This is a genomic window from Dactylosporangium sp. NPDC051087, assembly GCF_055586325.1.
The window spans coordinates 9,505-65,880 of the sequence record NZ_JBVJIJ010000018.1; the positions used below are offsets into that span (position 1 = coordinate 9,505).

A 56,376-nucleotide genomic window follows, 5' to 3' on the forward strand; every position below is an offset into this window, starting at 1 on the left:
ATCGCGCACGCGGAGGAGCTGCTGTCGGTCGCCGACCGGGAGAAGACCAACCACTGACCCGCCATCACTGACCACCGCGCCCGACGCCCCGGCGGCGCCGTCACCACCAGCGGCGTCCGGGTCGTCGAGCACACCGACAGGGCGCGGGAGCTGGCCCGGATGCTGGCCGGCCTGCCCGACTCGGACCTGGGCATCGCGCACGCGGAGGAGCTGCTGTCGGTCGCCGACCGGGAGAAGACCAACCACTGACCCGCCATCACTGACCACCGCGCCCGACGCCCCGGCGGCCCTCGAATCGGCTTCCGGGGCACGGCCGGCCGCCGCGGGCTGCCCGGGCGTGCCCGGCCCGGCTCGGTGCGGCCGGTCGAGGCTCGCCCGCTCAGACGGCCGCCGGGGATTCACCGCCGGTCGGATCGCCACTCGGTCGGACCTAGGCGTCGCGCACGCTGCCGGTCGACGGCCGGGAGCAGTCCCACCGTCGACCCGCCTGACCCGCCGCGTCGACCCCCGCCGGTCCTCGGATCGCCCCGGGCACGGCTGGCCGCCGCAGGGTTGCCTGGGCATGTCCGGCTCGGTGCGGCCGGTCGAGGCTCGCCCGCCCTGACGACTGCCGAAGACTCGCGGGCGGCCGGATCGCCACTGGATCTGAGCGTCGCGTACGTGGCCGGTCGCCGGTCGGGGTCTCGCGGGCGGCGGCGCCACTTGGGACCTGGGCGTCGCGCCCGCGGCCGGGAGCAGTCCAACCGTTGACCCGCCGCGCCGGCGCCCCGCCGGTCCTCGGATCGCCCCGGAGGCGTGGCCGGTCGGCTGCCACGGCCCGCCAGGCCGCTCGACCCGGCCGGGCGCGTCCGACCTGTTCAGCCCAGACGGTCGAGGCCCACCCGCACAGACGGCCGCCGCCGGAGCCTCCCGGGCGGCGGGATCACCGCGCCACCGGGAACCCCGAACGGCGGGATCGCCGCGCCGCTGGACGGGCCGCAGCCGGAGACGACCGGACGGCCGGATCGCCGCGCCACCGGGCGGCCCGCTGACCGGGCGGCGGGCTACCGTGGCCACGCGACGACGGGGAGGCAGTGTGCGGGTGGTGGAGGTGTGGCGGTACGCGCTGAAGTCCGCCGCGGGGGAGCGGCTCGACGCCGCTGAGGTCACCGCCGACGGACTGGCCGGTGACCGGCGGTGGGCGTGCGTGGACGGTGACGGGGTCGTCGTCAGCGCGAAGCAGCCCAGGCTCTGGGGCAGGCTGCTGCGGGTCCGGGCGGGCGGCGGCCGCGTGCACCTGCCGGACGGGAGGACCGCGGTCCTCGACGGTGGCGGGGAGGCCGCCGAGGTGCTGTCGTCGTGGCTGGGGCGGGCGGTGACCGTGACCGATGTGGTGCCGGAAGGGGCGGTGCTGCACCGGTTCTGGCCCCGGGAGGCCGGCATGATCCCATCCTGGGCGGCGGGCGCCGAGGCCGGCAGTGACGTGCTCAGCGTGATCGGCAGCGGGCGGTTCCACGACTTCGGGGCGGTGCACGTCGTCACCACCGGCGCGCTGCGGCAGCTCGCCGCGGTGCACGGGACGGCGGTCGACCACCGGCGGTTCCGGCCGAACCTCCTGCTCGACCTGCCGCGGGACCCCGCACCCGGTGAGGAGGTCACGGTCGGGGGCGTGCGGCTGCGGGTACAGGTGCCGACGCCGCGGTGTGTGGTGCCGTCGCTGGAGCCCGGCAACGGTGAGGTGATGGACGGCGGGCTGCTGCGGACCCTCGCCCGGCACTACCGGATGCCGGTGGGGCAGTTCGGGACGGCGGCGTGCTTCGGCTGGTACGCCACGGTGACGCAGACGGGACGTATCGAAACCGACGGGTGATGGTCGTTCCCGCGACGGTCGCAGTTCGGCGCGCCGGGGGACAGTCGGTCGATGCGGGACCTCGTTGAGTCGTTCGCGGCGACGCCGTGGGTGGTGCTGGTCGTGTTCGTCGTGGCGGCGCTGGACGCGGTCGTGCCGTTGTCGCCGAGCGAGTCGACGCTGATCGCGGTCTCGGTGGTGTCGGCGCAGACGGGACGGCCCGCGATCTGGCTGGTCGTCGCCGCCGCGGCGGCGGGAGCGTTCGCGGGTGACGTGGTGTCGTTCCGGATCGGGGTCAGGGCCGGGGCGGGCGTGCTGCGGCGGCTGCGGACGAGGCGGCGCGGGCTGCGGGTGTACGGCTGGGCGCAGCGCACCCTGAACAGCCGCGGCGGTCAGGTGCTCGTGTTCGCCCGGTACCTGCCGGGCGGCCGGTCGGCGTCCGCGCTGGCCGCCGGGGTGGTCGGCTACCCGGCGGCGCGCTTCCAGGCGTGGACCGCGCTCGGCGTCAGCGTCTGGGCGGCGATGGCCGGTGGCATCGGCTACGCGTGCGGGCGGTTCCTGGACGGGCGGCCCTGGCAGGCGTTGCTGCTCGCCTACGCGGGTGCGGCCGGCCTGCTCGTGGTCGCCGAGGTCCTGCGGCGGGTCACCGCGCCGGAGGCCGGCGGGCGGGTCCCGTCACGGGACGCCGACCAGCAGGTTGACCCTGGTGCCGCGCGGGGCGACGGTGAGGGGGAGGGTCGACTGCTCCAGCACGATCATGGTGCCGCCCGGGCCGACCTCGCGGATCACCCCGAGCTCGAGCCCGGCGGCCCGCAGCTCGGTGGCGGCCTCGGTGGGTGACTTCCCGGTGAGATTCGGCACCAGGGTCAGGCTGATCGACGAGAGGGTCACGGCGGCTCCTTTCCGATGCTTCCAGGGACTAGAGCAGCGCGGTGCCGTCGTGAATACGCCGAAAATGTGTCGCCTGGCTGACAGTCGTGGAGGGTGACGGGCGTCACCCCGTGCACGAAAAGCCCCCTTCCACCTGGTAGTGGACATGTCGCGCGCGGCTTTTGTCAGAGGTCCATGCCAGGATGGTTGAGATGCGACTTCCAACCTTGCGCCGCACCCGGCCCGCCGAGCCGGGTGTCATCGGTGGCGTCGTGCGGCTGGATCGGCGGACCAAACGTCTGGTGGGACGGCTGCGCCCCGGTGAGATCGCGGTCATCGACCACGTCGACCTCGACCGCGTCGCCGCCGACTCGCTCGTCGCGGCCGGCGTCGCCGCGGTGCTCAACGCGAAGCCGTCCGTGTCGGGCCGCTATCCCAACCTGGGGCCCGAGGGTCTGATCAAGGCCGGGATCCCGCTGGTGGACGACCTGGGCGAGGAGCTGTTCGAGCGGCTCCGCGAGGGTGAGCCGGTCCGGATCGACGGCGACACCGTCTATGTCGGTGACGACGCGGTCGCCAAGGGGCAGCGGCAGGACGCCGAGACGGTCGCGCTGTCCATGGCCGACGCTCGTGAGGGCCTGTCGGTGCAGCTGGAGGCGTTCGCCGCCAACACGATGGAGTATCTGAAGCAGGAGCGCGCGCTGCTGCTCGACGGCGTCGGCGTGCCAGAGGTGCAGACCGAGATCGCCGGGCGGCACTGCCTGATCGTGGTCCGCGGGTATGACTACAAGGCCGACATCGACGTCCTGCGGCCGTACATCCGGGAATACAAGCCGGTGCTCATCGGCGTCGACGGTGGCGCTGACGCGCTCGTCGAGGCCGGCTACACGCCCGACATGATCATCGGTGACATGGACTCGGTCTCCGACGACGTGCTGCGCTGCGGCGCCGAGGTCGTCGTGCACGCCTATCCCGACGGTCGGGCGCCCGGGCTGGCCCGCGTGCAGCGGCTCGGCGTCGAGGCGATCACGTTCCCGGCGGCGGCGACGAGCGAGGACATCGCGATGCTGCTCGCCGACGAGAAGGGCGCGTCGCTGCTCGTGGCGGTCGGCACCCACAACACCCTCATCGAGTTCCTCGACAAGGGTCGCGGCGGCATGGCCTCCACCTTCCTCACCCGGCTCAAGCTCGGTGGCAAGCTGGTCGACGCCAAGGGCGTCAGCCGGCTCTATCGGCAGAGCCTGTCGGGCTCGTCGCTGATCCTGCTGCTGGCCTCGGCGATCGCCGCGATGGCGGCGGCCCTGGCGGTGACGACGATCGGCCGGGCCTATCTGAGCGTCATCGCCGAGTGGTGGGACAACCTGATCTTCACGCTGTTCTCCTAGCTCCGCTGTTGCCTTCTGGACGGGACCGACCTTGATCAACTTCCGGTACCACGTGGTGTCGCTGGCCGCCGTTTTCCTGGCGCTCGCCATCGGCCTCGTCGTCGGGACCGCGGCGGCGAACGGGCCGCTCGCCGAGAACCTCAACGACCAGGTCAACAAGATCACCGACGAGAAGGAACAGTTGCGTGACGACCTGGACCAGTCGCGGTCGGAGCTGAAGAAGAACTCGGACTTCGCGACCGAGGTCGCCCCGATGCTGCTCAGCGGCAAGCTCGCCGGCCACAGCGTCCTCCTCGTCAAGTTCGAGGGCAGCGACAAGGACGTCGACACCGCCACCACGGGCATCGCCACGACGCTGCAGACCGCCGGCGCCAAGGTCACCGGCACCGTCACGATCAAGGAGCGGTTCACCGCCGCGGCCAGCGACGACACCCTGCTCGACCTCGCCGAGTCCTTCGCCCCGCCGGCGGTCAGCGGCGCCCTGCCCGCCAACGGCAAGGGCCAGGAGACCTCGGCCGCGCTGCTCGCCGCGGTCCTCGTCGCCGACAAGCCCGGCGCGCCGCCGGTCGACGGCATGCGGGCCGTCCTGTCGGCGTACGAGTCGGGCGGCTACATCGACCTCGACGGCGACCTGAAGACCCGCGCGGACGCGGTCATCGTCATCGCCGGCGCGCCCGCCAGCGGCAAGGACGCGAAGGAGCGCAACGCGGTCGCCCTGACCACCGTGTCCCGCTTCGCCCTCGCCCTGTCCGACGACATGGTGGTCGCCGGCCTGTCCGCCAACGGCCTGGTCTCCTCGGTCCGCGCCGACGCCTCCATCGCCAAGAGCGTCTCGACCGTCGACAACGCCGTCACCGCCAACGGCCAGGTCGCCGCGGTCCTCGCCCTCGTCGAGCGCATCGGCGGCAAGACCGGCCACTACGGCATCGGCAGCGGCGCCACCAGCCTCCTGCCCAAGACGGCGAGCGCGGCCAGTGGTTCGTAAGCTGCTCGCGGCCGCCGCCGGTGCCGCCGCCGCCCGGGCCGCCCTGCGCGAGCTGCGCGGCCGCCCGGCCCTCGACCGCACCAACTTCCGCGGCCGCACCGTCTCCCTCGCCGGCGGCCCCGCCCTCGCCGTCGGCGCCGCCGCCGGCGCGGTCCTGGGCGCCGCCGGCCGCTCCGGCACCCGCCCCGGCCGTGCCGAGAAGAAGCCCGCACGGGTCACGTCCCACGGGTTCACGCGGGCCGACGAGCAACACGCTTCCGGACCGGACCACGGACACGACACGTCCGACCGTGGCTCGAGCCGGGCAGGGCATGCCGCAACCGGTCGAGACGCGCCTGAGCGCGGCGGCCTCGGCTCGCGCAGGTCCCGGGGTGACGCGGGCGGCCACGACGGTCCCGCATCGGACCGGGCGGGGCGGGACGCGGCTGAGCGCGGCGGGTTCGCGTCGGGCCGGGCAGGGCGGGACACGGCCGGGCGGGACGCGGCAGAGCGCGGCGAGCCGGGTCGGGGACGACGCGGCGGGGCCGCGCGGCGGGACGGGCGCCGGAAGGACCGGTTGGACCGCAGTGGCCGCGGGCCTGCCGTCATGGGCGCGGCGGCGGTCGCCGGGCTCGGGGCCGGGGCGGTCGGGTTCTACGACGACCTGGTCGGCGGGCGGCCCGAGCATTCGGCGAAAGGGTTCCGGGGGCATCTCGGCGCGCTGCGGGAAGGCCGGGTGACCAGTGGCCTCGTGAAGATCGCCGGGGTCGGCGCCGCGGGCCTCGTGGCGGCGGCGTTGCTGCCGCGGCGGCGGGCCGTCGACGTGCTGCTCGGCGCCGGGGTCATCGCGGGGACGGCGAACCTGTTCAACCTGCTCGACCTGCGTCCGGGGCGGGCGATCAAGGCGGGGATCCTGGTCGGCGCGCCGCTCGCGGCGGGGAAGGGCGGCGGGGTCGCGGCCGGGGCGCTCGGGGCGGCCGGGGCGCTGCTCGCCGACGACCTGGGCGAGGAGATCATGCTCGGCGACGCGGGGGCGAACGCGCTCGGTGCGGTGCTCGGCACGGCGTATGTGGCACGCACCGGCACCTTCGGACGGCTCGCCGCGCTCGCGGGGCTGGTCGCGCTGACGGCGGCGAGCGAGAAGGTCAGCTTCACGGGGGTCATCGAGCGGACGCCCGCGCTGCGGGCGATCGACCACTTCGGCCGCCTGAAGCCCACGTCACCCGCCGCGATGGCCACGCCACCCGCGGTGAGCCCCGACGACATCGCCGCGGCGGCCGGAAACAGCACGCCCGAAGAGGCCCGGGAGACGCCCGGCGGCGACGCGGGTGACGGTCCGGCCGCGGTCAGGATGGCGGCGCAGGCCGAGGCCGACGCGGACGGCGCCGGCCGGGGGAAGCCGAGGCCGTCGCCGAGACCACGACGCGACGGGTGACCGGTAAGCGGCTGATCGGGGCCGCGGCGTTGGTCGCGGCGCTCACCATGCTGAGCCGGATTGCCGGATTTGCACGCATTCTGGTGTTCAACTGGTCCGTCGGGCCGACGTTCCTCGGCAACGCGTACACCGCGGCCAACACCATCCCGAACATCATCTTCGAGCTCGTCGCCGGCGGTGCCCTCGCGAGTCTCGTGGTGCCGATGCTCGCCGGGGCGGTCGCCCGGCAGGACCGGCAGGCCGTCGCGCGGACGGTGTCGGCGCTGCTCGGCTGGGTCGTCGTCCTGCTCGTCCCCGCCGCGGTCCTCGTCGCGCTGCTCGCCCGGCCGCTGGTGACGCTGCTGATGCCGGGCCAGCCGGCGGGTGCCGTCGACGCGGGCGCCGACATGCTGCGCGTGTTCGCCCCGCAGCTGCCCCTGTACGGCATCGGCATCGTGCTCACCGGGACGCTGCAGACGTACCGGCGGTTCGCCTGGCCGGTGATCGCCCCGCTGCTGTCGAGCGTGACGGTGATGACGGTGTACGTGACGTTCGGCGTGCTCGCCGGGCGCGGCGCGGACCTCGGCCAGGTCAGCACCGCCGACCTGTGGCTGCTGTCCGGCGGCACGACCCTCGCCGTCGCGGTGCTGACGCTGAGCCTGCTCGTCCCGCTGCGCCGGCTGCGGCTCACGATCCGGCCGACGCTGCGCTTCGACGTCGCCGGGATCAGCACGCTCAAGCCGCTCGTCGTCGCCGGGATCGTCACCGTCGGCAGCCAGCAGCTGGTCCTCGGGCTGGCGATCGCGTTGAGCGGCTACGCCGGTGAGGGCGCCGTCGTCGTCTACAGCCTCGCCCAGACGATCTTCCTGCTGCCGTGGGCGGTCCTCGCGGTGCCGGTGGCGACGACCGCGTACCCGGGCCTGGCGGAGGCGGGCGAGGCGAAGGACGGGCAGCGGTTCGCCGAGGTGCTCGCGCCGGCACTGCGCACGGTGCTCGTCGTGACGTGCCTCGGCGCGGCGGCGCTGGTCGTGCTCGCCGAGCCGGTCGCGGTCGTCCTCGCCGAGCTGTCGTCGAGACCGCCGGACATCGGGCAGCTCGCCGGCGGCATCACCTGGTTCGCGCCGGGACTGGTCGGCTACGGCGTGTTCGCGCTGCTGTCCCGGGCCCTGTACGCGGGCGGGAACGCCTACGCCGCCGCGTGGGCGACCGGGCTCGGCTGGGCCGTCGTCGCGGCCGCCGCCGTGCCGCTGTCCGTCGCGCTGCCGCTCGACCGGCGGGTCGCCGCGCTGGCCGCCGCCAACTCGATCGGCATGCTCGTGCTCGCCGCCGCTCTGGCGCTCACCGTCCGGGCCAGGGCCGGCGCGCCGGCCGTCGGTGGCGCAGGTCGTACCGCCGCCGCCGCCGTGACATCGGCAGCCGTCGCCGCGACCGTGGCATTGACGCTCAAAGATGTCGTCTGGGGCGGCGACACCCCAGGTGTGCCCGACGCGATCGCACAGGGCATGCTGTGCGGAGTCGCGGTGGCGGTGGTGTTCCTCGCCGGGGTGGCGGTCATGGATCGGCGGACCCTGCAGCGACTCGGACACAGGAGGAGCTGAGGGTGGGAGCCGCCCGCATCGCGTTGGTCCTGGCGTCGAGCACCGGCGGCGTCGGCCGGCACGTCGGCATGCTGGTCGACGGCCTCGTCGCGGGTGGCCACGACGTCAGCGTGCACGGGCCCGCCGCGACCGGCGAGCAGTTCGGGTTCGCCCGGCGGGGCGCCACGTTCGTCCCCGTCGAGATCCCCGCGAGTCCTCAACCGGGTGACGTCCTCGCCGTCCGGGCGTTGCGGCGTTCACTCAAAGGTGTCGACGTCATCCACGCGCACGGGTTGCGGGCCGGGTTCGTCGCCGCGCTCGCCCGGCCGGCCGGCACCCCGCTCGTCGTCACCTGGCACAACCTCGTCCTGGCGCAGGGCCTGCGCGCCAAGCTCTACCACCCCCTGGAGCGGCGGGTCGCCCGCACCGCCGACGTGACCCTCGGCGTCTCCACCGACCTCGTCGAGCGGGTCCGCGAGCTCGGCGGCCGGGACGTGCGCCTGGCGCTCGTGCCTGCCCCCGTGCTGCCGCCGCCGGCGCGCACCCGCGACGAGGTCCGCGAGGAGCTCGGCGTCGAGGAGGGCCGGCCGCTGCTGCTCGCCGTCGGCCGCCTGCACCCGCAGAAGGGGTTCGAGTCGCTCGTCGCGGCGCGCTGGTCGGCGGACGGTGACCGGCCGCAGCCGTTCGTGGCGATCGCGGGCAGCGGACCGTCCTACATGTCCCTCGCCCAGCGGATCTCCGCCGAGCACGCGCCGGTGCACCTGCTCGGCTACCGCGACGACATCCCCGACCTGCTCGCCGCCGCCGACCTGGTCGTGGTGACCAGCGTGTGGGAGGGGCAGCCGCTGTTCGTCCAGGAGACCCTGGCCGCCGGTGTACCGCTCGTCGCGACCGCCGTCGGCGGCATCCCCGAGGTGGTCGGCGACGGCGCCCGGCTGGTCGAGCCGCACGACGTGGAGGCGTTCACCGCCACCGTCGAGGAGCTCCTCGCCGACCCGGCCGCGCTGCAGGAGCTCGGCAAGCGCGGCCTGGCGAGGGCGGCGACCTGGCCGACCGAACGCGACACCCTGGAGCAGGTCGAGGCGGTGTACGCGCAGCTGCCGGGAGCTGCCGGATCGGCGTGACCCGCCGCACCCGCGGGGAGCGGTGATGCGGCAGCGGCTGCACCGTTTCACGCCGGCGCTGCTGTCCCTGTTCGTCGGGGTCCTGGCGCTGCTCGCGCTGATCCCGCGGCCCGCCGCGGAGGCCGTCCCGCCGTCCGCCGACTACGTGATCGTCGTCGGGGTCGCCGGGCTGCGCTGGGACGACGTCAACCCCACCGACACGCCGACGATGTGGCAGCTGGCCGAGCACGGCGCGATCGGGGCCCTGTCGGTGCGGTCCGCGCGGCGGGTCACCTGCGCCGGCGACGGCTGGCTCACGCTCGGCGCCGGCAACTACGCGACGTTCACGACCGGCCCGATCACCTCGACCTGCCCGCCGCTCGCCGTGACGATCTCCCCGGACGGGACCAAGACCGGCGCGTCGCTGCCCGCGCACGGCAGCGTCGTGGCGAAGAACCGGGCCCTGCACTGGGGTGCCCAGCCGGGCGCGCTCGCCGAGGGCGTGCGGTGCACCACCGCCGTCGGGCCGGGCGCCGCGATCGCCGCCGCCAGGCCGTACGGGCGGGTCGACCGGTACGCCGACACCGTCGATGAGAACCTGCTGTCCGCGTGCGCGCTGACCCTCGTCGACGCCGGCCAGATCGGCGGGGCCGACGCCGCGTCCCGCGCCATGGACGCCCGCCGCGCCGACGCCGCCCTGGCCCGGGTCATCGAGGCCCGTCCCGAACGCGCCGTCGTCGTCCTCGCCGGCCTGTCCGACCTGGACGCCAGCAGCCGCCTGCACGTCGCGATCGCGCAGGGCCCCGGCTACACCGGCGGCTGGCTCACCTCGCCGTCGACGTCGCGCCCCGGCTACGTGCAGGTCGTCGACCTCGCCCCGACCGCGCTGTCCGCCCTGGACCGGCCGATCCCCGGCAAGCTCTTCGCCGGCGGCGCCGCCACCATGGACGACGGCAGGCCGGCATCCGTCGACCAGGCCGTCGAGCGGCTCGCCGACGCCGACCGCGAGGCCAGCGTCCAGCAGCGGGTCGGGTCCACGTTCTTCACCCTGCTCGTCGTCGCCGAACTGGCGCTGTTCGTGCTGGTCGTGCCGCTGCTGCGGTGGGCCCGCCGGCCGGCGGGCCCGGTCGCGCACCCGCCCGCGCCGCGGCTCGTCGTGCGCGCCGCCGAGGTCCTGCTCATCGCCGCGTCCCTCGCCGTGCCGGCCGCGCTGGTCGCGGACCTGCTGCCGTGGTGGCGGTGGTCGTCGCCGGGGCTCGGGTTCGGCGGGGTGACCCTCGCCGCGCTCGCCGTCGCCACCGCCGTCATCGCCCTCACGTCCTCGCGCAGCCGCGCCAACGCGCCGCTCGGCGGGGTCGCCGCCGTCGCCGCGCTCGCCGTCGCCCTGGACGTGCTCACCGGCGCGCGCCTGCAGCTCAACGGCGTCGCCGGCTACTCCGCGGCCGCCGGTGGGCGGTACGCGGGTGTCGGCGTCATCGGCCTGGGCATCCTCGTCACCGGGGTCCTCCTGGGCGGTGCCAGCCTCGCGCAACGCTTCGAGCGGCGGTGGCGGCCGTTCGTCATGGCCGTCGTCGGCGCCGCCGGGCTCGTCGTCATCGGCAGCCCGTACCTCGGTGCCGACGCCTCCGGGGCGGTCGCCCTCACCGCCGGGGTCTGCGCCGCCGCCGCGATGGCCGTCGGCGGCTGGCTGACGTTCACCAGGCTCAGCTGGGCGGTCGTCGCCGCGCTGACCGTCACCGCCGGGATCGGCGTGCTCGACCTGTTCCGCCCCGACGACCAGCGCAGCAGCGTCGGCCGGCTCCTCATGCGGACCCAGGACGGCACCGCCGGCTACATCGCCCGGCGGATCGGCGAGGCGAACGTGGTGACGACCGTCACCAGCCCGCTGACGATCCTGGTCGTCGGCACGGTCCTCTACGCGACGTTCGTGCTGCTGCGCGACTGGGGCGGCTTCCGCCGGCTGCTCGGCGTCTTCCCGCCGGTCCGCGGCGCGCTCGCCGGGTTGGTGCTGGCCAGCCTGCTCGCCGGGGTCGTGGAGGGCGTGTCGCTCAACGTCCTCGGCGCCGCGCTCGCGACCGCCGCGCCATTGACCGTCCTCGCGTGTCTGCGCGTGCTCGACCACGCCGACGACCGCACCCGCTAGGTGCCCGCCGGGCGTCTGCCGGATGTCCGCGGGGCGGCTTTCGCGCGTCTGCCGGGCGTCCCACCGCTTGAGCGGCGCGGAGTGTCTGAGGCGGGGCCGTTCACCTGCTGTTAGGCTGAACTCCCGTGGATCGCTCTTCGACACGGACCGGTGCGAGCCGGCAGGCTAAGCACATCTTCGTCACCGGGGGCGTCGCCTCCTCACTCGGCAAGGGTCTGACCGGCTCCAGCCTCGGCAGTCTCCTCAGCGCCCGCGGACTGCGGGTCGTCATGCAGAAGCTGGACCCGTATCTCAACGTCGACCCCGGGACCATGAACCCGTTCCAGCACGGCGAGGTGTTCGTCACCGAGGACGGCGCCGAGACCGACCTCGACATCGGTCACTACGAGCGGTTCCTCGACCAGGACCTGTCCCGCAACGCCAACGTCACCACCGGCCAGATCTACTCCGCCGTCATCGCCAAGGAGCGGCGCGGCGAGTATCTCGGCGACACCGTCCAGGTCATCCCGCACGTCACCAACGAGATCAAGGCCCGCATCCGGGCGATGTCCGCGCCCGACGCGGACGGCGTCGCACCGGACGTCATCATCACCGAGGTCGGCGGGACCGTCGGCGACATCGAGTCGCTGCCGTTCCTCGAGGCGATCCGCCAGGTCCGCCACGACATCGGCCGCGACAACTGCTTCTTCCTGCACGTCTCCCTGGTGCCGTACCTCGCGCCCAGCGGCGAGCTGAAGACCAAACCGACCCAGCACTCCGTCGCCGCCCTGCGCAGCATCGGCATCCAGCCCGACGCGCTCGTCTGCCGCTCCGACCGGCAGATCCCGGAGAAGACCAAGAACAAGCTGGCGCTGTACTGCGACGTCGACGCCGAAGCGGTCGTGTCCGCGCCCGACGCGCCCAGCATCTACGACATCCCGCGGGTCCTGCACGAGGAGGGCCTCGACGCGTACGTCGTGCGCCGCCTCGGCCTGTCCTTCCGCGACGTGGCGTGGAAGAAGTGGGACGACCTCCTCGAGCGGGTCCACCACCCCCGCCAGACGGTCACCGTCGCGATCGTCGGCAAGTACGTCGACCTGCCCGACGCGTACCTGTCGGTCACCGAGGCCGTCCGCGCCGCCGGCTTCGCGCACCGCGCCCGCGTCGAGATCCGCTGGGTGCCCAGCGACGCCTGCACCACCCCGGCGAGCGCCGCCCAGGCCCTCGCCGGCGTCGACGGTGTCGTCATCCCCGGCGGCTTCGGCGTCCGCGGCATCGAAGGCAAGATCGGCGCCGCGCAGTACACCCGCGAGCGCGGCATCCCGACCCTCGGCCTGTGCCTCGGCCTGCAGTGCATGACGATCGAGGTGCTGCGCAACGTCGCCGGCCTCGAGGGCGCCAACTCCCTGGAGTTCGACGGCGACGCCACCGACCCGGTCATCTCCACCATGGCCGACCAGGAGGACATCGTCGCCGGCAAGGGCGACCTCGGCGGCACGATGCGCCTCGGCGCCTACCCGGCGGTCCTCGCCCCCGGCACGCTCACCGCCGAGGCGTACGGCGCGCCGGAGGTGTCGGAGCGGCACCGCCACCGGTACGAGGTGAACAACGCCTACCGCGAGGCCATGACCTCCGCCGGCCTGCTCATCTCCGGCACGTCCCCCGACGGCCGGCTCGTCGAGTTCGTCGAACTGGACCGGGAGCGGCACCCGTTCTTCGTCGCCACCCAGGCCCACCCCGAGCTCAAGAGCCGCCCGACGCGCGCGCACCCGCTGTTCGCCGCGTTCGTGGGCGCGGCGGTCGCCTACAACGCCGCCGACCGCCTCCCCGTCGAGCTGGAAACCGTCGACGCGTGAGCGGTCCGGAGCGCAGCGTAGAGACTGCTCACCATGGGCTCAGCTTGAGCCGTCGCCGGAGCGAAGCGGAGGGGACGGCATGACCTACGAGGTCCTTTCGCACACCGAACGGCTGCGTAACAAGGTCTTCGCCATCTTCACCGACGACGTCGTCATGCCCGGCGGCGGGACCGCGCTGCGGGACTACATGGTGCACGTGGGTGCGGTCGGGGTGGTCGCGGTCGACACCGACGGCCGGGTCGCGCTGGTCCGCCAGTACCGGCCCGCCGTGCGGCAGGTCCTGTGGGAGCTTCCCGCAGGCCTCGTCGACGTGGAAGGCGAGCCGCTCGTCGACGCGGCCGCGCGGGAGCTCGCCGAGGAGGTCGACCTCGCCGCCGCGACCTGGGACCTTCTCGCCGAGGTGCATCCGTCGCCGGGGTGCTCCAACGAGAAGATCCGGCTCTTCCTCGCCCGGGACATCACGCCGGTACCGGAGGGGGACCGCCACGCTCGTACCCACGAGGAGGCGGAGATGGAGCTGCACTGGATCGACCTCGATGTGGCTGTGGGTATGGCCTTGAGCGGTGAGGTCACCAACGCGGCGTGCATGGTTGGCATCCTGGGCGCTGCCCATGCCCGCGCTCGTGACTGGTCGACGCTCCGCCCGGCGGCCTCCGCGACCTGACGGGTAACGGGCCTGGTCGCGCTTACCTTTTCGCGACCGGGCCCGTGTCGCGGGGGGCGCTTTCTGTCGTCCTGCCCGTGTGTGGGCGGCGATTCGCTGGGCCGATGGTTCCGCGCAGCCTTCGGCCACGCGTATGGGGTGGCGTGGTCACCCTGAGTGCCGTGCCTGAGGTGACCTCCGCACCTCCGCGCCCACCCTGCCACCGCCGTCGAGGTACCTATGTCGTGGCGCACCACCGCCCGTGGTGCAAAGCGAAGACCAATCCAAGGTTTTCGTACCGAAAACCCACGACGGCGGCGCGCGGACATGGACCGTTCAGCCCACCATGTGTTTTGAGGCCGGCGACGGCGGCGCGCCACAACATAGGTACCTCGACGGCGGGAACCATGTGTGGACGGCGGCGCGGAGGTCACCTCAGGCACGGCAGCCACCGCAACCACGCCACCCGTACGCGTGGCCGGAGGCTGCGCGGAACCATCGGCCCAGCGATCGGCCGCCCCCACACGGGCTGGGGAACAGTAAGCGTCCCTGCGACAAGCCCCGCGGATCCGGAAACCGAAGCCCCGGACCATCAGTGCCGCAGCAGCGCGACCGCCAGGCAGAGCAGGGCACCGGCCGAGGACACCGTCCGGACCGTGTTCCAGCGGTTCCAGGTGTCCTCGAAGACCGCGCGCACCGAGGCCAGGTCAGGGATCGAGGCGACCGGACCCGCCGCGTCGAGCTGGTTGTTCAGCGGGACGTTCACCGCTGCCGTGGCGGCGAACACGATGGCGTACAGCACCGTCGCCGCGATGAGCCACGGCAGCATCGGCCGGTGGGCGCCGCCGAGGTGGAGCAGGACCGCGGCGACGGCGGCGAGGAGAGCGCCGACGTACGCGGTGAGGAACCAGCCGTTGAGGATGGCGGTGTTGATCTTCTGCATGACGTCGACGAAGGTGCGGTCGTCGACGCGGCGCAGGGCGAGCATGACCGAGGTGGAGTAGGCGAAGAAGACGCCCGCGGACAGGCCGACGAAGAGGGTCGCCGTGGCGAGGACGGCGCTGCGCAACTGTTCCATGCGGATGAGTCAATCGCGGGCGGCGCAGACGCGCCATGGTCGAGCATCGCCGATGCATGTGTCATCGTCTACGGCGTGGATGCGTTGACGGCGTTGCTCGACGGGCCGCGGGCGAGGGGCGCGTTTCTGCTGCGGTCGGTGATGAGGCCGCCGTGGTCGCTGCGGATCCGGGACGAGGCCGCGCTGGCGCTGGTGGCGATGGTCCGGGGCGAAGCCACGTACATCCCCGACGACGGGGACGTCCGCAGCATCGGTCCCGGGGACGTGATGGTCATCCGCGGGCCGGGGCATTACACGGTCGCCGACCCGCCGGGCACCGCGCCGCAGATCGTCATCCATCCCGGGCAGCGGTGCACGACCCCCGACGGCCGGGATCTCGCCGAGGTGATGCATCTGGGGGTGCGCACGTGGGGCACCGACGCCGACGGCCCGACGCTCGTCATCACCGGGGCATACGAGCTGGCCGGCGAGGTCGGCCGGCGGCTGCTCGGCGCGTTGCCGGACGCGATCGTGGTGCGGGAGGAGGGGCCGCTCGTCGCGCTGCTCGCCGCCGAGATCGCCAAGGACCGGCCGGGGCAGGAGGCGGTCCTGGACCGGCTGCTCGACCTGATGCTCATCTCCGCGATCAGGGCCTGGCTGGACGGGGCCGGGGACGGGGCGCCGGGCTGGTACCGGGCCCAGGCCGACCCGGTCGTCGGGCCCGCGTTGCAGCTGCTGCACCACAACCCGGCGCACCCGTGGACGGTCGCCGCGCTCGCCGAGAAGGTGGGCGTGTCCCGGGCGTTGCTGGCGCGGCGGTTCGCCGACGTCGTGGGGGAGCCGCCGATGGCGTATCTGGCGGGGTGGCGCCTGGCGCTCGCCGCCGACCTGCTGCTTGAGCCCGGTGCGACCCTCGGCGCGGTCGCGCGGCGGGTGGGTTACGGGGGTGCTTTCGCGTTGAGCGCCGCGTTCAAGCGTGTCCGCGGTGTGAGCCCGCAGCAGCATCGTGGACAATCCTGACATGTCACTCTGCCCGTGCGGGCTCGGCGAGCCCTATGACGACTGCTGCGGACGCTTCCACCGGGGCACCGAGGCGCCGCCGAGCGCCGAGCTGCTCATGCGGGCCCGGTACAGCGCCTATGTGGTCGGCGACCGCGACTTCCTGCTGCGCACCTGGCACGAGAAGACCCGGCCGCGGATGCTGACGGTCGAGGACGGGCAGCACTGGAAGGGCCTGTACATCCTGGCGCGCACCGGCGGCGGGCTGTTCGACAGCGAGGGCACGGTCGAGTTCAGGGCGCGCTACGAGGCGGACGGCAAGCCGGGCGTGATGCACGACACGAGCAGGTTCGTGAAGGAGGACGGGGTCTGGCTCTATTTGGACGAGACGGTCGACGAGGTCTGACGGGCCCGCCACTCACGGTCGAGCATCGCGTAGACGTACTGGTCGCCGAACTCGCCCTTGAACAGCTCGTCCTCGACGAAGTGCGCCTCGCGGCGCATCCCGAGCCGGGACAGCAGCTGCCACGAGGGCACGTTGCGGGTGTCGCACTTGCCGCAGATGCGGTGCAGGCCGAGGTCCTCGAAGCCGAGCCGCAGCATCGCCTCCGACGCCTCGCGGGCGTAGCCGCGGCCCTGGAAGTCGGGGTGCAGGACGAACCCGAGCTCGCCCTGGCGGCTCAGGGCGCTGTCCCACTTCAGCACGACCTGGCCGATGACCCGGCCGTCGAGGTCCATGGCGAGGACCAGCCACTGGCCCTCCTCGGTGAGCGCGTCCTGGGCGATCCGGTTCTTCAGCGACGCCCGGGTCATCTCCTCGTCGTGGACGTCCCAGTAGAGATACCGCACGACGTCGGGATCGCCGGTGAGGGCGTGCAGGTCGGCGAAGTCGCCCTCGGTGAACGGGCGCAGGATCAGCCGGCCGGTCCGGATGGGGTAGGAGGGGCGCAGCACGTTCAGGATGCTAACCCGCCAAAGCGCTCCGGAGCGTGACAATTGTGCCGGCCGCCGTCGACTGCACCGTGACCTCGTCGACGAGGTGCCTGGCCAGCCAGAGGCCGCGGCCGCTGACCGCGTTGCTCGGCGGGAGCGCCCGGCCGTCGAGCCGCTCGGCGGGGATGCCGGAGCCCTTGTCGGTGACCTCGCACAGCAGGGTGCCGTCGAGGGTCCACAGCCGCACCGCACCGCGCCCGCCGGCGTGGCGGACCGCGTTGGTGACGATCTCGTTGACCGCCAGGACGAAGTCCTCGAGCCGTTGCCCGAGCAGGCCGACGGCGGCGGCCGCCCGGCTCACGGCGTGCCGCACCGGGGTGATCTGATCAGCGTCGAACTCCTCGACCAGCAGCGCCGTCTCGACGGCCTCAGCCACGGTGTCACCTTTCCGCTGCGTTTCCGCTGCGACCAAGCCGAGAGTACCCCGCGCCGATCCGAAACAACCGGGGAAGTCACCCTGGAGTGCAAGATGCAGACCGTCACCCGCATCCTTGACGACGTGGACGACGACTTGCGGATCACCGACGACATTGCACTGCCGCGGGCTGAGCTGGGCTGGAGGTTCAGCCGGTCCGGCGGGCCCGGCGGGCAGTCGGTGAACACCACCGACTCCCGGGTCGAGCTGCGGTTCGACCTGGCCGCCACGCAGGCGCTGCCGGAGCCGCTGAAGGAGCGCGCCCTGGCGCGGCTCGGCAACCGGCTCGTCGACGGTGTCCTGTCGATCGTCGCGTCCGAGCACCGCTCGCAGCTGCAGAACCGGCGGGCCGCGGAGGAGCGCCTGGTGGCGGTCATCACGCAGGCGATCGCGCCGCCGCCGCGGCCACGCAAACGGACAAAGCCGTCGAAGGGTGCGATCGAGCGGCGGCTGACGGACAAGCGCCGCACCGCGCTGCGGAAACAGGAGCGGCGGCGCCCCCAGGATTAGAAGATCATGGTGTGGTACGAGCACTGTTCCTGGTCGTGACGCTGCTGGCGGCGTGCTCGTCCGGCCCGGCACCGTCGCAGCCGGCGGCGGAGGAGACGCCGGGACACCCACCGCAGACCGGCGCCCTGCCCGGAATCTCCGAGATGTCGGAGCTGCCGGAGCTGCCGGCGCTGCCGGCGACCCCGGTGACGTCGACGGGGTGGGAGGTCACCGTCTACTACACGGCGGTCGAGAACCTGCACCAGGGCGGGACGCAGCAGGTCACCGGGTGCCCGAGCATCGACTGCCAGAAGAACCGCAACCAGCGCGACCTCGGCACGTTCAAGTCGTCGTTCGTGAAGGCCGTCAAGGACGAGGGCACCGGGAAGACCACCGACGGGCGGTACCTCAACTGGTCCTACGACACCGGGTACTGGATGGACACCGCCCCCCGCGACACCGCCGGCCGCCCGCTCGTCCCGTGGGTGTCCGCCGCCGCCGACGGTGACGTGCTGCGCGCCGGTGCCCGCTTCAGCGTCCAGCGGTGCGGCACCGCCGAGGTCACCGCCGCCGTCTGCGCCCGGCTCAAGACGCCGACGTGGACGATCGTCGACGAGTTCACGCCCGGCATGGGCGGCTCGAAACACGTCGACGTCTACGTCGGCGAGGAGACCGGCGCCGACTTCACCGGCTCCGACCTGTACACCACCCTCGAAGGCGCCACCCTGTCCGTACTGCGGCCGTGAAGGGCATGATGTCGGGCATGAAGGTCATCGTCTTCGGGGCCACCGGCATGGTCGGCAAGGGCGTGCTGCGCGAGTGCCTCCTGGCGCAGGACGTCACCGAGGTCCTCGTCGTGGGCCGCAGCGCCACCGGCCAGCAGCACCCGAAGCTGCGCGAGGTCACCCACACCGACTTCACGGACTTCACCGGCGTCGACCTCACCGGCTACGACGCCTGCTTCTTCTGCCTCGGCGTCTCCTCCGTCGGCATGTCCGAGGAGGTGTACCGGCGGATCACCGTCGACTACACCCTCGCCGCCGCGCGCGCCGTGTCACCCGGCTCGGTCTTCGTCTACGTGTCCGGCGCCGGCACCGGCAGCGGCCGCAAGGCCAAGTGGGCCCAGGTGAAGGGCGCCGTCGAGGACAGCCTGCTCGCCATGGACCTGCGCGCCTACATGTTCCGGCCCGGCTTCATCCAGCCGATACACGGCGCCGTGTCGAAGGTCCGCCTGTTCCGGGTGATGTACACGGTCCTGCGCCCGGTGACCGCCGGTCTCGTCCGCTTCGCCCCCGGCATCGCCACGACCACCCAGCAGATCGGCCTGGCCATGCTGCGCGTCGCCCGCGAGGGCGGCACCAAGCACGTCCTGGAGTCCCGCGACATCGCCGCCATGTAGGACGGTCAGGTCGGCAGCTGCCAGCGCTGGTTGGGGGAGCCGTCGCAGTCCCACTGGCGGGCGGCGGCACCCGGAGCCGGGCTGCCGGAGTCGACACCGATGCAGCGGCCGCTGTTGATGCTGACGAAGCGGAAGCCGTCGCCGTCGCGCTGCAGCTTCCACTGCTGGTTGGGGCCGCCGTGGCAGTCCCACTGCAGGACCTGGGCGCCGTTGTCCTTCGAGCCGCCGTTGACGTCGAGACAACGGTTGTCCTTGGTGTTGACGAACGCGAACACGTCCTGCGTGCCGGCCACCGACTGCGGCATCCACACCTGCGTGGGGTTGTTGTCGCACGGCATCTGGGTGGCGATGCCGCCGTTGCCCTCCTGCGCCTGCATGCACAGGCCGGAGTGCGACGCGCGCAGCAGCGTCGGCTTCGCCGGGATCAGCGCCGCCGGCGGGGTCGGCGACGGGGGCGCGCTCGACGGCGGCGGCGGGGGAGCGGCGCTCGACGCGGCCTGCGACGACGGCTGCTCCGCGGGAGCCGCGCTCAGCCGCTCGGCGGCGCTCGGCGTGCCGTCACCGTCACCGCCGCCCTGGAACGCGAAGACCAGCCCGAGGACCAGCGCCACGACGAGGAACCCGGCCGCGCCGAAGAGCAGCGGGTCAGGCTTGATGCGCGGCGGCGGCGCGGCGGGCCCACCGGGCGCCCCGGGCGAGGTCGGGCGGGGTCCGCCGTAGACGGTCATGGCCGCACAGCATAGATCAACCACCCGGCCGTGTTCGCTCGGCTTCCGGATGGGTTTCACCGGCGGCCGTACCGGAGAAAGCAACACTGTGTCAATCCGGCTGCGGAGGAGTTCACAGTGTGCTGGCTTCGCCGGCCTCCCGGGCGCCATAGACTGCCGCTGGTACACGCAGCGTCACCGTCGTCGCTGGTGGAGAGGGGTCACGGAACGTGAAGGTCGCAGTCCCACGCGAGGTCAAGAACCACGAGTACCGGGTGGCGATCACCCCGGCGGGAGTCCACGAGCTCGCCGCGAACGGGCACGAGGTCCTCATCGAGGCCGGCGCCGGTGACGGATCGTCGATCACCGACCAGGAGTTCCGTGAGGCCGGCGCGCAGATCCTGCCGACCGCCGACGACACCTGGGCCGCCGGCGACCTGGTCCTCAAGGTCAAGGAGCCGATCGCCGAGGAGTACCACCGCATGCGTGAGGGGCAGGTCCTCTTCACGTACCTGCACCTGGCCGCCTCCAAGCCGTGCACCGACGCGCTCGTCGACCGCAAGGTCACCGGCATCGCCTACGAGACCGTCGAGCTCGCCGACCGGTCGCTGCCGCTGCTGGCCCCCATGTCGGAGGTCGCCGGGCGGCTCGCCCCGCAGGTCGGCGCATACCACCTGATGCGCGCCGGTGGCGGCCGCGGGGTCCTGCTCGGCGGGGTCTCCGGCGTGTACGCGGCGAAGGTCGTCGTCATCGGCGCCGGCGTCTCCGGGCTCAACGCCGCCGCGATCGCCCTCGGCATGCAGGCCGAGGTCCTGCTGCTGGACAAGAACATCTCCCGGCTGCGCGGCGCCGACGCCATCTACCAGGGGCACCTGCAGACGGTCGCGTCCAACAGCTACGAGATCGAACGCGCCGTCCTCGACGCCGACCTGGTCATCGGCGCGGTGCTGGTACCCGGCGCGAAGGCCCCGAAGCTCATCACCAACGACCTGGTGAAGCGGATGAAGCCCGGCAGCGTCCTCGTCGACATCTCGATCGACCAGGGCGGCTGCTTCGAGGACTCCCGCCCCACCACGCACGCCGACCCGACCTACCGGGTCCACGACTCGATCTTCTACTGCGTCGCGAACATGCCCGGCGCGGTCCCGCACACCAGCACGTACGCGCTGACCAACGTCACCCTGCCGTACGTGGTGGAGCTGGCGAACCGGGGCTGGCGGGACGCGCTGCGCCGGGACCCGGCCCTCGCGCTCGGGCTCAACACCCACGCCGGGCACGTGACCTACGGGCCGGTCGCCGAGGCGCACGGGATGGCCCACCTCGCGCTGGCGGACGTGCTGGCCTAGCGGTGACCTCACAGCCGGCGGACACCGCCGCGGCCCACTTCCAGGCCGCGGCGGCCGCCGGGCTGCGCAAGTCCGTCGAGGTGTACCTGGACCACCTGACCGTCGAGCGGGCACTGGCGGAGAACACGCTCGCGTCGTACCGGCGCGACCTCGACCGCTACGTCGAATGGCTCGCCGCCGGCGGCATCGGCGACCTCGCCGACGTCCGGGCGCGGGACATCGCCGGTCACGTGGCCGCGCTGCGGGCCGGCGACGAGGACCACCCGCCGCTGTCGGCGTCGTCGGCGGCCCGGGCCGCGAGCGCCGTGCGCGGGCTGCACCGCTTCCAGCTCCTCGAGGGGCTCGCGCCGACCGACCCGTCACGCGACGTGAAACCACCGTCGCTGCCGAAGCGGCTGCCGAAGGCCCTCGACGTCGACCAGGTGTCCCGGCTGCTCGCCACCGCCGCCGACGCCGGCCCCCTCGGGCTGCGCGACCAGGCGCTGCTGGAGTTCCTGTACGGCACCGGCGCCCGCATCTCCGAGGCCGTCGGCATCGCCGTGGACGACCTCGACCTCACCGGCTCGCACGGCATGGTCCTGCTGCGCGGCAAGGGCGGCAAGACCCGGCTCGTGCCGATGGGCAGCTACGCCCGCACCGCCATGGACGTGTACCTCGTCCGGGCCCGGCCCACGCTGGTGACGAGAGGGACCGGCGTGCCTACCGTGTTCCTCAACGCCCGCGGCGGCGCGCTGTCGCGGCAGAGCGCGTGGACGATCCTGCGCAAGGCCGCCGTCCGCGCCGGGCTGCCCGTCGACGGCCCGCACGGCGTGTCACCGCACACGCTGCGGCACTCGTTCGCCACGCACCTGCTCGACGGCGGCGCCGACATCAGGGTCGTGCAGGAGCTGCTCGGGCACGCGTCGGTGACCACGACGCAGGTCTACACCCTCGTCACCGTCGACAAGCTCCGCGAGGTCTACGCGACCGCTCACCCGCGGGCCCGCTGAGCGAGGATCCGCAGGACGTTGCCGGGGCTGCGGAACGTCCTCACCGGCACGGTGCCGGCGAACACGCCGAGGAACTGCGCCGTGCTCTCCTCCCGGCGGGCGACGGCCCTGAGCAGCGCGGCGGTGATCCCCGTCGCCGGTCGCAGCCGGGCCAGCCCCGTGGTCACGCCGAAGATCTCCCGGCGGGCCTCGTCCCTGCGGCGCTGGTAGTCGCCCCTGCCCTGGACGATCGCGTCGGCGAGCAGCTCGGCGTCGGCCAGGGCGTTGCCGATGCCCTGGGCGGTCACCGGATCCATGACCAGCCCCGCGTCGCCGGCCAGGAACCAGCCCGGGCCCTGCGCCCGGCGGACGACGTTGGGCAGGTCGACGGTGGTGCGCAGGCGCTCGACCCGCCGGCCGGCCCTGACCCGCTCGCCGAGGTCGCCGCAGCCGTCGACGGTGCGCAGCAGGTTCCCCTCGATGTCCGCGCGCCAGGCGTCGAACTGCGCTCTGGGCGCCGCCGCGTACACCATCGTGAGGCCGTCGTTGGTGGGGAACGCGGCGACGGCCCGGCCGGGGCGGTGGTAGAGCTCGCCGACGGGCATGTCGACGCCCTCCCAGTAGGAGTAGCTGGCGACGGTGCTCGGGGCGGCCTCCCGCAGGACCGTGGCGCCGACCTCCTTCGCGACCAGCGAGTGCTTCCCGTCGGCGCCGACGACGACCGGCGCGCGGAGCGTCTCGCCGGCGCGCCCGCGGATGCCCGCCACGCGGCCCCCGTCGTCGATCACGCCCGCGACGTGGAAGCCCTCCCGCACCTCGGCGCCGGCGTCGCGGGCGGCGTCGACCAGGATCTTGTCCAGGACGGTCCGCCGGGGGCTGCACAGGAAACCGTCCGGGTAGCGGCCTTTGATGACGGTCCCGGAGATGTCGAACCTGACGCTTCCGGTCACCGGTGTACCGGCGGCGAGCAGCGCGTCGAGCAGCCCCCAGCGCTGCAGGCGCCGCACGCCGGCCGGCTGGATCTGGTGCGTGGACAGGGTGTCGCTCGGGAACCGGGCCCGGTCGACCACCAGGACCTTCACGCCGCGCCGGGCCAGGAGCAGGCCGGTCGCGGCACCCGCCGGCCGCGCGCCGACCACGATGACGTCGTACACCCATCTATGCCAACACGTGTTGACTAGAATGTCAACGCTTGTTGGCCTACAGTTGTGGGCATGCGTTTTGGCCTACGGTTGCGGGCATGACCTCGACGCCGCCACCGCGCCGGTCCGACACCACCCGCGCGGAGATCCTCCGCGCGGCCCGCGCCCGGTTCGCCGCCGACGGCTACCAGCGGGCCACCATCCGCGCAATCGCCGCCGACGCCGGCATCGACCCGTCGATGGTCATGCGCTACTACGGCAACAAGGCCCAGCTCTTCGCCGCCGCCGTCGACGTCCACCTGCACCTGCCAGACGCCGCCGGCATCCCGCGCGACAAACTCGGCGAGACCCTCGTCGTCCACTTCATCAAACGCTGGGAAGGCGACCCGACCGACGACGCCCTGCTGACCCTGCTGCGCTCCGCCGCCACCGACGACGACGCCGCCTCCCGGCTGCGCGAGATCTTCGCCGCGCAGGTCGCCCCGGTCGCGCTCGCCGTGTGCCCCGACCCCGCGGAGGCCGCGCTGCGCGCCGGGCTGGTCGCCACCCAGATGCTCGGCCTCGCCTTCTGCCGCCAGATCCTGCGCCTCACCCCGGTCGTCGCCGCCACCCCAGACCTGCTGGTGATCCACGTGGGGGAGACGGTGCAGCGGTATCTCACCGGACGGCTGTGAACCGTGTTACCGTGGGCGCATGCGTTTCTGAGCCCACCAACGCCGCGCGTGCCGCCGCGACCCTTCGCCGGGTCTGCCAGCGGCCCCCGTTGTGGGTTCGTCCGATCCCCGCTTCGTGCTCTGCGCGGCTGACGCCTGTCCATGTCCTTGAGGCCATCCGCAAGTCATCCGCGAAGGAGACGCTCATGCCTGCCGCAACCGCAGATAACCAGCCCGACGACACCCAGGCCACCACCGAAACCGACACCGCCCCGCTGAACCCGCTCGAGGCGATCCGCCGGGCCCAGGCCAACCGCTCCCTCCCGCCGGGCAGCCAGCCACACGGCGGCGGCAAGGCCGGCGGCGGCAAGGGCGGCAAGGGCAAGTCCCCCCGCATGTACAACCGCCACAAGTAAACCCTCCCCGCCGGCCGCTCCACCTTTGTCCGGTGGGGCGGCCCGGCGGGCTCCCGACTCGCGCACTCCGCAGCCCTTGGCGCCGTCGTCGCTGGCGGGTCGGATGAGCATCTGCAGACCTGACGTAGCGGCAGATGCACCGGCGAAGCCGTCATGACCTCGATCGTCGCGTTGCCGGCGGGGTGGACGTCGGACAAGGCCACACGTCGCACCCCTGATCCGAGTTTGCAGGCCCCGCAGGTCAGTGACAGCCTGCCCCGTGCGCCGTTGACTCATATTTGTCATGATGCTTGAACAACATGATGCCGGTGCCGACCTCCTGCCGGCCCAGCGGTGTCAGATCAAGGTAGTTGTACGTGCCGAGCACGATATCCGGCCCCCGCCCGTAGGTGGAGTAGGTGTGGAACACGCTCGCGTCTTCCCTGAGGAAGACGCTCAGCCCGTGCTGCTCCCCGCTCACGTGGTGCAGCAGACCCTCACGCTCCAGCGTCTCCTTGTCTTTGTAGTTGTATTCGATCGGGGCGACCGACTCGTCCATCGTGACCTGGAAGTCGTAGTTGAAGTCAGTGCCGAAAGAGGAGACCCAGGGGATCGTCCAGCCCATTCGCGCCTTGAACTTCTCGATCTTCTCCAGCGGCGCCCGGGAAACGGCCGCGAACGACGTGTCACGGGAGTGCAAATGCCCGAGGTGCGCCACATTGTCGATGAGAAACGAGCAGCTGGAGCAGCCCTCGTCCCAGCTCGGGTCGAACATGAAGTGGTATGTGATGAGCTGCCGGCGCCCTTCGAACAAGTCGTGCAGACTTTGCTCACCCGAGGACGCCTGGAACCGGTATTCCTTCTCAACCCGCGTCATCGGCAATGCCCGCCGAGCGGCGGATACCTCGTCCCGCGCGTCGGTCAGCTGCTTTTCCTTGGCGAGCAGCTCCTTCCGCGCGAGCAACCAGTCCTCGCGGGACACGACTTGCAGACCACTCATCCGACTCCCCCTCCAGGCACAGCTACATCGACAGGAGCCTACTTGACGACACCGGACATCGCGAGAAAATGTCCAGAGCCGGAAAGGTGGCGACAAGACCGTTGTGGATGCTGAAGGTCGGCCGCGCCTGATCATGGCGGTATACAGGCGGGTGCGGCCCTTTCGATGATCATCCAGGTGCCGAAGCTGGAAATACCAAAGACCCGGGTTCCGCGGTTCGAGGCCTGATCTAGAGATCTTTAAGGGCTGGGGTTTGTCATCCCTTGTGGGTGAAGTCGTGCCGGTCTCGGCGGGAATACGGCTGGCGGATGAGGTACGCCGATAGCGGCGGGTTGACCGAGACCGACTACGCCCGACTGCTCGACGCCGCCCGCCAACTCCTGGGTGGGCCAATCCACCGGCGGATCGTGACGTGGTCGACCTCGACGTCACGGGTACGAGAGCCCGTAGCGCAGGTCCCAGCGGGCCGCGACCATGATCACCTCGGGCGGAACCGGAATCCAGCGAACGCCGGACGAGCCGGCAGGACAGGACTCCGGCGCGCGGCACGCTGCACCGCTACCGCCTGCCTTGACCACACGGACCACCAACGCAACAGCACCGGGGTCACGGGTCGGGCGTGAAGACCGACGTGGCGGCGGGCCAGGTGGTTCTGTCGTCGGGTTGTTCGGCGGTCAGGGTGCCGACGATCGCGGAGAGCTCCGTCGCGGTCAGGGGGCGGTCGCCGACGCTTTCGACCTGGAGGAAGAACTGACGGTTCTCGATGAGGGTCGCGCAGATGTAGCCGCCGGGCTGGCAGGCGATCTTGTCGATCTTGTCGCTGGTGAGCTGGTCGGCGACGCCGAGGGTCAGGATGATCGACGGATACCGGTCGAGGTCGACCGGGGCGGTGAACGGGCCGGTCAGGGGTTTCAGGCCGAGCCGGACGACCGACAGGTTGGTCTCGTCGTAGGACGACGTGCGGGTGCTGGCGGCGAGGAGGCGGTAGCCCTTCGGGACGGGCGTGGCGCGGATGCCCGTCGGGAACGGGCGGGGGTCGGCGGCGGGCAGCGCATCGGCGAGGGCGATCAGCTCGTCGCGGGTCGGGGCGGTCTCCAGGGACGACCAGTAGATCGCCGCCCAGGCGTCGGGCATGTACTGCCAGGCGAGGGTCGGGACGACCGGCTCCCGGCAGCAGCCGGACTTGTCCGCCGACGCCGGCGTCGACGGCTTGCCGGTGTTGCGGAGCAGGGCGGTCCTGCCGCCGACGGTGAGCTTGCCGCCGCCGGTGAACTCGCGGGTGTCGAAGGCGCCGGCGTTGTAGACGACGAGCCGGCCCTCGCGGGGCACGGGGTCGCCGAGGTCGCCGGTGGGGGTGGCGCTGACGGCGCCGCGGGGCGAGACGGACGGGTCGGTGCGGGCGAGCGCGGCCGCGGACGTGGCAGTGGCGGCCGGGGGAGCCGGGTTCAGCTCGATCGTCGACTGCTGATAGCCGGCGGTGACCAGGTCGGGGTCGCCGACGATGTACCGCCCGGAGGTATACCCCGAGTAGTTGGTCTCGAAGGCGCGGCCCTGCGTGAACTCCACCCGGCGGGCCGGGGACGGGGACGCCTCGGCGACGGCGGGGTTGCCGGCGGGGTCCGCGGACGGGGCGATCGCCGGCGGGGTGAGCAGCACCACCGCGGCGGCCGTGCCGGCGATCATGGCGGCGAGGCCACCGGCGACGGAGGAGAACAGGATGCGGCGGCGGCGACGCCGGGCGAGCCGGCGACCGGCGGCGGTGATGTCGTCAATGCCGAGCCGCGGTGGCGGCGCGTCGTCCCTGGCCGCCGACAGCAGACTGTGCAGGTCGTGATCCATGCTCTTCCCTCCCCTTCTCCATCTCGTGAGCGCCCGCCGACGGCCGGGCGGGCCGGCCGGGTCGCGCGTCGGTGCCGGGCCGGTCGACGGCTCCGAAGCCTGGGAGACCGGGGTCGTCGTTGTCGTCGCGCGGCTCCGCGCCGAGCAGGGCGCGGAGGGCGGTGAGCCCGCGGGCGGTCTGGCTCTTGACGGTGCCCGGCTGCCGGCCGAGCACCTGGGCGGTCTCCTCAACGCTCAGCCCCTCGTAGTACCGCAGGACCAGCACGGCGCGCTGGCCGGGCGCCATCCGGGCGAGCGCGGCGCGGATCCGGAGCCGCTCGTCGACCTGGTCGGCGTGGTCGGGGCCGGGCAGGTCGGGCAGGCTGTAGCCGGCCGAGCGCTCCCTGCGCCGCCACGGCCGGCGGCTCTCGTCCACGAGGGCGTGCACGACCGCCCTGCGCACATAGGCGAGGGGCGTGTCGACGCGGTGCCAGTGCACGTAGAGCTTCGCCAGGGACGCGGCGACGGCGTCCTCCGCCGTGTGCCAGTCCCCGCACGTCAGGTAGGCGAGCGAACGCAGGCCGTCGAACCGTGCGGCGACGAACTCCCGGAACTGCGCTTCGTCGTCTTCGTTCACCCGATCGGGCTCCCTTCGTCGCGGGGTAGACGAGGCCCCGGCACGAAGGGTTGCACGTGGGTACGACGAAAAATCGCCGCCGCCGCGAGAAGTGGCCGACCGGCTACGCGGCCGGCTCCGAGCCGCCGACAGGGGGTGTGGTGCCGCCTCCGGTCGGGGTGGGCGGTGCCGTCGTCGGGGGCGGCGGGGGCGGCTCGCTCGTCGCGGGCGGCGGCGGGGAGGTGGAGGTGTCCGGCGTCGGGGACGCCGAGGCCGACGCGCTGGCCGTCGGTGCCGCCGAGGTACGGGTGGCGCCCCCGCCACCGGGCACCGGCGCGGAGGTGGACACGGTCGCGGACTGCGAGATGCCCGGCACGCCGTTGGGCGTGTCGCCCTTGCCGCCGTCGCGGGTGAGCGCGATCACCGCGAGGATCACGCCGCCGGCCATGGCGAGCAGCGCCAGGCCGATCGCGACCGGGATCCAGGCGGGCCGTTGCGGCTTCCCGCCGTACGATCCGCCCGAGGTGGTGGCACCTACCCGTGGTGACGTGGTCGTCGCGGAACGTCGAGCGGGGACCGGTGCCACACCCGGGAGATCCTGGAGCGTGCCGTCCTCGGCGGCCCGTGCGGCCGCGGCGAGCGCGGCGGCGGTCGGGAACCGGTCCTCGGGGTCCTTCTCCATCGCGCGCTCGACCAGGGCGCGGACATTGGCGGGCAGGTCCTGCGGCAGCGGTGGCGGATCGTCCTGCAGGTGCTTGATCGCGATCTCGAGCGGCGAGTTGCCGGTGAACGGCGGCGCGCCCGTCAGGCAGTGGTAGGCGACCGCGCCGAGCGCGTAGATGTCGGTCGCCGGCCCGATCGGCTTGCCCGACGCCTGCTCGGGCGACATGTACAGCGCGGTGCCGATCACCGCGTTCACCTTGGTGACGGACGTCACGTTGGACGAGCGGGCCACGCCGAAGTCGACGAGGGTCACTGCCCCGTTGTCCCCGACCAGGAGATTGTTGGGCTTCACGTCGCGGTGGATGATCCCGTTGCTGTGCGCGGCGTGCAGGGCGTCGGCCGCCTGCGCCACGATCGCCATGGTCTCCTCGGGCGACAGCGCACCCTCACGGGTGATGCGCTCGCCGAGGGGGCGGCCCTCCACGAAGGCCATGACCAGGAACATGGTGCCCTCGGGCGTCTCGCCGTAGTCATAGACGCCGACCACGCCCTTGTGCCCGATCGACGCCATGATCCGCGCCTCGGCCCGGAACCGGCTGCCGAACTCGGCGTCGCTGGTCAGGCCCGGTAGCAGCACCTTCACGGCGACCGTCCGGTTGAGCGTCTTGTCGGTGGCGCGGAACACCTGCCCCATGCCGCCGCTGGCGACGAACTCATCGAGGCGGTACCTGTCGCCGAGCACGTCCCCTGGTCCCAACACGACGATGACCGTACCCAACGATGCCGTTCGCGACACGCCGGGCGCGCGGACTGGGGTATGTACCCTGCAGTGACGTAAAGTCGGGCAACGGCCGTCCCGCTTCCCCAGCTCGCCGACGACGAATCGGACCCGGGTGGAGATGAGCCGCCGGGAGGGGCTGAAGAGGTTCGATGACAGGCATGGGTGACCAGGCGGAGTCGTGGACGACGCAGATGCGCGCTGAGCAGGCATCGCTCGACCTCGGTGCTGAGCTCGGACCTGCCGACCCGACGGCATACACGATGCGCAAGCCGATCCCCGAGCCGATGCCGATGGACCGGCACGGCCCGGCGCGGATCATCGCGATGGCCAACCAGAAGGGCGGCGTGGGCAAGACCACGTCGACCATCAACCTGGGTGCGGCCCTCGCCGAATACGGGCGACGGGTCCTGCTCGTCGACTTCGACCCGCAGGGCGCCCTGTCGGTCGGTCTCGGCGTCAACCCGCACAACCTCGACCTGACGATCTACAACATCCTGATGGACTCCGACGTGACCGTCGAGGACATCAGGATCAAGACCGACATCGCCGGCCTGCACCTGCTGCCGGCCAACATCGACCTGTCGGCGGCCGAGATCCAGCTGGTCACCGAGGTCGCCCGGGAGATGGCCCTCGCGCGGGTGCTGCGGCCGGTCCTGAAGGAATACGACTACATCCTGATCGACTGCCAGCCGTCGCTGGGTCTCCTGGCGATCAACGCGCTGACCGTCGCGCACGGCGTCATGATCCCGCTCGAATGTGAATTCTTCTCACTTCGTGGTGTGGCGCTGCTGCTCGACACGATCGACAAGGTCCGCGAGCGGCTCAACTTCGACCTGGAGCTCGAAGGCATCCTCGCCACCATGTATGACAGCCGCACCACCCACTGCCGCCAGGTCCTGCAGCGGGTCGTGGAGGCGTTCGGCGACAAGGTGTATCAGACGGTCATCACCAAGACCGTCAAGTTCCCCGAGTCGACGGTCGCCGGCGCGCCCATCACCACGCTCGACCCGTCGTCCTCCGGCGCCCGCAACTACCGGCAGCTCGCCCGTGAGGTCATCGCCCAGCAGGCCGAGCGGCGGTTGTAGCGGTTTTCGCGGGCTCTTACGCTACGGTCTTCCGGTGACCGACCCCGCCACCGTGGACTCCGCGGGCGCCGCCGACGTCGTGGCCGCCCCGGACGACGCACCCGCGGACGTCACGGGCGCGGCCGCCGCTGCCCCGGATGCCGTCGCGGCGCCGGAGGTCGCGGCCTCGGGCTTCCAGGTGCGGCTGGCCAACTTCACCGGGCCGTTCGACCTGTTGCTGCAGCTGATCGGCAAGCACAAGCTCGACGTGACCGAGGTGGCGCTGCACACCGTCACCGACGACTTCATCGCGTACATCCGCGCCATGGGCGACGACTGGGACCTCGACGAGGCGTCGGAGTTCCTGGTCGTCGCCGCCACCCTCCTCGACCTGAAGGCCGCCCGCCTCCTGCCGTCCGCCACCGTCGAGAACGAAGAGGACCTGGCGCTGCTCGAAGCCCGCGACCTGCTGTTCGCGCGGCTGCTGCAGTACAAGGCCTTCAAGGAAGCGGCGGCCCACATCGCCGGCCTGGAAGCGGTCGGGTCCCGGCGCTACCCGCGGTCGGTGTCCCTGGAGCCGCAGTACGCGGAGGCCCTGCCCGACCTCGTCCTCGGCGTCGGCCCGGCCCGGCTGCTGAAACTGGCACTGCGCGCGTTCACCCCCAAGGCCGACCCGCCCCTGGTGTCGATCGCCCACATCCACATGGTCCGCGTCAGCGTCCGCGAACACGCCAACATCGTCCGCGACCGCCTCATCGAACAGCGCGAAGCCACGTTCAGCGCCCTGTGCATCGACTGCGAGTCGACGCTGGAGGTCGTCGCCCGCTTCCTCGCGCTCCTCGAGCTGTACCGCGAGGACCTCGTCTCCTTCGAACAGATCCAGGCACTGGGCGAGCTGCTGGTCCGGTGGACCGGCCCCGACGACGCGGCGGCCACCGCGATCGAGGTCGAGGAGTACGAAGGCTCACCGGCCCCGCCGGACACCGCCGCTCCCGACGCCGCGGACGAGGCGGACCCGGCCGCAGACGGCACCGATCTCGCGGCCGCGGCCGTTGTACCTGTGGAAGCCGCGGACGACGTGCACGTCGAGGATGACGCCGACGCCGCGGACGACGTGGACCTGGACGACGTGCACGTCGAGGATGACGCCGACGCCGCGGACGACATGGACCTGGATGACGCGGACGCTGTGGATGACGCGGACGCTGTGGACGCGGACGCGGGTGTCGTGACTGCGATGGTCGTGGAGTCCGTCGAGGGCGCGCCCGAGGACGGCGTGGACGCGGACGAGCCGGGCGCCGACCACACGGGTGACGTGGACGCGGAGGACCTGACCGCGGACGGCGGGGACGCCGACCAGGTGGGTGACGTGGACGCAGATGTGCGTGCGGAAGTCGGTCAGGAGCCAGCCGGTCCCGCCGGCGGCCCGGCCGAGGTGGACAGCGAGGTGGACCAGTGAGCCAGGACGACCAGTCGAGGTCGCTCGCCGACCAGGCCGCGAACTGGGTCCCGCCCTGGGCCCGCCCCGTGCCCCCCGCCGAGACCGGACCGGCCACCGAACCCGAGTCCGGCCCCACCCCCGAGCCCGAGGCGGCGACCGAGCCCGAGGCGGCCACCGAGCCCGAGGCGGTGACTGAGGCCGAAGCTGAGCCGGAATCGGAGCCGGAGGCCGCGACTGAGGTTGAGGTCGGCGGCGAGGCGGAGATCGAGTCCGCACCCGAGGCTGGGGTTGTGTCCGAGCCTGAGGCCGTGGCTGAGGTTGAGTCCGGATCTGAGGTCGCGGCTGAGGTGGAGGCCGAGTCCGCGTCCCAGGTGGTGACCGAAGCCGGGGCCGTGCCCGAAGCGGCGGTCGAGGTCGAGACGGCGCCCGAGGGGGCGGCTCAGGTCGAGGTCCTGCCCGAGGTCGAACCCGGCCCGGAGTGGGAGGCCGTATCCGAGCCTGCGGCCGAAGCCGAAGCTGAAGCCGAAGCCGAAGCCGAAGCCGAAGCCGAAGCCGAAGCTGAGGCCGCGCCTGTGCTTGAGGTCGAGCCGGATGTTGAGGTCGAAGCCGAGCCGGCGGTCTCCTCCGAATCCCTCCCTGAGCACGGCGACACACCCAAAGGCCCCGGACCCGAGGACGGCGGCGGGGCGGAGGCGTTGTTCGAGGTTGCCGTGCCCGCAGTGGCGGCGCCCCAGGCTGCCCCGGCGCCGGTGGAGATGTCCGAGGCGGAGCTGCGGGGCGCGGTCGAGGCGATCCTCCTCATCGTCGACGAGCCGGCCACCGAGGTCACCCTCGCGCAGGTGCTCGACCAGCCCGTCGACCGGATCCGGGGGGTGCTCGAGGACATCGCCCGGCAGTACACGCAGCTGGGGCTCGGGTTCGACCTGCGGAGGGTGGCCGGGGGGTGGCGGTTGTACACGAGGGCGGAGTTCGCGCCGTACGTGGAGAAGTTCGTCCTCGACGGGCAGCAGATCCGGCTCACGCAGGCGGCGCTGGAGACACTCGCCGTGGTCGCGTACAAGCAGCCTGTCACCAGGTCGCGCATCTCGGCCATCCGCGGTGTCAACTGTGACGGGGTGGTCCGTACGCTGGTGACGCGGGGTCTGATCGAAGAGACCGGCAGTGAGCCCGAAAGCGGGGCGTTCCTGTACCGGACGACGTCGTTGTTCCTGGAGAAACTCGGCCTGGACAGCGTCGACCAGTTGCCGCCGCTCGCCCCGTTCCTTCCCGACGACATTGATGAGATCGCCGATGCCCAGCGTTGACCCGTCCACCAATCCAACCGACTTCGAAGGCTCCGCGTTCGACGCGCCGCCGGATGCCGAGGTGCCGCGCAACGAGGAGCGGCTGCAGAAGATCCTGGCGGCGGCGGGGCTCGGGTCCCGGCGCAACTGCGAGCGGATGATCGACGAGGGCCGGGTCACCGTCAACGGCAAGGAGGCGACCCTCGGCGACAAGGCCGACGCGATCAAGGACGCCATCCACGTCGACGGTTCGCGCCTGGTCACCGACACGCGGCTGGTGTATCTCGCGCTGAACAAGCCGCGCGGTGTGGTGTCCACGATGGACGACGAGAAGGGCCGCGAGGCGCTCGCCGACTACGTGCCGAACCTCACCACGCGGGTGTTCCACGTCGGCCGGCTCGACCTGGAGAGCGAGGGTCTGCTGCTGCTCATGAACGACGGCGGGCTCGCGCACAAGCTGATGCACCCGTCGTACGAGGTGGCGAAGACCTATCAGGTCGAGATCCCCGGTCCGGTGCCGCGGGCGATGGGCCGCGAGCTCAAGTCCGGCGTGCAGCTCGACGACGGCCCGGCGAAGGTCGACTCGTTCAAGGTCGTCGACGCGTACGGCAAGGTCGCGCTGGTCGAGGTCGTGCTGCACGAGGGGCGCAACCACATCGTGCGGCGGATGTTCGACGCGGTCGGGTTCCCGGTGCAGCGGCTGATCCGCACGCAGATCGGGCCGATCCGGCTCGGCGATCTCCGCCCGGGCAGGACGCGACACCTGTCCCAGGCGGAGATCGGCGCACTCTTCAAGGCCGTAGGGGAGTAGACCCCGGGGTCAGGTGGAGCGGCGCATCGCGCGGATGCCGACGGCGAGTCCCACGATCGCCGTCGCGCCCGCGGCGAGGAAGCCCCACAGGACGGCGCGGTCGCTGACGGTACCGGCGAAGAGCAGGCGCTCGGCGGTGACCATGTGCGCCAGCGGGTTGAAGTGCGCCACTGCGCGCATCCAGCCGGGCCCTGTCTCCAGGGGCAGCAGCATGCCGGACAGGATCATCAGGGGGAACAGCAGCGTCTGGTGCACGACCCAGAACATCCAGTCGTTGCGCCGGACCGCGACGGCGAGGGCGTAGCTGAGCGAGCCGAGCCCGACCCCGAAGACGGCGAGCAGCGCCAGGCCGACCAGCGCGCCGGCCGGGTGCAGCTCGAAGCCGAACGGCAGCATGACCAGGACGATGATGAGCGCCTGCCCGGCCAGGGGCACCATCTCCTTCAGCGCCCTGCCGACGAGCAGCGCGTGCCGGGCCAGGGGAGTGACGAGCATCCGCTCGTGCGCGCCGGTGACGAACTCGCTGAGCAGGTTCGCCCCGACGGTCGACGTGCCGAACAGGGTCGTCATGACGAGGATCGCGGGCACGAACCACTGCCACACGTTGCCGCCGAGCCCGCCGTCCTGGCCGCGCAGCGATCCGACCAGCAGCGGCCCGAACAGCGCCAGGAAGACGAGCGGCTGGATCATGCCGAAGATGAGGGAGAAGGGGGAGCGCAGCAGCGGCCGCAGCTCCCGGCTCGCGACGATCCCGACATCGCGGACAGCGAGGGTGGTCATGCGTTCTCCCGGAGGTTGCGGCCGGTCAGGGACAGGAAGACGTCGTCGAGGGTCGGGCGCTGGAGCTCCGCGGTACGGACGGCGCCGGGAACAGCGGTGATCAGCTCCGGCAGGGCGGCAGGGCCGTCGCTCACCCGCAGCTGCAGCACGCCGGACCGTTCGGCGATGTCCCGGGCGCCCGGCAGCTGCGCGGCCGCCTTCGCCAGCAGCGGCAGGTCGTCGCCGGTCAGGAGCAGCCTGTCGCCGGCGAGCTTCGCCTTCAGCGCGGACGCGGTGTCGTCGGCGATGACCTCGCCGTGGTCGACGACCACGACCCGCTCGGCCATGGTGTCGGCCTCGTCGAGGTAGTGCGTGGTGAGCACGATCGTCATCCGGTGCTCGTCGCGCATGCGCAGGATGTGCTGCCACAGGTTCGCCCGGTTCTGCGGGTCGAGGCCGGTCGACGGCTCGTCGAGGAACAGCAGCTTCGGCGCGTGGACCAGGCCGATCGCCACGTCGAGGCGCCGCCGCTGCCCGCCGGACAGGTCCGACACCTTCCGGTCGCGCAGGTCGGTGAGGTCGAGCGCGTCGAGGAGCTCGTCGCTGCGCCGCGCGGCCGCCTTCCGGTCGAGGCCGTAGATGCGGCCCTGGGTCCGCAGCTCGTCGCCGACCCGGTGGATATGGCCGGCGCCGTTGCCCTGTCCCACGTAGCCGATCTGCCGCCGTACCGACGCGGCATCGGTGGACACGTCGTGGCCCGCGACCGTGGCGGTGCCGCTGGTGGGCGGGATCAGGGTGGTGAGCATCCGCAGGGTGGTGGTCTTGCCGGCGCCGTTCGGGCCGAGCACCGCCACGAGCTCGCCCGGGCCGATGTCCAGGCTGATGCCGCGGACCGCGTGCACGGTGGTCTTGCGGCTGACGACGAAGTCCTTCGTCAGCGCTCTGGTGTGAATCATGCCGGGGACATTGCCAGCAGATCCGGACAGTCTCTGTCCTCAACCGGAGGCGATACTGGACGCATGTTGGAGACCTCGGCCCGCCTCCTGGCACTGCTGTCGCTGTTGCAGGCCCGCCGTGACTGGCCGGGCCAGACCCTCGCCGACCGCCTCGAGGTGAGCCCGCGCACGGTCCGCCGCGACGTCGACCGGCTGCGTGACCTCGGCTATCCGGTGCTGGCCACCCGCGGCCCCGACGGCGGCTACCGCCTCGACGCCGGCTCGGAGCTGCCGCCGCTGCTGTTCGACGACGACCAGGCGGTCGCCGTGGCGGTCGCGCTGCAGACGGCGACGATGTCCGTCGAAGGCGTCGAGGAGGCCGCGTTGCGAGCCCTCGCCACGGTACGGCAGGTGATGCCGGCCAGGCTCCGCCAGCGGGTCGACGCGTTGCAGGTGACGAGGGTGGCGAAGGCGGGCTGGCAGCCGTCGCGGGTCGACACCGGGGCCCTGCTGGCGATCGGGCAGGCGGTGCGGGCCCGGGAGGTGCTGCGGTTCGACTATGCGGGTGTCCGGGAGATCACGGCCGGGCTCACCGGTGACCGCCGCCGGGTCGAGCCGTGCCACGTGGTGACGTGGGGCGGCCGGTGGTACCTGATCGGCTTCGACCTCGACCGGGAGGACTGGCGCACGTACCGCGTGGACCGCATGACCCTGCGCACGCCCAACGGTCCGCGGTTCACGCCCCGGCCGCTGCCCGCGGCGGACGTCGCGGCGTTCGTGGCGGAGCGGTTCGAGGGCCACGACCCGCTGCCGTGCCGCGGGGAGGCGATCCTGCACGCGCCGGCGGCGGGGGTCACCGAATGGACCCGGGGCCAGGCGATCGTGCAGGAGCTGGGCCCGGACCGGTGCCGGGTCAGTGCCGGGTCGTGGTCGTGGATCGGGCTGGCCGCGTGGTTCGCGATGTTCGACGCGGAGGTCGAGGTGGTCGGCCCGCCCGAGCTGCGGGAGGCCGTCGTGGCGTTGGCCGCCCGCTTCGCGCGGGCGGCCGCCGCCTGAACCTCGCTCAGCCCTTGCGGACGGTCTCGAGGGCCTTGGTCCAGCTGACCGTCTGGTCGAGCACGACGCCGAGGGTGCCCTCGTGCTGCGGGCCCGGCTTGAACGTCGAGAAGTTCTCGAAGTCGGTGAACAGCGACAGCGCCACCTGCGCGCGGACGTCGGCGACCTGGATCTCGCCCATGATCAGCCGCAGGTGCTCCACCGCGCGGGTGCCGCCCGCCGAGCCGTAGCTGACGAAGCCCGCCGCCTTGTTGTTCCACTCGGCGTAGACGAAGTCGATCGCGTTCTTCAGTGCGCCGCTGGTGGAGTGGTTGTACTCCGGCGTCACGAACACGAAGCCGTCCAGCTCGGCGATCTTCGCGGCCCACTGCCGGGTGTGCTCGTTGGCGTACTGCCCCATGGACGGCGGGACGGCCTCGTCGAGGTGCGGCAGGTTGTAGTCGAGCAGGTCCACCAGCTCGAACTCGGCATCCGACCGGCGGCTCGCGATGTCGTAGACCCACTTCGCGACCGCCTCGCCGTTCCGGCCGGGGCGGGTGCTGCCGAGGATGATTCCGATCTTGGTCATTTGCACAACCTTTTCGTCATGGGTGACGTGTCACCGACACAGTAGCTCGCGCCAACGGTGATGTGTCACCCACGGGCGTAGACTTCCGGTGTGACCGATCCCAACTGGCTCGACGAGCGGGAGCAGCGCGCCTGGCGCGGGTTCCTCGCCGTCAACGCCGCGGTCAGGGGTCGCATCGCCCGCCAGCTGCAGCAGGAGACGGGCCTGTCCAGCGCCGACTACGCGGTGCTCGTGAGCCTCTCGGAGGCACCCGGCGGCCGGCTGCGCGTCTTCCAGCTCCGCGTCGCCGCCGACTGGGAGAAGACCCGGCTCACCCACCAGATCACGCGGATGACCGCCCGCGGCCTCGTCACCCGCGAGCCCTGCGCCGACGACCCCCGCGGCGCGTTCGTCGTGCTCACCGACGCCGGCTGGGAGGCGATCGCCACCGCGGCGCCCCGCCACGTCGAGCACGTGCGGCACTGGTTCTTCGACGCCCTCGGACCCGAGCACGTCGAGGCCCTCATCGAGCTCAACGACACGGTGACCCGGCACCTGCTCGCCACCGGCGAGCCGTGCTCACGGTCCTCGCCGGAGTGCGACGACGTCCTCCCGTGAGGTAGGGCCACCGGCGGGTCAAGTAGTGTCGGACAGCAGGCGACATCGGGGTTTCATCCGGCCGAAGGAGTGGGGCGTGGCAGGACACAGCGGCCAGTTGGTGGTTGCCGTCGACGGGCCCTCCGGGTCCGGCAAGTCCACGATCTCCCGCCGGGTGGCGCAGGCCCTCGACGCCCGCTACCTCGACACCGGCGCCATGTACCGGGCGGTGACCTGGGCCGTGCTGCGCGACAACGTCGACCTCGCCGACGCCGAGAAGATCCACGCCGTCGCGGCCGCCGCCGAGCTCACCGTCGGCACCGACCCGGCCACCCCGCACATCAGCGTCGACGGCGTCGGCGTCGACCGGGAGATCCGCGGCGCCGAGGTCACCCAGGCCGTCTCCGCCGTCTCCGCCGTCCCCGCCGTGCGGGCGCTGCTCGTCGCGCTCCAGCGGGACATCATCGCGGCCGCCGGGCGGATCGTGGTCGAGGGCCGCGACATCGGCACCGTCGTCGCCCCCGGCGCCGACCTGAAGGTCTACCTGACCGCCTCCGCGGACGAGCGGGCCAGGCGCCGGAGCACCGAGAACGCCGCCAACCAGGCCGCGACCGCAGCCGACCTGGCCCGGCGTGACAGACTTGACTCGACGCGCGCCGCCGATCCGCTTCGCCAAGCCGACGACGCCGTTGTGCTCGACACCACCGCGCTCGGGATCGACGAGGTGGTCGAGCGCCTCCAGCGCATGCTGGACAAGGTCACCGCATAGGCGAGCGCCGGCCCCCCGGCCGTGAACAAAGGACCCCCGTGAGCGCTGAGGCATCCACAGGTGCCGAGGTCGACGTCGACGTTGTCGATGACGTCGAGCTGAGTGTGCCGATCGTCGCCGTCGTCGGCCGACCCAACGTCGGCAAGTCGACCCTGGTCAACCGGATCCTGGGCCGCCGGCAGGCGGTCGTCGAGGACGTCGCCGGCGTCACCCGCGACCGGGTCGCCTACGACGCCGAGTGGACCGGGCGGCACTTCACCGTCGTGGACACCGGCGGCTGGCTGCCCGACGCCAAGGAGCGGGCCAAGGCCATCGCCACCCAGGCCGAGATCGCCACGCAGACCGCCGACGTGGTCCTGTTCGTGGTCGACGCCACCATCCCGCCGACCGCCGACGACGAGGCCGCGGTCAAAATGCTGCGCCGCAGCGGCCGGCCCGTGATCCTGGTCGCCAACAAGGTCGACAACGCCCGCATCGAAGGCGAGATCTCCAGCCTCTGGGGCCTCGGCCTCGGCGAGCCGTTCCCCGTCTCGGCCCTGCACGGCCGCGGCTCCGGCGACCTGCTCGACAAGATCCTCGAGGCGCTGCCACTCGCCAAGCCCGCCGTCCCGCGCGAGGCCGGCCCGCGCCGCATCGCGCTCGTCGGCCGGCCCAACGTCGGCAAGTCCAGCCTGCTCAACAAGCTGGCCAAGGAGGAGCGGGCGGTCGTCGACTCCGTCGCCGGCACCACCGTCGACCCGGTCGACAGCCTCGTCGTCTTCGGCGGCGAGACCTGGCACCTCGTGGACACCGCAGGCCTGCGCAAGCGCGTCTCGCACGCCAGCGGCACCGAGTACTACGCCTCACTTCGTACCAACGCGGCGATCGAGGCATCAGAGGTCGCGATCGTGCTGCTCGACGCCAGCGAGGTCATCTCCGAGCAGGACCAGCGCATCCTCACGATGGTCATCGAGTCCGGCCGGGCGCTCGTCGTCGCCTTCAACAAGTGGGACCTCGTCGACGAGGACCGCCGCCACCAGCTCGGCAAGGAGATCGAGCGGGAGCTGCGCCGGATCCCGTGGGCGATCAAGGTCAACGTGTCCGCGCTCACCGGCCGCGCCGTCGACAAGCTCGCCCCCGCGCTCAACACCGCCCTGGAGAACTGGGAGCGGCGCGTCCCGACGGGTCAGCTCAACCAGTGGCTGACCGCGCTGGTGCAGCAGACCCCGCACCCGGTCCGCGGCGGGCGCGCCCCGCGCGTGCTGTTCGCCACCCAGGCCGGGGTCTCGCCGCCGAAGTTCGTGCTCTTCACCACGGGCGCCCTCGACCCCGGCTACGTGCGGTTCGTCGAGCGGAAGCTCCGCGAGGAGTTCGACTTCCTCGGCACGCCGATCCACATCAGCGTGAAGCCCCGCAAGAAGAACAGCCCCCGGGGGAAGAAGTAACGCTCGCCTCCCGCGCCTGGGCTTCTGCCGGTTCGCGGTTCTTGTGCGGCAGCAGGGCTTCGGCCGCCACGGCGGCGACGACGAGCACTGCGAACACTGTCAGTCCCATGCCCGGGAGATCGACCGGTGCGCCGCCCGCATGAGCCGCGCACCGGTCGCGCACCTGTGCTGCTGCCGTCGCTTCCCGTCATACCGGCCGCTCGCTACCACCGGTAGCTGCGGCCGAGGTCATGACCGGTGTTCGGATCGACCGGCGTCGGGTGCACCCGCAGCAGCGACTGGACACTGCGCAGCAGCGCGTCCGGACTGAACGGCTTGACCATGTGATGCACCGCGCCCGCCATCACCCCGCTGCGGATCACGTCCGGCTGCGACAGCGCGGACAGCAGCATCACCGGGATCTGCGCGGTCTCCGGGTCGTTGCGCAGCTGCTCGCAGGCGCTCAGCCCGTCCTGCCCCGGCATCATGATGTCGAGGATCACCAGATTCGGCAGGCAGGCGACGGCCGCGTCGACCGCCGCCAGCCCGTTGTCCGTCTCGATGACCTCGAAGCCCGCCCTCACCAGTTTGTACGCCACCATGCCCCGCAGATCCGGGTCGTCGTCGACGACGAGAATCCGGGCCTTCTGCGCTTCAGACGCGACGGCCGAGTCCATGCGGGTACCTCCTGGCTACCTGGTCGAGACCCCCAGGTTCACGCCCTCCTGCTGCACCACAGCGGCAGACCCGTTGCCGGACGGTTGTGTGCGGCAGGTCACTGCCCCTCCACCGGCGGCCCCAGCAGATCCCACTTGTTGCCGGCGACGTCGACGAAGACGACGACCTGGCCGTACGGCTCGGACCTCGGCACCCCGACGAACTCGACACCGTGGGCTTCCATCCGCCGTACCGCCGCCGCGAAGTCGTCCACCTTCAGGAAGAAGCCGACCCTGCCCTTGACCTGGTCCCCGACGGCCTCCAGCTGCCGCTGGCCGTCCGCCTTCGCCAGCAACAGCCCGGTGCCCCCACCCGGCGGCCGCACCACGACCCACCGCTTCGGCGCCCCGTCGTTCGTGGTCGCCGGCACATCCTCGACCAGCTCAAACCCCAGCGCCTCGGTGAAGAACCCGATCGCCGGCCCGTACTCCTCCACCACGACCGTCACAAGATCAAGCCTCATCCCGCCCACCCTAGTTGAGACAGGGGATACTCCTGCGCGGTGTGGTGAGGGGATGCGCTAGTCTGTAGCGGCTGCTCCGGACGAGGTCCGGTTGCACGGGACGTAGCGCAGCTTGGTAGCGCACTTGACTGGGGGTCAAGGGGTCGTGGGTTCGAATCCCGCCGTCCCGACATAAATAAGGTCCTGACCAGCAGAGATGCCGGTCAGGACCTTATGTTTATCGATGGGGTTTTGAGCTGTCCCCCGAAAACCCCCCCACAAACGCCCTGATGCGATCAGGTTCGCCGGTGACGGTGCGGCGGCGCCAGGCTAGGCAGCTTGCGGCGGCGTCGAATCGCTGCCTACCTGATGGGGTCCGAGTTTCTCGAGGATGTGGGAGCTGTCCGGGGCGAGGGCCGGTTTGACGATGTAGTGCTTCTTGGTGACGGTCTCGTCTTCATGGCCGAGCTGGCCGGCGGCGTCCTTGGCGCTGGATTCCTTGTCGATGAGGCTGGCCACGGTCTTTCGGGCCGTGTGTGGTGTCACCCATTCGAAGTTGGTGTCAGCGCGGGCTTGGCGCCATTGACGGCGCACGTTGTTGGGTGACAGCCAGGTGCCCCGCCGCGAGGCGAAGATCGCGTCGAGTGGTGTGTCGGCTGCGGTCATCTTGCGTGCCAGCAACATGCCGACCGCGAATCGAGGCAGCACGATCGTCCGGTAACCGGCGTCGGTCTTGGTCCACTCCTGCCGGAAGAACCCTTTGCCTTTGACGTAGACGATGGTGCCGCAGATGGTCAGTGTCGGCTGATTGGCGGCCAGATCCACGTCTTGCCATCGCAACGCCAGGACCTCGCCGATCCGTGCGCCGGTCGCGTAGAGAAGGTCGACGATGTCGGCCAGATCGCCGGTCGGCCGAGGCCCTGACTTCCCGGGAGTTGGCTCCTGCCATTTGCGGATCGCCGACCGGACATCCTCCAGCTGCTCTGGTTCGAGCGCTGCCACCGTCTGGCGAGGTTTGCGAAGTCGGCTGGTGTCCCGTACGGGGTTCGCCGTGAGTGCGCCGCGACGCACCGCGAGAGCGAACATCTGGCCGAGCACGACCTTCGCTCCCTTCGCCGCCGATGGGTGTTCCTCGGCGACCCCGCGCAGGAACTTGTCGAGTCGCCCGACGCTGCACTCCCGGATGCGGAGGCTTCCCAAGGCGGGCTCGATCCTCGCGTGCAGGCTGGTCTCGTATCTGTCAATCGTTTGCGGCGCTAGCCGTTCTTCAGCGGTGATCTCCTCGATCCATAGTTCTGCAAGCCGGTTGACGTAGGTCTCTCTGGTGATCTCGTCCTCGTTCGGCGTGACCCGGTCGCGGAGTTTCTCCTTCAGGGCGCGAACGGCGGCCGGCCCGGTCTTTCCGGTGGCCTCGACGTCGCGGGTCTTGCCGTCGTAGTCACGGAACCGTGTCCGGGCACGGAAGCGGTTCGGGCCAAGCGTTTCGGTACGGATGGTGCCCCAGGTACCGATGGGCAGCGGAGGTCGCGCCATGGCTCACCGGTCCTGGTCGGTGTTGGCGTCGAGCCAGCGCTCGACCTCGGTGCGGCGGTATCGCAGGGTGTTGCCGACGCGGATCGCGCGTGGGCCTTTGCCCCTGCTGTGCCAGGCGTAGAGCGTGTTTTTGGGCTTACCCAGCCACGCCGCGACGTCGTCGATGGTCAGTAGTGGGTCGGGCCGCCATTCGGCGGCAGCGGGGCCGTTCATCGCTGGCCAGGTGCGGCTGCACCGGCGTGCGGGCGCGGCGGACCGCCACTGTCGGGGCAGCCGCGCGGGACGGTGTCCGGCGGTGCGCCCCCCGGCGGACGGTGGGCGATGGGTGGGCATGGTTCGGATGTCCTTCCGGAATCCCGGTCCAACATGGGCCGGGGACGGGTGGCGCTGACCTGGGACGTTTCGTCCCCCGGTCGCGCTGGTAGCGGACATCGATCCATGCGGGCAGTGGCGGAGGGGTCAAGCCTGCAATCGAGAGGGTTCGCCGAGGCCGCGCTCGACTGGAACACCAACAAATCCTCGTGCTGGATCAGCCACTGCGGGTCACCGGCGGCGACCGCCTCACGCACGTTCTTCTGCTGGAAGAACGAGGCCCGCGGTACCAGGACTCCGTCGCGGACCCCGGCGATGAGCGCGACGAGTTCCTCGACCAGGGTCAGCCCTGCGGCGAGCCCGGCGGCGGCGACCATGCCGGGGATGTCGACGAGTTCACCGCGCCGCCGGTACGGGCGGGCGGTGACCGCGACGTAGCCTCCGGGCCGTAGCGCGGCTGCGCAGCCGGTGAGGATCTGCGTGAACCCTTCGGCAAGTTCGGCATGGTCGGTGTAGGCGAGGTTCCCGGCGTCGGTGCCGTACCGGTGATGGATCTTCCGGACCTTGCCCCGGCGTGCGCCCGGGGTGCGGGCGTGGCCGTGGGTGGACGGCCCGTACGGCGGCGAGGTGATGACCAGCGAGATCCGGCCGTGTACCTCGGACGGGAGCAGCGCTGGCAGGCGGCGGGCGTCGCCGGTGTAGATCTCACCGGTCCCGGCCGCGCCCTGGCTGGCGGCGAGCCGGATGTTGTCGGCGGCGTGCCGGGCCCACCGGGCCTCGTACTCCACGCCGATGCCGTGCCGGCCAAGGTGCATCGCCTCGACGATGGTCGTGCCGATCCCGGCCATCGGGTCCGCGACCCGGTCGCCCCGTTCGGTGTAGGTGGCGATGAGGTAGCGGGGGATGGTGGGCAGCATCTTGCCGGGGTGTTCCATCGAGGCGGGCGTGTACCGGCCGCGGCGCATGTCCCGGGAGAGGGTCTGCCCGGTCAGCAGGACCGAGCCCTGGACCCCGTCGGCGATGAGCTCGAACAGCCGGGCGACGTCCGGGCCTGCGCCGCCTGCCGGGTCGACGCCGAGCGCGAACGCGTCGGTGGACGGGATGGGTTCACGCATCTGCGGCCTCCCGATCGGTGCTGGTCGTGCTGAACGCGAGGACGTCGAGATGGATGGGGGCGTGCCTGCCGTGCAGCAGCGCGGGCCGGGTGCTGGCGGCGGTGGCCGGGTCGGTGCGCGGCTCGGTGTCCGGGAGCGGGACCAGCAGCACCGGGAGGTGCTGGTGGTAGCGCAGCCCGGCGACCCGGGCAGCGGTGATGACGGCGCTGCGCCGGGAGATCCGGCCCGGCTCTGGGGTCCGGGCGGGCAGCACCGTGAGCACGAACCCGCCCGGCCGCAGCAGCCGCCGCCACTGCTCCATGGCTTCGGTCAGCGCCCGCAGGCCGAGGCCGTCACCGCCGGGCCTCGGCAGCCCGGCCAGCAGCAACGAGACGCCAGCGTCGGTGAGCCTCCGGATACGGGCGGGCCTGGAACGGATGTCGGTGAGCCGGACGCGGCTGGCGCCGCCGACGTTGACGAGGATGGCCGGGTGGCGGTGCAGGTACCGGGCGGCGCGGGTAACGGTCGGGTGCGCGTCGAGGTCCAGGACGACGTCACCAGCACGGGTGTAGTGCCGGATCAGCCAGGCGAGGCGATGCGGGTCGAGCCCGTACCAGGATTCGGCGCTCGCCAGCGGCGCGCGTCGCTGGTGGGCCGGGACGAGGAGCAGCCCGACGCGCGGGCGTTCGGAGCCGGGATCGGGAGTGTGGTGTGGCGTCTGCGGCATGGGTGGTGTGGCCACGTCCGCTGACAAGCGCTGACACTAAGGGAATACAAATCCGGGCCTCGTTTTGGAGCCAACCCGGCAGACTCACCGGCTCCTGAGCCGCCCCCGGCGCTGTGTTCAACCAAGATCGATCTTGGTTGAACACGCAGATCAGGCGTTGAACACCACGGCTGCGGTGCCGGAAGGCACGTTGACGAAGACAATTCTCCGGCCGCGCGTGGCCTGGCGGCGCCGGCCGCCTTCCGGGGACCAACCGACGCCGTCCATGAACAAGATCGGTCTTCGTCTTCACGCGGCCGACCTGACGGACGCACCGACATGAACAAGATCATCAACTGGAGGGCTTGCCGCCGTCTGTCATGAACACACCCGACCCGCGCCATTCGACGCGGGTCCGTTGTTCGTGTCTGCCTCCGGGTGGGTTTCCGGTGTGCGTCGAGGCGTACGGGTGTCCGGTGGCGGTGCGATTGAACAGGCAGCCACGACATTGCACAGGCCGTGCACGTCGGCTCCGCATCGCCGGGTTGTCCTGCTCGAGATCCGTCTCCGTGGACTCGGGGGGCACGCTGGGGTCAAACCTGAACAAGATCATCAGTGTTCACGATGTGTTCAAACGCCCTGGTGGCGTGGGTGCTGCACCGCCGAACGGCCGTTTCGCCGGTTCAGCGTCAGCCCTCACTATCAGGGAGTACTTCCATGTCTACGAACACTCGCCCGGCCGCTGGCCACCTCGCCGAGCACCCTGGCGCCCGGCCCGGCGCCGCGCTGTTGGACGCGATCGACTACCGGTTCCGGCTCGCGGCGGAAGGCCCGCAGCCGCAGGCGGTCGACGGCCGACAGCTCGGCCACGGCCTGCCGCGCCGCCGGATCGTCCTGCCGGAGCTATCGGCGATCCTCATGCACCCCTCCTGCGGTGCCGCGGCCCAGGACGCCGCCTGGAGGTTCCTCGTCACGCAGGCCCGCACCGGCGCCGACCGGTGGGTCGTCGGCGCGGTCGGCGTTGCGCTGCCGGGTCTGCGGCACCGGGCGCACCTGCTGTCGAAGCTGTCCTCTGGGGATCTGCACGCCGCGCTGGTCGAAGCATTCCTGCGGGCGTTGAACAAGGTCGACATCGATCAGCCGGGCATCGTGAACGCCCTGCTCAACGCCGCGTTCTCCGGCGCCCGCGCCGCACTGCGTGACCAGGAACCGGCCGCCTCCGGGGAGGCGAACTTCGCGCCCGGCTCGGCGCTGCCGCCCGCCCCGTACGGGCACCCCGACCTTGTCCTCGCCCGCGCGGTCCGCCTTGGTGTGCTCACCGTCGCGGAGGCCGACCTGATAGGCGGCACCTACCTGGAGGACACTAGCGTCGCCGATTACGCCGAGCGGACCGGCCTGCCCCGCTGGGGTGTCTACAAGCGTCGCACCGCCGCCGTTGAGCGGCTCGTCGACGCGATCCGGTCCGGCGCCCTCAGCGACCCCACCGCCGACGTCGTCGCCGAGGCCACTCTGCGCACCGCACCCGAGATGACACCCGGCCGCCGGCCCTGAAGCAGGGCCGCTGAGCTGCGCTTCTCCAAAACAGCCCTCGGATTTGTATTCCCTTAGTGCGGGACTTCCCGCGTAGGTGACCTCCGACCGGCCCCCGCTGACGGCGCTGACACCCCGTTTTGCCCGGCCCACCTGCCCCTCTGTGAGGAGGACGGCCCCCGCGCCGGTCGGATGCCAGGCCACCACATGCGGACCATCGACTCCCGCCTTTGCCACCCACGCGCCGCCGACGAGCCCCGCCATGCCCGGGGCCGGTCGCGGCCCGCGCCCGGAGGTGCCCAATCCCATGAACGCCAAGCCCAACCGAGTGCGCCCGCTGCGGCGCAAGCCCTCCCGGCGAGTACGCCGGCCACGGATGCACCCCTCGAACTGGGTGCTCTACCAGGCCACCCGCCTCGTCCCGATCGGCATCGTCCTGGCCGGTGCGCTGGCCTTCGCGACGGTCCTCGGCGACACCGCCGTCGCCGCCGCCGACGCGGGAGCGCCGGTACCCCTCGCGGCCGACTCGATCCAGGCGGTCGTCAACAACATCCGGGTCTGGCTCGTCGGGATCCTCGTGGCCGTCGCCACGCTGTTCCTCACCATCGGCGGCCTGCGATATCTGGCCGCCAACGGCGACCCGGGCGAGACCGAAAAGGGCAAGCTCGCCATGAAGTCCGCCGCGCTCGGCTACGCCCTCGCGCTGCTGGCGCCGCTGTTCGTCACCATCGTCGGGCAGTGGGTGGCCTAGCCATGACCCGCACCCAAACGCACGCCGGGCGGGGCCTTGGTCGCCTCGCCCGGTTGGTCCTCGCGCTGCTGCTCGGCGCCGGCCTGGTCGCGGGCATCGCGCTGGCGTTGACCGCCCCGGCGACGGCCGACCCATCACCGATGCCCGGACCTGGGCAGACCACCTCGCCATCGCCCGGCACCCCGGATCCGGGCAGCCGTCCGAGCCCGAGCGGGACCGTGGTCATGCCTGGCCAGAACCCGACGACCAACCCCCAGCCGAACCCGACGCCCGGCACCGGACCGACCACTCCGCCCGGCACGTCGACTGATGACGATCCGTCCTGGTACGACATCCCCGGCCAGATCCGCAAGGCGATCAACGACTTCTTCGCCTGGATGATCGAGGCCAGCCTCAACCCGATCATGAACACGCTCGGCACAACCGTCCTGGCGACCCCGGACCTGACGAACAACCCACAGGTCAAGGCAATCTGGACCACGTGCATCGTGATCGCGAACGCCGTCTTCGTGTTGTTCGTGGTCTTCGGCGGGTTCATCGTCACGTCACGGGAAACCCTGCAGACCCGGCACGGCCTCAAAGAGATCCTGCCGCGCCTGATCATCGGCGGGGTCGGCGCGAACATGTCGCTCGTCCTGATCCGCGAGATCCTCAAAACCGTCAACGCCCTGACCGCCGCAATCGCCGGTCAAGGCATCGACGGCCACGCCGCAGCGAGCGCGATCACCCAGGCGCTCACCGGCGCGGTCATGGGCCACGGCTTCCTGCTCCTGTTGATGGTCCTCGCCGTGCTGGCGATGGCGATCGTCGTCGTGCTGACCTTCATCCTGCGAGTGGCTTGCCTGATCCTGCTGGTCGGCGTGGCACCGCTCGCGCTGATCTGCCACAGCACGCCACAGACCGAGGGCCTCGCCTACACGTGGTGGCGCGCGTTCGGCGCGTGCCTCGGCATGCAGCTCGCCCAGGCCGTCATCATGCTGGCCACGATCCGGGTGTTCCTCACCCCCTCCAGCGGCGCCATCCTCGGCCTGCCGGTCGGCGAAGACGGACTCGTCGGCATCCTGGTCTGCCTCACGATGCTCTGGGTCCAAATCAAGCTGCCGGGCTGGATGAAGATGTTCATCCTCGGACCGCTCGGCCAGTCCAAGGGCAAAGGTCTGCTCGGCCAGCTCATCACCACCGTCCTGACCATCAAGACCCTCGGGGCGGCAGCCGGCATCCTGGGCGGGGCGAAGGCGGCAGGCGGCCTCGCGGGGACGGCCGCCCGGCGCGGGCCCGGGGCGGCGCCCCATCCCCGTCCCGGCCGTCCCCGTCCCGGCCGTCCCGGTCCCGGGCGGGCGCCTCGTCCCGGACCGCCTCGCCCGCCCCGGCCGTCCCGCCCGCCCCCGTCCCGGCCGTCCCCGGCGCCCGCCGGACCGGCTGCATTCAGCAGCGCCCCGGTGACACATACGCCCTTGGCGCAGCCCGCCGGGACGACGGCTGCCCCGGCGTTCAGCAACGCCGCGCAGCCCGCCACGCCGAGCCCCTCACCGGCGGGCGCGGCCCCGTCCGCCGTGTTCTCGGCGGCACCCGGTACGCCACCGGGCACGGCATCGTCGGCCGCGCCGCCGCCGAGAGTGACGCCGTTCAGTCACGCGTCGAGCACCTCGGCGTCGGCGTCGAGCACCGCGGTGACCGGCTCTGCACCGTCCTCCACCAGGGCGCCGGCGGTGGCGTTCTCGGCGGCGCCGAAGGCGCAGGCCGCGTCGAAGCGGCCTCCGGGGCCGGTCACGCCGGCGTTCTCCGCGGCTCCGGCGACACCGCCTCGGCCGCGTCCGACAGCGGCGAAGCGAGCCCCGGCGACGCCCCCACGGGCGCCCCGGCCGACCGGTGCCACCCGGGCATGACCCCGGCGCCCCGCCCGTCCCCGCCGGACCGTCCGGCCGTCCCTTCCCCTGCGCCCCGTCCCGTCCCGGCCCTCGGGTCGGTTCCGGTGACCGGTACGTCCCCGAGGGGAGTGAGCACCGTTGCATCGTCGTACCCCTGATGAGCCGCTGCGGGCACGAGTCCCCGCAGACGTGGAACGGGCTGACCGCATCGTGTTCGGTCTGACCCTGCGCCAGGTCGTCATCCTGTCCGTCACCGCGCTGATCCTCTACGCGGTGTGGACCGCCCTCGCCACGGTGGTCAACCCGCTGTACTTCATCGCCGGGTCGATCCCCGTCGCGGGGGCGGCGTTCTTCCTCGCGGTCAGCCGCCGCGACGGGGTCAGCCTCGACGGGTGGCTCCTCGCCGCGATCCGGCACCGCCGCGCTCCGCACCGCCTGGTCCCAGCCGCCGAGCCGATCCGCGCCGCCCCGCCCTGGGTGATGACGACCGCCGGGAGCGGTGACAAGCTGCCGCTCCCGGCGCCGCTGCGGCTGCCTGCGAAGGGCATCACCGGCGGCGGGCTGATCGACCTCGGCCTGGACGGCACGACCGCGCTCGTGTCGGCGTCCACGGTGGCGTTCGGGCTTCGTTCACCCGGCGAGCAGAACGGCCTCGTGGCCGGGTTCGCCCGCTGGTTGAACAGCGTCGCCGGACCGACGCAGATCCTCGTGCGGGCGCAGCGCGTCGACCTGACCCACGTCGCCAACCGGATCGAGCGCCGCGCCCCGGCGCTGCCACATCCGGCCCTTGAGGACGCGGCCCGCTCGCACGTCGCGTTCCTCGATGACCTCGCCAGCCAACGCGAGCTGCTGCACCGGAAGGTGACCGTCGCGGTGCGGGGACGGCGCGGCCCGACCCACACCGCCCATCAGGCGTGGGAGGCGGTGCGGGCCCTGGCCGGGTGTGAGGTCGCCGCGACGGTCCTGGACGGCTACGACGCGCAGGCGGCGCTCGCCGCCTGCCTCGACCCGGCCGCCCCGATCGCTGGGTGGGCGGCCGACATCGCAGACCCGGCGGCCGAGCCGCCGGCCGATCTGGAAGACGGTGACCTCGCATGAACCTGTTCGCCCGCTTTCATAGCCGCCGCTCCGCGACTGCGACGGCCGGGAGCCCCAGCGTGCTGCCGGGCAGACCAGACGCCGTCGAGGTCGGCGGCCGGTCGGTCCGCGTCGGCGATGACCACTCCGCGACCCTGGCCGTGGTCGGCTACCCGGCCGAGGTCGGCGCCGGGTGGCTGGAGCCGATCCTGTCCTACCCGGGCCGCGTCGACGTCTCCTTGCACATCGAACCGGTCCCGCCGGTCGTGGCGTCCGACCGGCTGCGCAAGCAGCGTGGCCGACTCGAATCGTCGCGCCGGTCTGACGCCGGCAAGGGCCGCCTCGACGACCCGGAGCTCGACGCCGCTGCGGCGGACGCCGCTGACCTCGCTGCGCGCGTCGCTCGGGGCGAGGCCCGGCTGTTCCGGCTCGGCCTGTACCTGACCGTGCACGGCTCCGGTCCGGAGGACCTCGCCGATCGGGTGGCCGAGGTCCGCGGTCTGGCGTTGTCGCTGCTGCTCGACGCTGCCCCGGTGACGTGGCGGCAGTTGCAGGGCTGGATCACCAGCCTGCCCCTGGCCTTCGACGCGCTCGGGATGCGCCGGGTCTTCGACACCGACGCCCTCGCCGCATCGTTCCCGTTCACCAGCCCGGATCTGCCGATCACAGCCGGGGACACCGGTATGGGCGTGCTGTACGGGCTCAACCTGGCCTCGGCCGGGGTCGTCGTGTGGGACCGGTGGGCACAGTCGAACTTCAACGCCGTCATCCTCGCCCGCTCCGGTGAAGGCAAGTCCTACCTGGCCAAACTCGACCTGCTCCGCAACCTGTACCTCGGGGTGGAGGCGTTCGTCATCGACCCCGAGGACGAGTACATCCGGCTCGCTGAAGCGGTCGGCGGGACCATCATCCGGCCCGGCGCCCCCGGCGTGCGCATCAATCCCCTCGACCTGTCCGCCGCCGACGGGGCCGATGCGCTGTTCCGGCGGACGTTGTTCATGCAGACGTTCGTCGCGGTCCTCACCGCCGGCGACAACACCGCCGCCGCCCTCGATCCCCTGGAGGTGCCGGTTCTCGACGCGGGCGTCCTGGCGGCATACCGGGCGAAGGGCATCACCAGCGACCCGCGCACCTGGCGGCGCCCCGCACCGCTGCTCGCCGACGTCGCCCAAGCCCTGACCGAGATCGGCGATGCCGGGCGGACCCTCGCCGCGAGGTTGCACCCCTATGTGGCCGGGTCGTTCGCGGGGCTGTTCGACGGCCCGACGACCACCGCCCCGGAGGGGCACCTGGTGGTGTACGCGATCAAGGATCTGCCCGACGAGCTGAAGCCGGTCGGCACGCTGCTGACGCTCGATGCGATCTGGCGCAAGGTCGCCAACACGACCTCACCGGACGTGCGGCGCATGGTGCTGGTCGATGAAGCGTGGCTGATGCTCCGCGCCGGGCTCGGCGCCAAGTTCCTGTTCCGCCTCGCCAAGTCCGCCCGCAAGTACGGGGCCGGGCTGACCGTCGTCACCCAGGACGCCGCCGACGTGCTCGGCACCGAGATCGGCCGCGCCGTGGTGTCCAACGCGGCCACGCAGGTACTGCTGCGGCAGGCGCCGCAGGCGATCGACGCGGTCACCGAGGCGTTCGGCCTCACCGACGGGGAGCGGGCGTTCCTGCTCTCCGCGGCACGCGGAGACGCGCTCCTGGCCTGCGGCAACAGCAGGGTCGCCTTTCACAGCCTCGCCTCCGACCTCGAACACGATCTTGTCGTGACTGGCCCGGCCGTCGGCCGCCGCTGACGAGCCGCAGCTGACCCCGATGGAGTTTCCCATGCCGCTGGCGATGACCCAGCTTGTCCCACCGTCCCCAACCGTCCCTACTCCGGCGCCCGTAGTGCCGCCGCCCGCCACCTGTGAACCCGGGCAGGACGGCATCCTGGGTTCGGTGCTCGGGCGCGTGCTGTGCGGCACCTGGGCCGACAACGCCCCGGACACCGTCTCCGGGTTCGTCCGGGTTTCCTGGCCGCAGCTCGTCTGCGTGCTCCTGTTCCTGATCGCGGCCCGGGTCGGGTGGGGGCGGTGGCAGCGGCGGGCGTGGCGCCGTCACGCCGCCCGCGCCCGCTGGCTGGAGATCGTCCCACCGGTGTCCGCAACCCCCGCCGCGACCGTGGGCCTGTGGCGGCTCCTCGCCACTGCGCTGCCCGCCTCGAGCGGATCGCTGTGGCGCCCGCACCGGCTCATCTGGGAGGTCCACGCCACCCCACAGGGCATGCGCTGCGGGCTGTGGCTGCCACCCGGCGTGAACCCGACCGCCGTACTGCGGCTGCTGCAACGCGCCTGGCCCGGCGCCCGCGCCGAACAGGCCAGCGCTCCCGCCTTCGCCCCCGGCGTCCCAGTCGTCGCGGTCGCGGTGCAGCCGACCCAGCCGGAGTGGCTGCCCCTCGTCGACGACGCCGCACCGTCGCGGGGGCAGCGGTGGGAGGCCGGTGTCCCACCGGAGGAGGACCGGCTCCGGGCCGTCTACGACGGCCTCGCCGCCGCCGGGCGCACCGGCGGAGGGCTGCTGCAGGTCCACGTCACCCGCGCCCCCGCCCGCCGGGTCGCCGGACTACGCCGCGCCACCATCAACCCCGACCATGCCCGCCGACCCCGTACCGGCGCGTCCCGGGCGATCGGGCTGCTCGCTGACGCGCTCCGCACGCTGATCATCGGCGCCCTCGACGTGGTCATACCTGGCCCAAGCAGCCGGAAACGCCAGACCAGCCGATCGGACCCGTACCTGAACGAGCTGGCCCGGCAAGCCCGGGGGAAGCTCGCCGCCGCACCGCACCTGCTCGTCGCGGCCCACGCCACCGCGACCGGGCCGACCGTCGCGGCGGCGCGGGCCGCCGCCGCCGACATCACCTCCGGATTCGGGCTCCTGTCGGCGCACTTCACCCGCCGCCGGCTCCGCCGAGCCCACGCCGCCGCAACCTGGCGATGGGTACCCGCGTCGCGGATGACCCTCGCCTCGGTCGAGGAGACCGCCGCCCTGGCCGGGCTGCCCGCCGAACCGTCCGCGTACGGCTTGCCCGCCGCCGCGTCCCGCCGCCGACCGGCCAGCCGCGAAGTGTTCACCGCCGGACCTGCGGTCAGCAGCAAACCGAAGCACCGCCCGGCATCCAGCCCAGCCGCGGCGACCGTCGATCCGGGTGAGGCAGACCCGGCGGCCGTGTGGAGCACACGATGACGGCCATCAGAACCCCCGGGAGCTCCACCAGCCCCGCCGTGCCGAGCACCCGCGGGCAGCGGCGCCTCAACCTCGTGCCGCCGTCGCAGCGGCGCGGGCTCAGCGGGAAGGTGATCGGTGTCGCCAACGCCGGCCCAGCGGTGCGAGTGGGGATCTCCCTCGAAGACTGCCGTCACCACCTGCATGTCTGCGGCCCGACCGGCACCGGCAAGACGTCGCTATTGCTGCGGATGACCCTCGATGACGTCGAGGCCGGACGTGGCGTCGCGGCGTTCGACCCGGCCAAAGGCGACCTGATCCGCGACCTCCTCGACGTGCTCCCGCGCGGCTGCGGGGACCGGCTCGTCATCGTCGACCCGGACGAGCGCACCGCGCCGCCGGCGATCAACCTCCTCGACCCGGAGGTCCACGGCGGGACGGCGCACGACGTGGCCGCCGCCGTCACCTCCGTCATGTCGAAGGTGTGGGCGCGGTGGTGGGGTCCGCGGACCGCTGACAACTGCTACCACGCCCTGCTCACTCTCGCGCACCTGCCGGGCTCCACACTGGCGCAGTTGCCGCGGCTGCTGTCCGATCCGAAGTGGCGGGCCGGGCGGGTCCGGGCGGTCATCAACAGCCTCGGCCTGTGGGAGGGCAACACCCTCGCCGAGTTTTGGGAAGGCTTCGACAGTCAACCCGCCGGACAACGGGCCGCATCCGTCGCGCCGCTGCTGTCCCGGCTCCGCCTCGTCCTCGCCCACCCACTCGCCAGCAGCCTGTTCGGGGTACCGGCCACGATGTTCCGGTTCGCTGACATCCTCGACGGCGGCGTCCTACTCGCGCGGCTGCCGAAAGGCATCATCGGTGAGGACGGCACCCGCCTGATCGGGTCGCTGCTCCTCGCGGGGCTGTGGCAGGCGACCGCCGCCCGCGCCCGCATCGCCGAAGTCGACCGCCGCGACGCCATGATCGTCTTGGACGAGTGCCACAACTTCCTGCACCTGCCGATCGGCATCGACGACGCTCTCGCCGAGGCCCGCGGCCTGCACACCTCGTTCGTCCTCGCCCACCAGTATCTCGGGCAATTGTCCGGGGACATGGCCGAGGCGATCGACGCCAACGCCAGAAACAAGGTGTATTTCGCGCTCGCGCCGAAGGACGCCGTCGACCAGTCCCACCATGTGCGGCCTTACCTGGATCAGGGCGACCTGATGCGGCTCGGCGGCTTTGAGGTAGTCCTTCGGCCGGTGGCCGGCGGCAGGGTCGCTCCACCAGTCACCGCGGACACCATGCCACCGCCCGAGCCGATCAGAGGCCGAGCCACCGAGCTGCGGCGCCTCGCCCGGCAACACACCGGACTGTCGATCAGCGAGCGCCGCCAGTTGCTCGGCGACGCGGCCACTGACCGTGTCGGCTCTGAAGCCGACGTCGATGCCGGCAGCGGTGAAGGTCCGCTGGTGGGTCGCAACACCTTCGCTGTTCATGGGGCGGGCTCACTAGAGGGTTCTAACGAGCGTTCCAACGAGGAATCCAACGACCACGAACGCTCGCCTGAACCCTCGCCCATGAACACGTCAAACCTGCTGGCGGACGACGGTGAGGAGGACTGGTGGACCGGAACCGACTGATAAGAACTATCACTCCCATCGGTATCCAAGCTGCAAGCAGCTCTCGCCTGACGGCGTCCGCCGTGGCCGCCGAACTCGCCAGAGTCACCCCCCGAGACCGGCTCCTCCTCGAACTGCTCGACCAACATCAGACGCTCACCACCGAGCAACTCGTCACCCTGGCTTTCGGGTCCGTCGGTCGTGCCCGCAACCGGCTGAACACGTTGCTGTCGCGGGACATTCTCGACCGGTTCCGGCTGTACCAACGACCTGGTTCCCAATCATGGAGATGGACTCTCGGCCCCGTCGGCGCGGCCATCGTCGCGGCCGGACGCGGCGACGCGATGCCCCGCCCGGCCGCCGTACGCGACACCACCGCCCGATTGGCGATGTCGCCGAGGTTGAACCACCTCCTCGCCACCAACGGGTTTTTCGTCGCGCTCACCGGTGACGCCCGCATCCGGCCCGGGGTGCGGTTGGCGCGGTGGTGGAACGAGGCACGGTGCCGCGCCGCGACCGACAACCTCGTCCGCCCGGACGGGCACGGAGTGTGGGTCACCGGCGGGCGGGCGGTGCTGTTCTGGCTGGAGATGGACCTCGGCACCGAGGCGTTGCAACGGGTCGCGGACAAGCTGACCGGCTACGCCGCCCTAGGTTCGCGCCGCGCCTACCCGGTGCTGTTCTGGCTGCCGACCGCCACCCGGGAGGCGAACCTCCATGCCATGCTGTCGCGCGCCGGGGTGCCCGCCGGGGTGACCGTCGCGACCGCCGCCGATGACTACGCCGCCGCCAACGGCGGCCCCGCCGGGGCCGTATGGCACCGACCCGGCGACCCGGCACGCCTCACCCTGGCCGACCTACCCGCCGCCACAGGGGACGGTGCGGCATGGGACGGGTGATCGCATGGACGGTCGGCGCGGTGGTCGCCGTACTCGTGCTCATCGTCTCCGCCGGGGCGGGTGCGGTCGTGGCACTGTTCGGCGGCGGTGGCGGAGGTGCCGCCTCCGGATGCCACGCCACCATGACCACCCCCGGCGCGGCCCCTACCGGGCTCACAGCCGAACAGGCAGGCAACGCCGCCGTGATCGTCGCGGTAGGTCAGCGTTTGAACGTGCCGCCGCGCGGGTGGGTGATCGCGGTCGCGACCTCCATGCAAGAGGCGAACCTGATCAACGTCGGGCATCTAGGGGACCGCAACGACCACGACTCGCTCGGGCTGTTCCAGCAACGCCCGTCGCAAGGATGGGGCACCCCGGAACAGATCATGAACCCCGACTACGCCGCGACGAAATTCTACGAACGGCTCAACCGGGTGCCCCGGTGGGAGACGCTGGAACTCACCGACGCGGCGCAAGCGGTGCAACGCAGCGCCTACCCGGACGCCTACGCGAAACACGAGGCGCGTGCCGCCGCCATCGTCGCCGCATACACCGGCGGCATCGTCTGCGACGGCGGCGACGGACTCCCGCCAGACGTAGCGGCATCACTGCCCCAAGGGTTCACGCTCCCGGCAGGCACCCCGCCGCCGGTCGTCACCGCGATCGGGCGGGCACTGCAACAGTTGGGCACCCCGTACACGTACGGCGGCGACTGCACCGCCGCCCACTCCGGGGTTCCCCGGCGGCAGTGCGACTGTTCCTCGCTCATGCAGCAGGCGTACCGGGCCGCCGGAA

At 72.2% G+C, this 56,376-nt stretch carries 52 protein-coding genes, 1 tRNA gene and 3 pseudogenes (1 of these 56 only partly in view); 37 read left to right on the top strand and 19 right to left on the bottom strand.

Annotated elements, in window-relative coordinates; translation table 11 throughout:
• Positions 1–1,075: 1,075 nt before the first annotated feature.
• Both ACZ6TV_RS31115 and ACZ6TV_RS31120 read left to right on the top strand, forming a co-directional pair.
• Positions 1,076–1,849 (top strand): MOSC domain-containing protein, encoded by a 774-nt coding sequence (locus ACZ6TV_RS31115; protein WP_465300856.1) that lies wholly within the window; start codon positions 1,076–1,078, stop codon positions 1,847–1,849.
• 51 nt (positions 1,850–1,900) lie between these two features.
• The gene (locus tag ACZ6TV_RS31120; RefSeq protein WP_465300857.1) at positions 1,901–2,668 is read left to right on the top strand and encodes a DedA family protein; all 768 of its coding nucleotides are present in this window, start codon (positions 1,901–1,903) and stop codon (positions 2,666–2,668) included.
• Here ACZ6TV_RS31120 and ACZ6TV_RS31125 read toward each other — a convergent pair.
• Positions 2,573–2,866, bottom strand: a pseudogene (locus tag ACZ6TV_RS31125) (PASTA domain-containing protein); the annotation flags it as partial. The gene ACZ6TV_RS31120 and the pseudogene ACZ6TV_RS31125 overlap by 96 nt on opposite strands.
• Positions 2,867–2,910: 44 nt before the next feature.
• Here ACZ6TV_RS31125 and steA point away from each other — a divergent pair.
• The 8 genes and pseudogenes from steA to ACZ6TV_RS31165 all read left to right on the top strand — a co-directional run bounded on the left by steA (position 2,911) and on the right by ACZ6TV_RS31165 (position 13,783).
• A complete protein-coding gene (steA, locus tag ACZ6TV_RS31130; RefSeq protein ID WP_465300858.1) occupies positions 2,911–4,083 on the top strand; it encodes a putative cytokinetic ring protein SteA in 1,173 nt (390 codons plus the stop codon).
• 31 nt (positions 4,084–4,114) lie between these two features.
• Entirely contained in the window at positions 4,115–5,068 is a 954-nt protein-coding gene (locus tag ACZ6TV_RS31135) for a copper transporter (protein ID WP_465300859.1), read from the top strand.
• 425 nt (positions 5,069–5,493) lie between these two features.
• Positions 5,494–6,254, top strand: a pseudogene (locus ACZ6TV_RS31140) (hypothetical protein); the annotation flags it as partial.
• Between the two features lie 224 nt (positions 6,255–6,478).
• Entirely contained in the window at positions 6,479–8,059 is a 1,581-nt protein-coding gene (gene murJ / locus ACZ6TV_RS31145; protein ID WP_465300860.1) for a murein biosynthesis integral membrane protein MurJ, read from the top strand.
• Between the two features lie 2 nt (positions 8,060–8,061).
• Positions 8,062–9,162 carry a glycosyltransferase family 4 protein gene (locus tag ACZ6TV_RS31150; protein WP_465300861.1) on the top strand — a complete coding sequence of 367 codons (1,101 nt, stop codon included), beginning with the start codon at positions 8,062–8,064 and terminating at the stop codon, positions 9,160–9,162.
• A 25-nt stretch (positions 9,163–9,187) separates the two neighbouring features.
• Positions 9,188–11,284 carry a hypothetical protein gene (locus ACZ6TV_RS31155; protein WP_465300862.1) on the top strand — a complete coding sequence of 699 codons (2,097 nt, stop codon included), beginning with the start codon at positions 9,188–9,190 and terminating at the stop codon, positions 11,282–11,284.
• A 125-nt stretch (positions 11,285–11,409) separates the two neighbouring features.
• Positions 11,410–13,119 (top strand): CTP synthase, encoded by a 1,710-nt coding sequence (locus ACZ6TV_RS31160; RefSeq protein ID WP_465300863.1) that lies wholly within the window; start codon positions 11,410–11,412, stop codon positions 13,117–13,119.
• Between the two features lie 79 nt (positions 13,120–13,198).
• Positions 13,199–13,783 (top strand): NUDIX domain-containing protein, encoded by a 585-nt coding sequence (locus tag ACZ6TV_RS31165; RefSeq protein ID WP_465300864.1) that lies wholly within the window; start codon positions 13,199–13,201, stop codon positions 13,781–13,783.
• Positions 13,784–14,354: 571 nt separating this feature from the next.
• Here ACZ6TV_RS31165 and ACZ6TV_RS31170 read toward each other — a convergent pair.
• Positions 14,355–14,840 carry an anthrone oxygenase family protein gene (locus ACZ6TV_RS31170; RefSeq protein ID WP_465300865.1) on the bottom strand — a complete coding sequence of 162 codons (486 nt, stop codon included), beginning with the start codon at positions 14,838–14,840 and terminating at the stop codon, positions 14,355–14,357.
• Between the two features lie 75 nt (positions 14,841–14,915).
• Here ACZ6TV_RS31170 and ACZ6TV_RS31175 point away from each other — a divergent pair, with 75 nt between their 5' ends.
• Positions 14,916–15,839, top strand: coding sequence for an AraC family transcriptional regulator (locus ACZ6TV_RS31175; protein ID WP_465300866.1), 924 nt, complete (start codon positions 14,916–14,918; stop codon positions 15,837–15,839).
• 1 nt (position 15,840) lies between these two features.
• Positions 15,841–16,224, top strand: a complete 384-nt coding sequence (locus ACZ6TV_RS31180; RefSeq protein WP_465300867.1) for a YchJ family protein — start codon at positions 15,841–15,843, stop codon at positions 16,222–16,224.
• Here the strand turns inward: ACZ6TV_RS31180 and ACZ6TV_RS31185 are convergent.
• Both ACZ6TV_RS31185 and ACZ6TV_RS31190 read right to left on the bottom strand, forming a co-directional pair.
• Positions 16,194–16,772: a GNAT family N-acetyltransferase gene (locus ACZ6TV_RS31185; RefSeq protein WP_465300868.1), complete on the bottom strand. Its 579-nt coding sequence runs from the start codon at positions 16,770–16,772 to the stop codon at positions 16,194–16,196. The two genes, ACZ6TV_RS31180 and ACZ6TV_RS31185, sit on opposite strands and share 31 nt — an antisense overlap.
• A 10-nt stretch (positions 16,773–16,782) precedes the next feature.
• On the bottom strand, positions 16,783–17,187 hold the full coding sequence (locus ACZ6TV_RS31190; protein ID WP_465300869.1) for an ATP-binding protein: 405 nt from the start codon (positions 17,185–17,187) through the stop codon (positions 16,783–16,785).
• 123 nt (positions 17,188–17,310) lie between these two features.
• On the opposite strand from ACZ6TV_RS31190, the gene arfB reads away from it, so the two are divergent.
• Genes arfB through ACZ6TV_RS31205 form a run of 3 tightly spaced genes read left to right on the top strand, consistent with a single transcriptional unit; the run spans position 17,311 to position 19,114 of the window.
• Positions 17,311–17,736, top strand: coding sequence for an alternative ribosome rescue aminoacyl-tRNA hydrolase ArfB (gene arfB, locus ACZ6TV_RS31195; RefSeq protein WP_465300870.1), 426 nt, complete (start codon positions 17,311–17,313; stop codon positions 17,734–17,736).
• 11 nt (positions 17,737–17,747) lie between these two features.
• A complete protein-coding gene (locus tag ACZ6TV_RS31200; RefSeq protein WP_465300871.1) occupies positions 17,748–18,461 on the top strand; it encodes an RlpA-like double-psi beta-barrel domain-containing protein in 714 nt (237 codons plus the stop codon).
• A 17-nt stretch (positions 18,462–18,478) separates the two neighbouring features.
• A complete protein-coding gene (locus tag ACZ6TV_RS31205; protein ID WP_465300872.1) occupies positions 18,479–19,114 on the top strand; it encodes a Rossmann-fold NAD(P)-binding domain-containing protein in 636 nt (211 codons plus the stop codon).
• A gap of 5 nt (positions 19,115–19,119) precedes the next feature.
• On the opposite strand, the gene ACZ6TV_RS31210 is transcribed toward ACZ6TV_RS31205, so the two are convergent.
• The gene (locus ACZ6TV_RS31210; RefSeq protein ID WP_465300873.1) at positions 19,120–19,842 is read right to left on the bottom strand and encodes an RICIN domain-containing protein; all 723 of its coding nucleotides are present in this window, start codon (positions 19,840–19,842) and stop codon (positions 19,120–19,122) included.
• Between the two features lie 209 nt (positions 19,843–20,051).
• On the opposite strand from ACZ6TV_RS31210, the gene ald reads away from it, so the two are divergent.
• Together ald and ACZ6TV_RS31220 are read left to right on the top strand one after the other, a co-directional pair.
• Positions 20,052–21,167 (top strand): alanine dehydrogenase, encoded by a 1,116-nt coding sequence (gene ald, locus ACZ6TV_RS31215; protein WP_465300874.1) that lies wholly within the window; start codon positions 20,052–20,054, stop codon positions 21,165–21,167.
• A gap of 2 nt (positions 21,168–21,169) precedes the next feature.
• Positions 21,170–22,156 carry a site-specific tyrosine recombinase XerD gene (locus tag ACZ6TV_RS31220; RefSeq protein WP_465300875.1) on the top strand — a complete coding sequence of 329 codons (987 nt, stop codon included), beginning with the start codon at positions 21,170–21,172 and terminating at the stop codon, positions 22,154–22,156.
• Here the strand turns inward: ACZ6TV_RS31220 and ACZ6TV_RS31225 are convergent.
• The gene (locus tag ACZ6TV_RS31225) at positions 22,138–23,289 is read right to left on the bottom strand and encodes an NAD(P)/FAD-dependent oxidoreductase (RefSeq protein WP_465300876.1); all 1,152 of its coding nucleotides are present in this window, start codon (positions 23,287–23,289) and stop codon (positions 22,138–22,140) included. The two genes, ACZ6TV_RS31220 and ACZ6TV_RS31225, sit on opposite strands and share 19 nt — an antisense overlap.
• Before the next feature lie 86 nt (positions 23,290–23,375).
• Here ACZ6TV_RS31225 and ACZ6TV_RS31230 point away from each other — a divergent pair, with 86 nt between their 5' ends.
• Together ACZ6TV_RS31230 and ACZ6TV_RS31235 are read left to right on the top strand one after the other, a co-directional pair.
• Positions 23,376–23,951, top strand: coding sequence for a TetR/AcrR family transcriptional regulator (locus ACZ6TV_RS31230; RefSeq protein ID WP_465300877.1), 576 nt, complete (start codon positions 23,376–23,378; stop codon positions 23,949–23,951).
• A 185-nt stretch (positions 23,952–24,136) separates the two neighbouring features.
• On the top strand, positions 24,137–24,346 hold the full coding sequence (locus tag ACZ6TV_RS31235; RefSeq protein WP_465300878.1) for a hypothetical protein: 210 nt from the start codon (positions 24,137–24,139) through the stop codon (positions 24,344–24,346).
• A gap of 241 nt (positions 24,347–24,587) precedes the next feature.
• On the opposite strand, the gene ACZ6TV_RS31240 is transcribed toward ACZ6TV_RS31235, so the two are convergent.
• From ACZ6TV_RS31240 to ACZ6TV_RS31255, 4 genes are all read right to left on the bottom strand, one after another.
• On the bottom strand, positions 24,588–25,325 hold the full coding sequence (locus ACZ6TV_RS31240; protein ID WP_465300879.1) for a DUF899 domain-containing protein: 738 nt from the start codon (positions 25,323–25,325) through the stop codon (positions 24,588–24,590).
• 606 nt (positions 25,326–25,931) lie between these two features.
• Positions 25,932–27,164 (bottom strand): hypothetical protein, encoded by a 1,233-nt coding sequence (locus tag ACZ6TV_RS31245; RefSeq protein WP_465300880.1) that lies wholly within the window; start codon positions 27,162–27,164, stop codon positions 25,932–25,934.
• The gene (locus ACZ6TV_RS31250; RefSeq protein WP_465300881.1) at positions 27,094–27,780 is read right to left on the bottom strand and encodes a SigE family RNA polymerase sigma factor; all 687 of its coding nucleotides are present in this window, start codon (positions 27,778–27,780) and stop codon (positions 27,094–27,096) included. Before ACZ6TV_RS31250 ends, ACZ6TV_RS31245 begins: the two co-directional genes overlap by 71 nt.
• Positions 27,781–27,883: 103 nt before the next feature.
• On the bottom strand, positions 27,884–29,182 hold the full coding sequence (locus tag ACZ6TV_RS31255) for a serine/threonine-protein kinase (protein ID WP_465300882.1): 1,299 nt from the start codon (positions 29,180–29,182) through the stop codon (positions 27,884–27,886).
• Positions 29,183–29,352: 170 nt separating this feature from the next.
• Between ACZ6TV_RS31255 and ACZ6TV_RS31260 the strand changes: the two genes are divergently transcribed.
• The 4 genes and pseudogenes from ACZ6TV_RS31260 to ACZ6TV_RS31275 all read left to right on the top strand — a co-directional run bounded on the left by ACZ6TV_RS31260 (position 29,353) and on the right by ACZ6TV_RS31275 (position 33,802).
• Positions 29,353–30,288: a ParA family protein gene (locus ACZ6TV_RS31260; protein WP_203853951.1), complete on the top strand. Its 936-nt coding sequence runs from the start codon at positions 29,353–29,355 to the stop codon at positions 30,286–30,288.
• A 34-nt stretch (positions 30,289–30,322) separates the two neighbouring features.
• Positions 30,323–31,372, top strand: a pseudogene (locus ACZ6TV_RS31265) (segregation and condensation protein A); the annotation flags it as partial.
• A 788-nt stretch (positions 31,373–32,160) separates the two neighbouring features.
• Positions 32,161–33,012, top strand: a complete 852-nt coding sequence (scpB, locus tag ACZ6TV_RS31270) for an SMC-Scp complex subunit ScpB (RefSeq protein WP_465301098.1) — start codon at positions 32,161–32,163, stop codon at positions 33,010–33,012.
• Positions 32,999–33,802 (top strand): pseudouridine synthase, encoded by an 804-nt coding sequence (locus tag ACZ6TV_RS31275; protein ID WP_465300883.1) that lies wholly within the window; start codon positions 32,999–33,001, stop codon positions 33,800–33,802. The genes scpB and ACZ6TV_RS31275 overlap by 14 nt, the downstream gene beginning before the upstream one ends.
• A gap of 9 nt (positions 33,803–33,811) precedes the next feature.
• Here the strand turns inward: ACZ6TV_RS31275 and ACZ6TV_RS31280 are convergent, their stop codons facing one another.
• Positions 33,812–34,582, bottom strand: coding sequence for an ABC transporter permease (locus ACZ6TV_RS31280; RefSeq protein ID WP_465300884.1), 771 nt, complete (start codon positions 34,580–34,582; stop codon positions 33,812–33,814).
• Entirely contained in the window at positions 34,579–35,517 is a 939-nt protein-coding gene (locus ACZ6TV_RS31285; RefSeq protein ID WP_465300885.1) for an ATP-binding cassette domain-containing protein, read from the bottom strand. Before ACZ6TV_RS31285 ends, ACZ6TV_RS31280 begins: the two co-directional genes overlap by 4 nt.
• 63 nt (positions 35,518–35,580) lie before the next feature.
• Between ACZ6TV_RS31285 and ACZ6TV_RS31290 the strand changes: the two genes are divergently transcribed.
• Positions 35,581–36,552: a helix-turn-helix transcriptional regulator gene (locus ACZ6TV_RS31290; protein WP_465300886.1), complete on the top strand. Its 972-nt coding sequence runs from the start codon at positions 35,581–35,583 to the stop codon at positions 36,550–36,552.
• A gap of 7 nt (positions 36,553–36,559) precedes the next feature.
• On the opposite strand, the gene ACZ6TV_RS31295 is transcribed toward ACZ6TV_RS31290, so the two are convergent.
• Positions 36,560–37,120: an NADPH-dependent FMN reductase gene (locus ACZ6TV_RS31295; RefSeq protein ID WP_465300887.1), complete on the bottom strand. Its 561-nt coding sequence runs from the start codon at positions 37,118–37,120 to the stop codon at positions 36,560–36,562.
• Between the two features lie 90 nt (positions 37,121–37,210).
• Between ACZ6TV_RS31295 and ACZ6TV_RS31300 the strand changes: the two genes are divergently transcribed.
• The 3 genes from ACZ6TV_RS31300 to der all read left to right on the top strand — a co-directional run bounded on the left by ACZ6TV_RS31300 (position 37,211) and on the right by der (position 39,889).
• Complete coding sequence (locus tag ACZ6TV_RS31300) at positions 37,211–37,717, top strand: MarR family winged helix-turn-helix transcriptional regulator (protein ID WP_465300888.1); 507 nt, start codon at positions 37,211–37,213, stop codon at positions 37,715–37,717.
• Positions 37,718–37,793: 76 nt separating this feature from the next.
• Complete coding sequence (gene cmk / locus ACZ6TV_RS31305) at positions 37,794–38,465, top strand: (d)CMP kinase (protein WP_465300889.1); 672 nt, start codon at positions 37,794–37,796, stop codon at positions 38,463–38,465.
• Positions 38,466–38,503: 38 nt separating this feature from the next.
• Positions 38,504–39,889 carry a ribosome biogenesis GTPase Der gene (gene der, locus ACZ6TV_RS31310; protein WP_465300890.1) on the top strand — a complete coding sequence of 462 codons (1,386 nt, stop codon included), beginning with the start codon at positions 38,504–38,506 and terminating at the stop codon, positions 39,887–39,889.
• Between the two features lie 203 nt (positions 39,890–40,092).
• On the opposite strand, the gene ACZ6TV_RS31315 is transcribed toward der, so the two are convergent.
• Both ACZ6TV_RS31315 and ACZ6TV_RS31320 read right to left on the bottom strand, forming a co-directional pair.
• Positions 40,093–40,545: a response regulator transcription factor gene (locus tag ACZ6TV_RS31315; RefSeq protein WP_465300891.1), complete on the bottom strand. Its 453-nt coding sequence runs from the start codon at positions 40,543–40,545 to the stop codon at positions 40,093–40,095.
• 98 nt (positions 40,546–40,643) lie between these two features.
• A complete protein-coding gene (locus tag ACZ6TV_RS31320; RefSeq protein ID WP_465300892.1) occupies positions 40,644–41,048 on the bottom strand; it encodes a VOC family protein in 405 nt (134 codons plus the stop codon).
• A 96-nt stretch (positions 41,049–41,144) separates the two neighbouring features.
• Between ACZ6TV_RS31320 and ACZ6TV_RS31325 the strand changes: the two genes are divergently transcribed.
• Positions 41,145–41,218, top strand: a tRNA-Pro gene (locus ACZ6TV_RS31325).
• A 139-nt stretch (positions 41,219–41,357) separates the two neighbouring features.
• Here ACZ6TV_RS31325 and ACZ6TV_RS31330 read toward each other — a convergent pair.
• The 4 genes from ACZ6TV_RS31330 to ACZ6TV_RS31345 are packed head-to-tail and all read right to left on the bottom strand — an operon-like array spanning position 41,358 to position 44,720.
• Positions 41,358–42,560 (bottom strand): tyrosine-type recombinase/integrase, encoded by a 1,203-nt coding sequence (locus ACZ6TV_RS31330; protein WP_465300893.1) that lies wholly within the window; start codon positions 42,558–42,560, stop codon positions 41,358–41,360.
• Positions 42,561–42,563: 3 nt separating this feature from the next.
• Positions 42,564–42,773, bottom strand: coding sequence for a helix-turn-helix transcriptional regulator (locus tag ACZ6TV_RS31335; protein ID WP_465300894.1), 210 nt, complete (start codon positions 42,771–42,773; stop codon positions 42,564–42,566).
• On the bottom strand, positions 42,770–43,987 hold the full coding sequence (locus ACZ6TV_RS31340) for a TRM11 family SAM-dependent methyltransferase (RefSeq protein ID WP_465300895.1): 1,218 nt from the start codon (positions 43,985–43,987) through the stop codon (positions 42,770–42,772). Before ACZ6TV_RS31340 ends, ACZ6TV_RS31335 begins: the two co-directional genes overlap by 4 nt.
• Entirely contained in the window at positions 43,980–44,720 is a 741-nt protein-coding gene (locus ACZ6TV_RS31345) for a hypothetical protein (RefSeq protein WP_465300896.1), read from the bottom strand. The genes ACZ6TV_RS31340 and ACZ6TV_RS31345 overlap by 8 nt, the downstream gene beginning before the upstream one ends.
• Positions 44,721–45,389: 669 nt before the next feature.
• Between ACZ6TV_RS31345 and ACZ6TV_RS31350 the strand changes: the two genes are divergently transcribed.
• From ACZ6TV_RS31350 to ACZ6TV_RS31390, 9 genes are all read left to right on the top strand, one after another.
• A complete protein-coding gene (locus ACZ6TV_RS31350; protein WP_465300897.1) occupies positions 45,390–46,223 on the top strand; it encodes a hypothetical protein in 834 nt (277 codons plus the stop codon).
• Positions 46,224–46,578: 355 nt separating this feature from the next.
• A complete protein-coding gene (locus tag ACZ6TV_RS31355; RefSeq protein WP_465300898.1) occupies positions 46,579–46,953 on the top strand; it encodes a pilin in 375 nt (124 codons plus the stop codon).
• A gap of 2 nt (positions 46,954–46,955) precedes the next feature.
• On the top strand, positions 46,956–48,839 hold the full coding sequence (locus ACZ6TV_RS31360; RefSeq protein ID WP_465300899.1) for a hypothetical protein: 1,884 nt from the start codon (positions 46,956–46,958) through the stop codon (positions 48,837–48,839).
• A 120-nt stretch (positions 48,840–48,959) separates the two neighbouring features.
• Entirely contained in the window at positions 48,960–49,919 is a 960-nt protein-coding gene (locus ACZ6TV_RS31365) for a PrgI family protein (protein WP_465300900.1), read from the top strand.
• Positions 49,916–51,688: a VirB4 family type IV secretion system protein gene (locus tag ACZ6TV_RS31370; RefSeq protein ID WP_465300901.1), complete on the top strand. Its 1,773-nt coding sequence runs from the start codon at positions 49,916–49,918 to the stop codon at positions 51,686–51,688. The genes ACZ6TV_RS31365 and ACZ6TV_RS31370 overlap by 4 nt, the downstream gene beginning before the upstream one ends.
• Before the next feature lie 145 nt (positions 51,689–51,833).
• Entirely contained in the window at positions 51,834–53,117 is a 1,284-nt protein-coding gene (locus ACZ6TV_RS31375) for a hypothetical protein (RefSeq protein ID WP_465300902.1), read from the top strand.
• On the top strand, positions 53,114–54,724 hold the full coding sequence (locus tag ACZ6TV_RS31380; protein WP_465300903.1) for a type IV secretory system conjugative DNA transfer family protein: 1,611 nt from the start codon (positions 53,114–53,116) through the stop codon (positions 54,722–54,724). The genes ACZ6TV_RS31375 and ACZ6TV_RS31380 overlap by 4 nt, the downstream gene beginning before the upstream one ends.
• Positions 54,725–54,786: 62 nt before the next feature.
• Positions 54,787–55,602, top strand: a complete 816-nt coding sequence (locus tag ACZ6TV_RS31385; RefSeq protein ID WP_465301099.1) for a replication-relaxation family protein — start codon at positions 54,787–54,789, stop codon at positions 55,600–55,602.
• A protein-coding gene (locus tag ACZ6TV_RS31390) for a C40 family peptidase (RefSeq protein ID WP_465300904.1) crosses the window boundary here: on the top strand, positions 55,590–56,376 show its 5' portion. 254 nt of this gene lie beyond the right edge of the window; 787 of the gene's 1,041 nt are visible here — the first part of the coding sequence; its start codon is at positions 55,590–55,592; its stop codon lies off the right edge, out of view. Before ACZ6TV_RS31385 ends, ACZ6TV_RS31390 begins: the two co-directional genes overlap by 13 nt.

Coding starts and splice junctions, on each gene's coding strand:
- ACZ6TV_RS31120 (WP_465300857.1), top strand. CDS start 1,901: ATGCGGGACCTCGTTGAGTCGTTCGCGGCGACGCCGTGGGTGGTGCTG.
- steA (WP_465300858.1), top strand. CDS start 2,911: ATGCGACTTCCAACCTTGCGCCGCACCCGGCCCGCCGAGCCGGGTGTC.
- ACZ6TV_RS31155 (WP_465300862.1), top strand. CDS start 9,188: ATGCGGCAGCGGCTGCACCGTTTCACGCCGGCGCTGCTGTCCCTGTTC.
- ACZ6TV_RS31165 (WP_465300864.1), top strand. CDS start 13,199: ATGACCTACGAGGTCCTTTCGCACACCGAACGGCTGCGTAACAAGGTC.
- ACZ6TV_RS31170 (WP_465300865.1), bottom strand. CDS start 14,840: ATGGAACAGTTGCGCAGCGCCGTCCTCGCCACGGCGACCCTCTTCGTC.
- ACZ6TV_RS31180 (WP_465300867.1), top strand. CDS start 15,841: ATGTCACTCTGCCCGTGCGGGCTCGGCGAGCCCTATGACGACTGCTGC.
- ACZ6TV_RS31205 (WP_465300872.1), top strand. CDS start 18,479: ATGAAGGTCATCGTCTTCGGGGCCACCGGCATGGTCGGCAAGGGCGTG.
- ACZ6TV_RS31210 (WP_465300873.1), bottom strand. CDS start 19,842: ATGACCGTCTACGGCGGACCCCGCCCGACCTCGCCCGGGGCGCCCGGT.
- ACZ6TV_RS31230 (WP_465300877.1), top strand. CDS start 23,376: ATGACCTCGACGCCGCCACCGCGCCGGTCCGACACCACCCGCGCGGAG.
- ACZ6TV_RS31235 (WP_465300878.1), top strand. CDS start 24,137: ATGCCTGCCGCAACCGCAGATAACCAGCCCGACGACACCCAGGCCACC.
- ACZ6TV_RS31240 (WP_465300879.1), bottom strand. CDS start 25,325: ATGAGTGGTCTGCAAGTCGTGTCCCGCGAGGACTGGTTGCTCGCGCGG.
- ACZ6TV_RS31245 (WP_465300880.1), bottom strand. CDS start 27,164: ATGGATCACGACCTGCACAGTCTGCTGTCGGCGGCCAGGGACGACGCG.
- ACZ6TV_RS31260 (WP_203853951.1), top strand. CDS start 29,353: ATGACAGGCATGGGTGACCAGGCGGAGTCGTGGACGACGCAGATGCGC.
- ACZ6TV_RS31275 (WP_465300883.1), top strand. CDS start 32,999: ATGCCCAGCGTTGACCCGTCCACCAATCCAACCGACTTCGAAGGCTCC.
- ACZ6TV_RS31280 (WP_465300884.1), bottom strand. CDS start 34,582: ATGACCACCCTCGCTGTCCGCGATGTCGGGATCGTCGCGAGCCGGGAG.
- ACZ6TV_RS31285 (WP_465300885.1), bottom strand. CDS start 35,517: ATGATTCACACCAGAGCGCTGACGAAGGACTTCGTCGTCAGCCGCAAG.
- ACZ6TV_RS31290 (WP_465300886.1), top strand. CDS start 35,581: ATGTTGGAGACCTCGGCCCGCCTCCTGGCACTGCTGTCGCTGTTGCAG.
- ACZ6TV_RS31295 (WP_465300887.1), bottom strand. CDS start 37,120: ATGACCAAGATCGGAATCATCCTCGGCAGCACCCGCCCCGGCCGGAAC.
- ACZ6TV_RS31315 (WP_465300891.1), bottom strand. CDS start 40,545: ATGGACTCGGCCGTCGCGTCTGAAGCGCAGAAGGCCCGGATTCTCGTC.
- ACZ6TV_RS31320 (WP_465300892.1), bottom strand. CDS start 41,048: ATGAGGCTTGATCTTGTGACGGTCGTGGTGGAGGAGTACGGGCCGGCG.
- ACZ6TV_RS31330 (WP_465300893.1), bottom strand. CDS start 42,560: ATGGCGCGACCTCCGCTGCCCATCGGTACCTGGGGCACCATCCGTACC.
- ACZ6TV_RS31335 (WP_465300894.1), bottom strand. CDS start 42,773: ATGAACGGCCCCGCTGCCGCCGAATGGCGGCCCGACCCACTACTGACC.
- ACZ6TV_RS31340 (WP_465300895.1), bottom strand. CDS start 43,987: ATGCGTGAACCCATCCCGTCCACCGACGCGTTCGCGCTCGGCGTCGAC.
- ACZ6TV_RS31350 (WP_465300897.1), top strand. CDS start 45,390: ATGTCTACGAACACTCGCCCGGCCGCTGGCCACCTCGCCGAGCACCCT.
- ACZ6TV_RS31355 (WP_465300898.1), top strand. CDS start 46,579: ATGCACCCCTCGAACTGGGTGCTCTACCAGGCCACCCGCCTCGTCCCG.
- ACZ6TV_RS31360 (WP_465300899.1), top strand. CDS start 46,956: ATGACCCGCACCCAAACGCACGCCGGGCGGGGCCTTGGTCGCCTCGCC.
- ACZ6TV_RS31370 (WP_465300901.1), top strand. CDS start 49,916: ATGAACCTGTTCGCCCGCTTTCATAGCCGCCGCTCCGCGACTGCGACG.
- ACZ6TV_RS31380 (WP_465300903.1), top strand. CDS start 53,114: ATGACGGCCATCAGAACCCCCGGGAGCTCCACCAGCCCCGCCGTGCCG.